At 60.6% G+C, this 57,288-nt stretch carries 51 protein-coding genes and 2 tRNA genes (1 of these 53 only partly in view); 38 read left to right on the forward strand and 15 right to left on the reverse strand.

What is annotated here, in order from left to right; all coding sequences use genetic code 11:
* Positions 1–134: 134 nt before the first annotated feature.
* The 3 genes from AB8E48_RS04495 (at position 135) to AB8E48_RS04505 (ending at position 1,719) form a co-directional block, all read left to right on the forward strand.
* Positions 135–578 (forward strand): hypothetical protein, encoded by a 444-nt coding sequence (locus AB8E48_RS04495; protein WP_368885899.1) that lies wholly within the window; start codon positions 135–137, stop codon positions 576–578.
* Positions 579–660: 82 nt separating this feature from the next.
* The gene (locus AB8E48_RS04500; RefSeq protein ID WP_368885900.1) at positions 661–1,092 is read left to right on the forward strand and encodes a hypothetical protein; all 432 of its coding nucleotides are present in this window, start codon (positions 661–663) and stop codon (positions 1,090–1,092) included.
* A gap of 180 nt (positions 1,093–1,272) precedes the next feature.
* Positions 1,273–1,719, forward strand: a complete 447-nt coding sequence (locus AB8E48_RS04505; protein WP_368885901.1) for a hypothetical protein — start codon at positions 1,273–1,275, stop codon at positions 1,717–1,719.
* Positions 1,720–1,862: 143 nt separating this feature from the next.
* Here the strand turns inward: AB8E48_RS04505 and AB8E48_RS04510 are convergent.
* Positions 1,863–1,950: transfer RNA gene (locus AB8E48_RS04510), tRNA-Ser, on the reverse strand.
* Positions 1,951–2,075: 125 nt separating this feature from the next.
* Between AB8E48_RS04510 and AB8E48_RS04515 the strand changes: the two genes are divergently transcribed.
* The 3 genes from AB8E48_RS04515 to AB8E48_RS04525 all read left to right on the forward strand — a co-directional run bounded on the left by AB8E48_RS04515 (position 2,076) and on the right by AB8E48_RS04525 (position 5,033).
* Positions 2,076–3,086, forward strand: a complete 1,011-nt coding sequence (locus AB8E48_RS04515; RefSeq protein WP_368885902.1) for an NAD(P)H-quinone oxidoreductase — start codon at positions 2,076–2,078, stop codon at positions 3,084–3,086.
* 208 nt (positions 3,087–3,294) lie between these two features.
* Complete coding sequence (locus tag AB8E48_RS04520) at positions 3,295–3,834, forward strand: dehydrogenase (RefSeq protein WP_368885903.1); 540 nt, start codon at positions 3,295–3,297, stop codon at positions 3,832–3,834.
* 323 nt (positions 3,835–4,157) lie between these two features.
* Positions 4,158–5,033, forward strand: coding sequence for an HpcH/HpaI aldolase/citrate lyase family protein (locus AB8E48_RS04525; RefSeq protein WP_314658022.1), 876 nt, complete (start codon positions 4,158–4,160; stop codon positions 5,031–5,033).
* 111 nt (positions 5,034–5,144) lie between these two features.
* Here the strand turns inward: AB8E48_RS04525 and AB8E48_RS04530 are convergent, their stop codons facing one another.
* Both AB8E48_RS04530 and AB8E48_RS04535 read right to left on the reverse strand, forming a co-directional pair.
* Positions 5,145–5,411, reverse strand: coding sequence for a hypothetical protein (locus tag AB8E48_RS04530; protein ID WP_368885904.1), 267 nt, complete (start codon positions 5,409–5,411; stop codon positions 5,145–5,147).
* Between the two features lie 107 nt (positions 5,412–5,518).
* Positions 5,519–5,593 (reverse strand) — tRNA-Thr (locus AB8E48_RS04535).
* A gap of 308 nt (positions 5,594–5,901) precedes the next feature.
* On the opposite strand from AB8E48_RS04535, the gene AB8E48_RS04540 reads away from it, so the two are divergent.
* A complete protein-coding gene (locus tag AB8E48_RS04540) occupies positions 5,902–6,678 on the forward strand; it encodes a DsbA family protein (protein WP_368885905.1) in 777 nt (258 codons plus the stop codon).
* A complete protein-coding gene (locus AB8E48_RS04545; RefSeq protein ID WP_303969850.1) occupies positions 6,678–7,466 on the forward strand; it encodes a spermidine synthase in 789 nt (262 codons plus the stop codon). Before AB8E48_RS04540 ends, AB8E48_RS04545 begins: the two co-directional genes overlap by 1 nt.
* Before the next feature lie 102 nt (positions 7,467–7,568).
* On the opposite strand, the gene AB8E48_RS04550 is transcribed toward AB8E48_RS04545, so the two are convergent.
* Together AB8E48_RS04550 and AB8E48_RS04555 are read right to left on the reverse strand one after the other, a co-directional pair.
* On the reverse strand, positions 7,569–8,543 hold the full coding sequence (locus AB8E48_RS04550) for an EamA family transporter (RefSeq protein WP_303969848.1): 975 nt from the start codon (positions 8,541–8,543) through the stop codon (positions 7,569–7,571).
* Positions 8,544–8,741: 198 nt separating this feature from the next.
* A complete protein-coding gene (locus AB8E48_RS04555; protein WP_303969846.1) occupies positions 8,742–9,803 on the reverse strand; it encodes an EamA family transporter in 1,062 nt (353 codons plus the stop codon).
* Positions 9,804–10,074: 271 nt separating this feature from the next.
* On the opposite strand from AB8E48_RS04555, the gene AB8E48_RS04560 reads away from it, so the two are divergent.
* Entirely contained in the window at positions 10,075–10,956 is an 882-nt protein-coding gene (locus AB8E48_RS04560) for a di- and tripeptidase (protein ID WP_368885906.1), read from the forward strand.
* Positions 10,957–11,070: 114 nt separating this feature from the next.
* Here the strand turns inward: AB8E48_RS04560 and purB are convergent, their stop codons facing one another.
* A complete protein-coding gene (purB, locus tag AB8E48_RS04565; RefSeq protein WP_296545095.1) occupies positions 11,071–12,504 on the reverse strand; it encodes an adenylosuccinate lyase in 1,434 nt (477 codons plus the stop codon).
* 235 nt (positions 12,505–12,739) lie between these two features.
* Between purB and AB8E48_RS04570 the strand changes: the two genes are divergently transcribed.
* The 6 genes from AB8E48_RS04570 (at position 12,740) to AB8E48_RS04595 (ending at position 21,335) form a co-directional block, all read left to right on the forward strand.
* The gene (locus AB8E48_RS04570; protein ID WP_368885907.1) at positions 12,740–13,348 is read left to right on the forward strand and encodes an ABC transporter substrate-binding protein; all 609 of its coding nucleotides are present in this window, start codon (positions 12,740–12,742) and stop codon (positions 13,346–13,348) included.
* Between the two features lie 109 nt (positions 13,349–13,457).
* Positions 13,458–15,818 carry an extensin gene (locus tag AB8E48_RS04575; protein ID WP_368885908.1) on the forward strand — a complete coding sequence of 787 codons (2,361 nt, stop codon included), beginning with the start codon at positions 13,458–13,460 and terminating at the stop codon, positions 15,816–15,818.
* Positions 15,819–16,071: 253 nt separating this feature from the next.
* Positions 16,072–17,199 carry a histidinol-phosphate transaminase gene (locus tag AB8E48_RS04580; protein WP_368885909.1) on the forward strand — a complete coding sequence of 376 codons (1,128 nt, stop codon included), beginning with the start codon at positions 16,072–16,074 and terminating at the stop codon, positions 17,197–17,199.
* Positions 17,200–17,601: 402 nt separating this feature from the next.
* Positions 17,602–18,768 (forward strand): thiamine pyrophosphate-dependent enzyme, encoded by a 1,167-nt coding sequence (locus AB8E48_RS04585; protein WP_368885910.1) that lies wholly within the window; start codon positions 17,602–17,604, stop codon positions 18,766–18,768.
* A gap of 2 nt (positions 18,769–18,770) precedes the next feature.
* Positions 18,771–19,757, forward strand: coding sequence for an alpha-ketoacid dehydrogenase subunit beta (locus tag AB8E48_RS04590; protein ID WP_005504472.1), 987 nt, complete (start codon positions 18,771–18,773; stop codon positions 19,755–19,757).
* Between the two features lie 99 nt (positions 19,758–19,856).
* Positions 19,857–21,335 carry a dihydrolipoamide acetyltransferase family protein gene (locus tag AB8E48_RS04595; RefSeq protein ID WP_368885911.1) on the forward strand — a complete coding sequence of 493 codons (1,479 nt, stop codon included), beginning with the start codon at positions 19,857–19,859 and terminating at the stop codon, positions 21,333–21,335.
* A gap of 157 nt (positions 21,336–21,492) precedes the next feature.
* Here the strand turns inward: AB8E48_RS04595 and AB8E48_RS04600 are convergent, their stop codons facing one another.
* Genes AB8E48_RS04600 through AB8E48_RS04610 form a run of 3 tightly spaced genes read right to left on the reverse strand, consistent with a single transcriptional unit; the run spans position 21,493 to position 23,462 of the window.
* A complete protein-coding gene (locus AB8E48_RS04600) occupies positions 21,493–22,617 on the reverse strand; it encodes a hypothetical protein (RefSeq protein WP_368885912.1) in 1,125 nt (374 codons plus the stop codon).
* 33 nt (positions 22,618–22,650) lie between these two features.
* Entirely contained in the window at positions 22,651–23,313 is a 663-nt protein-coding gene (locus AB8E48_RS04605; RefSeq protein ID WP_303987918.1) for a sugar O-acetyltransferase, read from the reverse strand.
* On the reverse strand, positions 23,313–23,462 hold the full coding sequence (locus AB8E48_RS04610) for a hypothetical protein (RefSeq protein WP_005504480.1): 150 nt from the start codon (positions 23,460–23,462) through the stop codon (positions 23,313–23,315). Before AB8E48_RS04610 ends, AB8E48_RS04605 begins: the two co-directional genes overlap by 1 nt.
* Positions 23,463–23,609: 147 nt before the next feature.
* Between AB8E48_RS04610 and AB8E48_RS04615 the strand changes: the two genes are divergently transcribed.
* From AB8E48_RS04615 to AB8E48_RS04630, 4 genes are all read left to right on the forward strand, one after another.
* Positions 23,610–25,388 carry a long-chain-fatty-acid--CoA ligase gene (locus tag AB8E48_RS04615; protein WP_368885913.1) on the forward strand — a complete coding sequence of 593 codons (1,779 nt, stop codon included), beginning with the start codon at positions 23,610–23,612 and terminating at the stop codon, positions 25,386–25,388.
* A gap of 306 nt (positions 25,389–25,694) precedes the next feature.
* Positions 25,695–26,576: a MetQ/NlpA family ABC transporter substrate-binding protein gene (locus AB8E48_RS04620; protein ID WP_294642202.1), complete on the forward strand. Its 882-nt coding sequence runs from the start codon at positions 25,695–25,697 to the stop codon at positions 26,574–26,576.
* A 145-nt stretch (positions 26,577–26,721) separates the two neighbouring features.
* Positions 26,722–27,777 carry a methionine ABC transporter ATP-binding protein gene (locus tag AB8E48_RS04625; RefSeq protein ID WP_070846715.1) on the forward strand — a complete coding sequence of 352 codons (1,056 nt, stop codon included), beginning with the start codon at positions 26,722–26,724 and terminating at the stop codon, positions 27,775–27,777.
* Positions 27,778–28,473 (forward strand): methionine ABC transporter permease, encoded by a 696-nt coding sequence (locus AB8E48_RS04630; protein ID WP_070819287.1) that lies wholly within the window; start codon positions 27,778–27,780, stop codon positions 28,471–28,473. It abuts the gene before it with no gap.
* Between the two features lie 122 nt (positions 28,474–28,595).
* Here AB8E48_RS04630 and AB8E48_RS04635 read toward each other — a convergent pair whose 3' ends face one another.
* The 3 genes from AB8E48_RS04635 to AB8E48_RS04645 form a co-directional block, all read right to left on the reverse strand.
* Positions 28,596–29,360 (reverse strand): HAD family hydrolase, encoded by a 765-nt coding sequence (locus tag AB8E48_RS04635; RefSeq protein ID WP_368885914.1) that lies wholly within the window; start codon positions 29,358–29,360, stop codon positions 28,596–28,598.
* 174 nt (positions 29,361–29,534) lie between these two features.
* Positions 29,535–30,956: an ABC transporter permease gene (locus AB8E48_RS04640; RefSeq protein ID WP_368885915.1), complete on the reverse strand. Its 1,422-nt coding sequence runs from the start codon at positions 30,954–30,956 to the stop codon at positions 29,535–29,537.
* On the reverse strand, positions 30,956–31,930 hold the full coding sequence (locus AB8E48_RS04645) for an ABC transporter ATP-binding protein (protein ID WP_368885916.1): 975 nt from the start codon (positions 31,928–31,930) through the stop codon (positions 30,956–30,958). Before AB8E48_RS04645 ends, AB8E48_RS04640 begins: the two co-directional genes overlap by 1 nt.
* Positions 31,931–32,158: 228 nt before the next feature.
* Between AB8E48_RS04645 and AB8E48_RS04650 the strand changes: the two genes are divergently transcribed.
* From AB8E48_RS04650 to AB8E48_RS04685, 8 genes are all read left to right on the forward strand, one after another.
* Positions 32,159–33,448: a histidine phosphatase family protein gene (locus AB8E48_RS04650; RefSeq protein ID WP_368885917.1), complete on the forward strand. Its 1,290-nt coding sequence runs from the start codon at positions 32,159–32,161 to the stop codon at positions 33,446–33,448.
* Positions 33,438–33,917 carry a VanZ family protein gene (locus AB8E48_RS04655; RefSeq protein ID WP_368885918.1) on the forward strand — a complete coding sequence of 160 codons (480 nt, stop codon included), beginning with the start codon at positions 33,438–33,440 and terminating at the stop codon, positions 33,915–33,917. The genes AB8E48_RS04650 and AB8E48_RS04655 overlap by 11 nt, the downstream gene beginning before the upstream one ends.
* 386 nt (positions 33,918–34,303) lie before the next feature.
* Positions 34,304–35,095 (forward strand): DeoR/GlpR family DNA-binding transcription regulator, encoded by a 792-nt coding sequence (locus AB8E48_RS04660; RefSeq protein WP_070604177.1) that lies wholly within the window; start codon positions 34,304–34,306, stop codon positions 35,093–35,095.
* A complete protein-coding gene (locus tag AB8E48_RS04665; RefSeq protein ID WP_368885919.1) occupies positions 35,095–36,039 on the forward strand; it encodes a 1-phosphofructokinase family hexose kinase in 945 nt (314 codons plus the stop codon). Before AB8E48_RS04660 ends, AB8E48_RS04665 begins: the two co-directional genes overlap by 1 nt.
* Before the next feature lie 193 nt (positions 36,040–36,232).
* Positions 36,233–38,239, forward strand: a complete 2,007-nt coding sequence (locus tag AB8E48_RS04670) for a fructose-specific PTS transporter subunit EIIC (RefSeq protein ID WP_368885920.1) — start codon at positions 36,233–36,235, stop codon at positions 38,237–38,239.
* A gap of 100 nt (positions 38,240–38,339) precedes the next feature.
* Entirely contained in the window at positions 38,340–40,034 is a 1,695-nt protein-coding gene (gene ptsP, locus AB8E48_RS04675) for a phosphoenolpyruvate--protein phosphotransferase (RefSeq protein WP_368885921.1), read from the forward strand.
* A gap of 234 nt (positions 40,035–40,268) precedes the next feature.
* Positions 40,269–40,547 carry an HPr family phosphocarrier protein gene (locus AB8E48_RS04680; RefSeq protein ID WP_005504506.1) on the forward strand — a complete coding sequence of 93 codons (279 nt, stop codon included), beginning with the start codon at positions 40,269–40,271 and terminating at the stop codon, positions 40,545–40,547.
* Positions 40,548–40,964: 417 nt separating this feature from the next.
* Positions 40,965–43,118: a threonine/serine exporter ThrE family protein gene (locus AB8E48_RS04685; protein ID WP_368885922.1), complete on the forward strand. Its 2,154-nt coding sequence runs from the start codon at positions 40,965–40,967 to the stop codon at positions 43,116–43,118.
* 155 nt (positions 43,119–43,273) lie between these two features.
* Here the strand turns inward: AB8E48_RS04685 and AB8E48_RS04690 are convergent, their stop codons facing one another.
* The gene (locus AB8E48_RS04690; protein ID WP_303979504.1) at positions 43,274–43,945 is read right to left on the reverse strand and encodes a uracil-DNA glycosylase; all 672 of its coding nucleotides are present in this window, start codon (positions 43,943–43,945) and stop codon (positions 43,274–43,276) included.
* A gap of 187 nt (positions 43,946–44,132) precedes the next feature.
* Here AB8E48_RS04690 and AB8E48_RS04695 point away from each other — a divergent pair, with 187 nt between their 5' ends.
* The 4 genes from AB8E48_RS04695 (at position 44,133) to rlmC (ending at position 48,576) form a co-directional block, all read left to right on the forward strand.
* Positions 44,133–44,414: a DUF3263 domain-containing protein gene (locus AB8E48_RS04695; RefSeq protein ID WP_368885923.1), complete on the forward strand. Its 282-nt coding sequence runs from the start codon at positions 44,133–44,135 to the stop codon at positions 44,412–44,414.
* Between the two features lie 260 nt (positions 44,415–44,674).
* Positions 44,675–45,247 carry a LytR C-terminal domain-containing protein gene (locus AB8E48_RS04700; protein ID WP_368885924.1) on the forward strand — a complete coding sequence of 191 codons (573 nt, stop codon included), beginning with the start codon at positions 44,675–44,677 and terminating at the stop codon, positions 45,245–45,247.
* A gap of 350 nt (positions 45,248–45,597) precedes the next feature.
* Positions 45,598–47,220 (forward strand): chaperonin GroEL, encoded by a 1,623-nt coding sequence (groL, locus tag AB8E48_RS04705; protein ID WP_049346117.1) that lies wholly within the window; start codon positions 45,598–45,600, stop codon positions 47,218–47,220.
* Positions 47,221–47,442: 222 nt separating this feature from the next.
* Positions 47,443–48,576: a 23S rRNA (uracil(747)-C(5))-methyltransferase RlmC gene (rlmC, locus tag AB8E48_RS04710; protein ID WP_368885925.1), complete on the forward strand. Its 1,134-nt coding sequence runs from the start codon at positions 47,443–47,445 to the stop codon at positions 48,574–48,576.
* A gap of 204 nt (positions 48,577–48,780) precedes the next feature.
* Here the strand turns inward: rlmC and AB8E48_RS04715 are convergent, their stop codons facing one another.
* Positions 48,781–50,142 (reverse strand): MFS transporter, encoded by a 1,362-nt coding sequence (locus AB8E48_RS04715; RefSeq protein ID WP_246824527.1) that lies wholly within the window; start codon positions 50,140–50,142, stop codon positions 48,781–48,783.
* Between the two features lie 212 nt (positions 50,143–50,354).
* Complete coding sequence (locus tag AB8E48_RS04720; protein ID WP_200963716.1) at positions 50,355–50,882, reverse strand: mycothiol transferase; 528 nt, start codon at positions 50,880–50,882, stop codon at positions 50,355–50,357.
* A 236-nt stretch (positions 50,883–51,118) separates the two neighbouring features.
* Here AB8E48_RS04720 and AB8E48_RS04725 point away from each other — a divergent pair, with 236 nt between their 5' ends.
* From AB8E48_RS04725 to AB8E48_RS04755, 7 genes are all read left to right on the forward strand, one after another.
* Positions 51,119–51,553, forward strand: coding sequence for an Rrf2 family transcriptional regulator (locus tag AB8E48_RS04725; protein WP_368885926.1), 435 nt, complete (start codon positions 51,119–51,121; stop codon positions 51,551–51,553).
* Positions 51,554–51,611: 58 nt separating this feature from the next.
* On the forward strand, positions 51,612–52,616 hold the full coding sequence (locus AB8E48_RS04730; protein WP_368885927.1) for an NADP-dependent oxidoreductase: 1,005 nt from the start codon (positions 51,612–51,614) through the stop codon (positions 52,614–52,616).
* A gap of 27 nt (positions 52,617–52,643) precedes the next feature.
* Positions 52,644–53,477: an alpha/beta fold hydrolase gene (locus AB8E48_RS04735; RefSeq protein ID WP_368885928.1), complete on the forward strand. Its 834-nt coding sequence runs from the start codon at positions 52,644–52,646 to the stop codon at positions 53,475–53,477.
* 176 nt (positions 53,478–53,653) lie between these two features.
* A complete protein-coding gene (locus AB8E48_RS04740) occupies positions 53,654–55,063 on the forward strand; it encodes an FAD-dependent oxidoreductase (RefSeq protein WP_368885929.1) in 1,410 nt (469 codons plus the stop codon).
* Between the two features lie 305 nt (positions 55,064–55,368).
* Positions 55,369–56,070, forward strand: coding sequence for an isochorismatase family protein (locus tag AB8E48_RS04745; RefSeq protein WP_368885930.1), 702 nt, complete (start codon positions 55,369–55,371; stop codon positions 56,068–56,070).
* Complete coding sequence (locus tag AB8E48_RS04750; RefSeq protein ID WP_368885931.1) at positions 56,067–56,834, forward strand: SDR family oxidoreductase; 768 nt, start codon at positions 56,067–56,069, stop codon at positions 56,832–56,834. The genes AB8E48_RS04745 and AB8E48_RS04750 overlap by 4 nt, the downstream gene beginning before the upstream one ends.
* A 63-nt stretch (positions 56,835–56,897) precedes the next feature.
* Positions 56,898–57,288, forward strand: the beginning of a protein-coding gene (locus tag AB8E48_RS04755; RefSeq protein ID WP_368885932.1) for an isochorismate synthase MenF. It continues 713 nt past the right edge of the window; 391 of the gene's 1,104 nt are visible here — the first part of the coding sequence; it begins with the start codon at positions 56,898–56,900; its stop codon lies off the right edge, out of view.

Below are 57,288 nucleotides of genomic sequence, written 5' to 3' on the forward strand. Positions count from 1 at the left end.
GAGGTGCGGGGCTTTTGCTGTATGTATGCCGTGTGTTTCCTGAAATGGGTCTGACATGCTTGTTCCCCAGGTGGGGAGAGTCTAGGGTGAAGTTAACACCCCTCGCGTGTGGAATGTGAAAGGTCGTGGATGCGATGTCGCAGCTGCCCCAAAACAATGAAGCCTTCGATTACAACCCCGAATACACCAAGCTCTACCAGGAAGATAACAACGAGCAGTCTAACCCGGATACTTCTGACGAACAGCTACTACCCGCCAATGAGTCTCCGGGTGAGTTTTCAGATCAAGCGGCGGGTAAAAGGGCAGCGAACTTCTCCCTACTTTTTGGCTTCCTCAGCCCGCTGTCTTTCGTTCTAGGGTGCTGGTCTCTTGTCCGAGGTCTTGAAGAAAGTGCTCCGCAGATAGCTCTCCTTGCCCCAATCCTGAACATCCTGGGTATCTGGCAGGGGTTCGTGGCACGCCGGTACGGTACGCGTGCTATGGGTGGTCTGCTTCTTAACGGGCTGGGGCTATGTATTTTCATTGGTATTGCCGCCCTCATCATGCTGATTGTGCAAGCTTTGTCAGGTATCAACTAACGACGCCGGCTCGATAGTGAGCCCAGATGCTCTCCCGAGTCGATAGACACGTAACACCCGGTATTGAAAGGTTGTGGATGCGATGTCGCAGCTACCCCAAAACAATGAAGCTTTTGATAACACCCCTGAATACGCCAAGCTCTACCAGGAAGATAACAGCGTGCAGTCTGGTACGGACGACCGGCCGCTACCTGCGAGCGAGCTACCTCCCGACGCGCAGAGGACACAAGCCGGTGAAAAGGCCGCTAACTCATCCCTGATGTTCGGCTTCCTCGGACTGATGGCTCTCTTCCTAGGAATTGGCTGCCTTGCCAATGGCCTTGCAGCTGGTATAGTCATAGCCTTTGTTGCGTCATTCCTGAGCATCTTAGGTATCTGGAAAGCGTTCGGGGCAAGAGAGTACGGTGTCCCCGCCACCGGAGGTCTAATCCTCGGCATAGTAGGGATTATCATTGACCTTGCTATCATCGCCCTCATCTTATTGATTCTGCAAGCTTTGTCAGGCATCAACTAACGACGCCTCCGGCAACCCGAATTGGTGTACGCAAGAGCCCCGTTCCTCGCGTTGAGGGGCGGGGTTTTGCTATATATGCCGTATATCTCGTGGATTGGTCCTGGCAGGCTTGTTCCCGCGGTGGGGAAGGTTTAGGGTGGGTTTAGCATCTGTATCGGTACGTGAAAGGTTGTGGATGTGATGTCGCAGTTACCCCAAAATAATGAAGCCTTTGATAACAACCCCGAATACGCCAAGCTCCACCGGGGAAATAACAACGGGCAGCCCAACCATGGCGCCCCGGGTAACCAGCCACTACCTGTGCGTCAGTTTTACCCGAGCTACCCGAGGAATATCGTCGGACCCGCAGGCATCCTGGAAGAGGGACGCAAGTTGGCTCAACGGTCACTAACCTTTGGCATCATCAGCATGGTGCTTATCCTCGTAACGTTCTGGGTGCCCTACAGCCTTCTCGGATCTTTTATTCTGGGCATCCTGGGAATCATGTCTGCGCGAGATGCGGAACGTCGCGGTGCACCGGCAAAAGCGGGGCGTATCCTCTGCTGGATTGGTGTGATTCTGCCCATCGCCTTCTCAGTCCTGGCGGCTATTACCCTGCTGGTGCTTGTTTTCACCTTGAAGGGATAGCGTCGTAACCGGCTTAGGAAGTTTGGAGTGCCGAGAGCCGAATTTGTGGTCTTTCGTATTTGATATGCAAAGAGCCCCGTTCCTCATGTTGAGGAACGGGGCTCTTTGCACTCCACACATGAGGCGGAGCAGAAGCTATAACGCGGATGGTAAGGGATTTGAACCCTTGAGACGGGGTTACCGCCTACTGGTTTTCAAGACCAGCTCCTTCGGCCGCTCGGACAACCATCCATGCACTCCAGAGACCGGCATTTTATGGCAATACCGTGCCGCAGGGCACTAAGAGATTATCGCACGTTGTATGCTTTCTGTAAATCGCGCACCGACGATGGTGCTTCCGGCAATGAGGAGGACTCATGAGAGCAATTATCGAGAAAAACCACGGTGGACCTGAAGCTCTGACCATCACCAAAGTACCCGCCCCCGTGCCCCGCTCCCACGAAGTTCTCATCCGTGTTCATGCCGCCGGAATCAACCGCGCCGACGCTCTGCAGCGCCGCGGATTCTACCCGCCGCCCGCCGGTGCGAGCGCCATCTACGGCCTCGAAGTAGCCGGCGTTATTGAGGCGGTCGGTGAGGGTGTCTCCGTGGAGAACCGTGGCACCTCCGTCATGGCGCTGCTCGCCGGAGGCGGCTACGCCGACTATGTGACCGTCCCGGTCGACCACGTGCTACCCGTGCCGGAACAGTTGAGCTTCGTCGAGGCCGCTGCCATTCCCGAGGTCGCGGCAACCGTCTACTCGAACCTGATGCTCACCTGCGGTATGAGCATGAACCCCGCCGAAAACCTCAAGGAAGACGGCGAGCCCGCGGTGGTCCTCGTACACGGTGGTACCGGCGGTATTGGTGTGCACGCCATCCAGTTGGCGCTCGCCGCCGGTACTCGCGTGTTTGCGACCGTCAGCACCGAGGAAAAAGCCGAATATGTGCGCTCACTAGGTGCGGAACCCATTATCTATACCGAACATTCGTTCCGTGAAGTCCTGCTGGCTGAAACTGGCGGACGCGGCGCCGACTACATCCTCGACGTCGTGGGTGGAAAGTACCTGGACGACAACCTGCACACTCTCGCCGACGGTGGCCACCTGTGCATTATTGGTCTGATGGGAGGCGCCAAGGCAGAAGTGAACCTGGGGTACATGCTCTCCCGTCGCCTGTCGGTGCACGCTACGAGCCTACGCACCCGCTCCGACCGACAGAAGGCTGAGATCCTAAGCGGTGTGCGCGAGCACGTGCTGCCGCTGATTGAATCCGGCAGGATTGGTGTGGGCCTGGACCGCGTCTTCGACATGGAGGAGGCGGCCGCCGCCCACGAGTACTTCGACTCGGGTCAGCATCACGGCAAGATTGTGCTGCGCATGCTGTAGGGGTGGTGCCCCCGCGTTACTGCGCTGGAACGGTGCGCGGGGTGGCCGCTGTGTGCAATATATGCTGAACTATCTGCTGACATCTCGTCACTAAAAGAGATTTAGGGTAACCTAAGCATAGGGAGGTTTGCGGGTCGCCGCAGAGCCCAACACGGGCAGCCTCCACCGACCAACAAACACGGCACACACACCACGCAGAGGAGGGCATATGGGGCTTAAAAGCTACCTGCAATCGCGCCGCGACGACGCCGAACTAGGTAAAGGTATCTGGCGCCGATCCCACGACCGGTTCATCCGCGGCATTGACCGCTTCCACCAGGTCCTCGAACGCCTGGCGGCAACCGATTCGTCCGCCCCTATGATTGAGCTCATCGTGCCGGACGCAAACACGCTCGCAGACCTGATTCCGCGCGTGCGCGCAGTCGCCATGGAGGCGCACCGCCTCGCCCCCAGCGACGGCGATATTCCCGCCTCCCCGTTCGGCACCTACTCCGACCTGAACCGTGCCCTCTCCAAGGCGGGTAACGCGGTGGCTCTCTGCGCCGAGGCGCTCGCCATGGCGCGCTGCTTTGGCGAATGCGCTACTGGATGCGACCGCCAGGTGAGCGTACACCGCCGCGTTGAAACCGTCCTTCAGCACATTGAGGAAGCTGAACGCCTCATCCAGCGCGCCCAGAAGGAAGCCGCCGGCGAGCTGACCTTTGATGACGGAATCCCCGTGGGTCGTACCCAGCTGGTAGAAGCCTAATAGTGAACTTTTGAACTGCCCGCAGTATCCGCACAGGATGCTGCGGGTAGTTCCGTTTATGCGCTAACCCAATCTGCCCGCTGACCTGCGTCCGCCACGTGAACAGGGCGAAGTCGAACGGCGACTAACAGGCGGGTTAGTTTGATGTGCACCTCAACAGGCGATACGCTTAAAGAAGGGGTGTAGGACACTTCTTATGCGGTTCCGTCACAATGGAGGTGACGACACAATGCGATGGTACGCGCGGAAGAACCGCAGGCTTTTTCCTGCCCCTCTACGGCACAACCCAATGCACCAATAATTCACGGAAGAAGTCACACACCATGTTTGAATTCCACCGCAACGAGCGCGCACGCCAGCTGCGCCCCAGCCTCTCTCGTTCCTGGCTCCTCGTGCGCGCCAACTCCACTGAAGAAGTTTTTGAAGAGGCCTTCGAATCTGAGGCTGACTCCATCATCATCGACCTTGAAGACGGCTGCCCGCCCGAAGAGAAGGACGCCGCCCGCGAACAGGTCGTCCGCATGCTCAACTCCGGCGTGGTCGCATGGGTGCGAATCAACGCCATCACCACCGAACACTGGTGGAAGGACGTCAAGGCTCTCAAGAACGTGAAGGGCCTGCGAGGCGTCATGCTCGCCACCGCAGAGCACGCTACCGACATCGACCGCACCGCAGCCGAGCTGCCCGCCGGTACCCCCATCATCGCGCTGATCGAGTCCGCACTCGGCGTGCACCACTCCGTCGAAATTGCCCGCGCAATCGGCACCTTCCGCCTCGCATTCGGCGCAGGCGACTACCGCCGCGACACCGGCTCCTCCGCAACCCCCATGGCGCTCGCCTACGTGCGTTCGCAGCTGGTCATCGCCTCCACCCTGGGTGGTCTGCCCGGCCCCATCGACGGCCCGACCCTCGGCGCGTACGGCGGCGACCTCTCCAAAGCGTGCGGCTTCGCAAACGACCACGGCATGACCGGTAAGATTACCCTGGACATCCGCCAGACCGAGACCATCAACGCGGCATTCTCTCCGAGCGAGGTTGAAATCGAAGAAGCACACCAGATGCTCGACGTACCCCTCGACGGGCCCCGCGACGGCTCCTACCTGCCGCGTTACCTGCGTGCAAAGAAGGTCAAGGAACTCGCCAAGGTCTACGGCCTGTGGGGCAAGACCGACAGCGACTTCCAGCGCGCATCCAAGTAAGGTGCTCGCCTAAGGTACACGTGTAAAAAGCCGCGCATCCGAACCCCGAACGGGAACCGGATGCGCGGCTTTCGTATGCCCTCAAAATGACGGCGCGCCGTAGCTTAGCTGCTAGTTACGGGGCGACTTGCCGCCCGTCAACGCATGAGCGCACACATACGAAGTCACCAAAGAAATCACAATCGGCACCAGGAACGAGGTGTCATCCTCATACACGGAACGGTAGAAGAACCACACCGCCAGGGAAACCACCAGCGCCAGCACGTACACCAGCGCAAAACGCATCGTGGGGCTCATTGAACGCGAAGAGCCCGCAACGGTACGACCACCCTGCGAGCGGTTCTGCAAACGCTGAGTATTTGAGGAGTGAGAAGACATGAGAATCTCCTAAAAATCGACGGTGACATCCTGCGAGATACGTGACATCTCTCAGATGCTAAAAACCGCCGCAACACACCGGAAACCGGCACGCGTTACGGCGGATGTGGAGCCCCCAGTGGGATTCGAACCCACGACCTTTTCTTTACGAGGGAAATGCTCTACCCCTGAGCTATAGAGGCACATATACGTTTGTTCCCAGCCGCCCGAAAGCAACCGGCGAACAGTGCATACCCCGCAATAGTACCAAAAAGGCGGGGGAGAGGCTAATTACTTTCAACACCGCGACCACAGGTTCAAGCAGGTGGCTGGGTGCCTATGGCGTGCACTGCATTCACCCCGCAAACCCGCCCGCAGATAGGGAATGTTCAGGGCAGAGGCATACAATAAACCCTATACCCACGGCGGCTGACAGCGCCTCACTGCGCCCAATCAACCACAGATGCATCAACCACAGGTCAGCCCGCCACCCATAGAGAGAGGAACCACCATGACTTCACCCCTCAACCGCCGCACCCTGCTACTGGGCGTAGTACCCGCCGCCGCCCTGGGGCTGAGCGCATGCGGTTCCAGCTCCTCCCAGTCTTCTGCGACCGCATCGGCATCTGCGAGCGCCTCGGCAAGTGGTTCGGCAAGCACCGCCGCTACCTCGGCGAGCGCATCCGCGAGCGCTTCGGCATCCGCTGCCCCCTCGGGCTCGGCTACTGCTTCTGCAACCGCCGATGACGGCTACGTCGGCTACCGCCTCAACCGCGAAGTACCCGGCGCAGGCACCGCAACCCTGTACACCGACTACCAGTGCCCCTACTGCGCCAAGGCAGAACCCAAGTTCGAAGAAGCCGCCAAGAAGCTCGACGGCATCATGAACGTGACCGTACGCCACATGCCGCTGAACATGCACGTCAACGCCGTACCCGCCGCACTCGCCGTGGAGGCCGCCGAGGCCCAGGGCAAGCACCTCGAAATGGCGAACAAGCTCTTCGCCACCCAGAACGACTGGAAGGGCATCAGCGAACGCGACAAGCTGCGCACCCTCTTCAACGACTACGCCAAGGAACTGGGCCTGAACACCGAAGAATTCGACAAGGTCCTGCTCGCTTCCGATACCGTCAAGCCCATCCAGCGCGACTACGATCACGCCGTGAAGATTGGCGTGAAGGGCACCCCCACCTTCGTCGTGAACGACAAGGTCGTTGAGGGCCTGGATTCCTCCTCTTCGGTGGATGATTTGGTCAGCACCTTCAAGCGTGAAGCTGGCGTGAAGTAGTGGCGCACATTCAGCTCTCCGGCGGCCAGCGCGCCGAAATCCACCCGGACGGGTTCAGCGACCACGGCTACGTTCTCGAAATCGGTGGCGCTGAGCAGTCCCACGTGGATATTGCGGACCCCTCCTACGTGTTCTACGAGTACCTGCGCCGCATCGCAAACGCGGTGGATGCGCTCGCCCCCGCCGGTGAACCCATTACTGCCGCACACCTGGGTGCTGGTGCACTCACGCTCGTGCGCTATGTTCAGGCGACCCGCCCCGGATCCCGCCAGGTTGCCGTCGATATCGAACCCGAGCTTATGGGCTTCGTAACCGACCGCCTGCCGCTGCCCGCCGGCACCGACTGCCAGCTGGTGGTGGGGGATGCCCGCGAACAGCTGGTGAACCTGCCCGAACTGCTGGGCGTGCCCGGCTTCGATGCGATCATCCTCGACATCTTCACCGGCATGGACGCGCCCGCCCACCTGGCGAACCGCGACTTCTACCGCGAACTCAAGGACGCCCTGAGCGAGCGCGGCATGGTTGCCATCAACGTGGGCGACGATGCGGGTCTGCCCTTCTTCCAGCTGCAGGCAACCACCATGCTGGAAGTCTTCGACCACGTGTGGTGCCTGTGCGAGAGCTCCATGCTCAGCGGGCAGAACGAAGGCAACCTCGTGCTGGTCGGCACCGCCCGCGAGCTGGACGAAGACACCCAGGACCGGCTGTACGCGATGGGCCCGCATCCGGCGGAGGTGCTCACCACCGAAGAGCTCCGCGACCTGCTGGACGATCTGGCTGAGAGCTAAAACTGAAACATAAAACCGTTGAGGCGGGTACCTGGTTGGTACCCGCCTCAACGTTTTTGTCTATGGGTTTTCTATATGCCGCGCACCGGCAGAACCCTGGTTTTACTCGGGCAGCGGCACGGGAACCGGCTCCTCGCCGTCATCCTTCTGATTAGGAGAACTACCCTTCGTGGTGGTGAGCGTAATACCCACACTCGCGGTCATCAGCAGACAGATCGCCAGCCAACGAACCGGACCGGTCTCTTGGTTCAGCAGCGCCCAACCGGCAATCGCCGCAATAGCGGGCTCCATACTCATCAGCACGCTAAACACCTGCTGCGGCAGGTTGCGCAGCGCCATCAACTCCGCGCTATAGGGAATCACCGAAGCGAACATAGCGGTACCAAAAATCATGAGGAGCAACATCGGATCCTGCGCCGCATTCCACAGCGGCTGAGGCGCCGGAACAATCGCCGCCACCGGGGCAATAAACGCAGCACCAACAAGCATCGCCACCGCCAGGCCACTCGCACCCGGCACCAGGGCACCCACCTTCGCGCTCGAGCGGATATACAGCGCCCAGAACACACCAGCAATCAGCGCGAACGTCAGACCCAGGTAGTCGGTATCCCTACCGACCGCCGCCTCATAGCCGAGTACCAGCATGCCCGCCAGGGCGCAGAGCACCCACACCGCGTCGCGGAGCCTGCGAGTCAGCATGGACGCCAAAGCCAGCGGGCCCAAGAACTCCACCGCAACCGCCAAACCAATCGGGATGCGGTCAATCGCGCAATAGAAGAAGCCGTTCATCAGGCCGAAAGTCATACCGAAAATGATGACGGCACGCCACTGCTCCTTCGACCACGACAACGCACCCGGCGGCATCGTGCCACCGCGGCGGGCACGCCAACGAGCCGCCAACCACACGGCGCTACCCACCACAATGGACGCAATCGCCAGACGGCTCACACTAATAGCCAGAGCACCAAATAGTGGGAAGAGCGTCACCGCGAACGCGGCACCGAACTGCAACGACGAGCAGGACATCAGCACAAACATGATGCCCAGCGCGGGGCGTTGGGGTGCGGTATGCGGCATGATTCTCCTTCCTGCGCCTCACAAGGCGGTACTTCTCCACGTGTGTACATGCTGTGCCGCTACGGGGCAGAACGAACGCTCTAATAGCGCCGTTTTAAAGAGTGCGCCCCCGGGCAACACGAGATACTATCCTACTCGTTACCCGGGGGTGCTAGAAGCCGTCGACACGGCTCAAACTCAGCGCTCAAACTCAGCCGGTTAGAGGCCCTTCGCCTCGCGGTCAGCCTTAATCTGAGCGGCTGACGGGAGCGTAATGGAACTGGTCGCCATCTTCGCAATATCCACCGCGTGCGCATCCACCGCACCGGGGAGGTAGCGGTCAGGATCCTCCATAGTGCCCTCCTCCTGCGCCTTCTTTTGCGCACGAGCGTGAGAAATCGAAATACCGATACTCGCAGCCACCAGCAGAGCAATAGCAACCCAACGAACCAGGCCGGTAGCCTCACCAAGCATCACAATACCCACAGCCGCCGCAATTGCAGGCTCCAGGGACAGCACCACGCTATAAATATGCGCGGGCAGCAGACGCAGCGAAGAAACCTCACCCAGCGCTGGCAGAGCAGAAGCCAACAGACCCATCAGGCAGCCAATAGCCAGCAGGTTCACATCCTGGGTCACCTTCAGCAGGTTATTGCCGCTCAGAATAAACGGGAACGGCAGAACCAGCAGAGTCGAAACAGCGTTACCCATGACCATGCCGCCCATACCCGGGATCAGCGCGCCCACCTTCTCAGTCGCCAAAATGTAGGCGGCACGAGAAATAGCGGTCAGCACCGCAAAGAACACACCCACCAGGGCGAAATCCTCCGGCTTAGCCTGCGACTCAGCCGTCAGAATTGCCATACCCGTAAAGGACAGGGCAATCCACACCAGGTCCAGCTTGCGGCGCGACATAACCGTCGCCAGCACCAGCGGACCCATAAACTCAATAGCCACAGCAATCGCCAGCGGAACCTGCTCAATCGCAACATAGAAGAACGCATTCGCGCCCGTCAGCGCAACACCCATGACGACCACAGTCAGCCACTGCGCACGAGTCCACGAACGAATCTGCGGGCGGAAAAACGCCCACATCAAAATGGTGGAGGTCAACAGACGCAGAGTCACCACGCCCCACGGGCCCAAATCGCCCATCAGCTGCTTAGCAAGAGCCGCACCGAACTGCGCCGAAATAATCGCGCCGGTCGCGTAAGCAACACCCAACCCCTGAGTCATCACAGGAGAACGCGCAGCATTGGGCGTATGGGTGGAAGAAGTCATAGCAATCCTTATAGTCCAGAAGAGGTGTCAGCCGCTATCTGTTATCAGGCGCGACCCCGAATCGTCGTGAAACAGGTCACGCACTATGCAAACAATGAATAGTGTGTAATCTAGGACAATTTTACGCGCTTTAAAAATGGGCGCAAATAATGACCAAAACACCCTAACCAACCGCACACCAGCCGCACGCCCTCAGTGAAAAAACACCCCCAAACCCCACCACAGCCCCCATATTCAGGAAATATTCACCCAGCCGTGATTTACTGAGAGCATGCTTGACCCGAAGAAGTCTCTATTCGATGAAGACGGCAACCCCCGTCCCGCGCTAACCACCACCCTCGACAACGTACTGCGCATGCAACGACCGCTCGCGCTGTCCATCGTCAAAAAACTCCGTGAAGCACACCCCGACGAAACCCCCGAACAAATCCACAAGCGCCTCGACCGCACCTACCTGCGCGACATCACCGCCATCGGCGGCGTCACCGGCGCATCCGCATTCGTACCCGGCGTCGGCACCGTCACCTCCATGAGCCTGTCCGCGCTCGCAGTCGGCGGCTACCTCGAACGCACCGCCCTCTACGCCCAGGCAGTCGCAGAACTTCACGGCGTGCACGTACACGACGCCGAAACCGCCCGCTCCATGGTCATGGCAATCATGCTCGGTGACGAAGGCTCCCAGCTCATGAACACCGTGCTGCTGCAGACCGGTAAGGCAAGCGGCGTCTCCAACAAGTGGGGCATGCTGCTCGGCAACTCCTCCGGCGGCAAGATGTTCAGCGTCGAACGCACCATCCGCAATATGTTCATCCGCCGATTCCTGACCCGCCAGACCGGCGCACTGCTCGGCCGTACCCTGCCCTTCGGTGTGGGTGCAGTCGTTGGCGGCGGCGCAAACCTGACCCTCGGTAAGGACGTCGTGCGCAACACCCGCCGTGCCTTCGGCGACGCACCCGCCTACTTCCCCGCAGAGCTCATGATTACCCCGCGCGCACCCCGCGTACAGGGCGGCGAAGGTTCGGAAAGCTCCTCCGGCGTGGCTGGTGCCCTCCTCAAGGGCGTCAAGGACGCAGGAAAGGCGGCAGGCAAGGTCTTCACCCGCGGCAAGGGCCACGACACCGAGACCGGCCACCGCCGCATGCTCGGCCGCTAAACCCGCTGGTCATAAAACCAGAACATAAAAAGACCCAACACGCTAAAGACCCCGGATCCCTGAACACAGGGACCCGGGGTCTTTAGCGTGTAAACCGTTAGCGGGCGCTACGGACTAAGCGTTCTTCGCGTGATCCAGCAGCTGAGCCGCAATACCGTTGTAGGTGTGCGGAGTCAGAGCCGACAGGCGCGCCTCAGCCTCGGGGGAGAGGCCCAGAGTAGCCACAAACTCCTTCAGACGAGCAGCATCCACGCGGTGACCGCGAGTCAGCTCCTTCAGGCGCTCATACGGGTTCTCCATACCGGGAACACCCGCGATAGCCTCCGCACGCATCACCATCTGGATAGCCTCAGCCAGGACCTCCCAGTTGGAATCCAGGTCAGCGGAAATCACGTCGGTTGCAATGTCCAGACGCTGCAGACCCTTCACCACGTTAGAGATAGCCAGCACCGAGTGGCCGAACGCCACGCCAATGTTGCGCTGAGCCGAGGAGTCAGTCAGGTCGCGCTGCCAACGAGAAGTCACCAGGGTCGAACCCAGCGAATCCAGCAGAGCGTTGGAGAGCTCCAGGTTAGCCTCCGCATTCTCAAAACGAATCGGGTTCACCTTGTGCGGCATGGTGGACGAACCGGTCGCACCGGCCACCGGAATCTGGCGGAAGAAACCAATCGAAATGTAGCTCCACACATCGGTGCAGAGGTTGTGCAGCACGCGGTTGAAGTGCGCGATATCCGAGTACAGCTCGGCCTGCCAGTCGTGCGACTCAATCTGAGTGGTCAGCGGGTTCCAGGTCAGACCCAGGTGCTCCACAAAACCACGAGAAATCTTCTGCCAATCAGCGCTAGGCACCGACGCATAGTGAGCAGCGTAAGTGCCGGTCGCACCGTTAATCTTGCCGAGGAACTCGGTCGCCTTCACGTGCTTGACCTGGCGCTTCAGGCGGTAGGCGAGCACGCCCATCTCCTTGCCCAGGGTGGAGGGGGTTGCCGGCTGGCCGTGAGTGCGCGAAAGCATGGGAACCTCGCGGCCCTCCTCGGCCAGGTTCAGCAGAACCTCAATCAGCTCCTCCGCGGCGGGAATCCACACGTTCTGCACGGCATCCTTGATGCCCAGGGCGTAGGAGAGGTTGTTAATGTCTTCGGAGGTGCAGCCGAAGTGAACCAGCGGCACCAGGTGGCCTAGACCCAGGCCCTCCAGGCGGCGACCAATGTAGTACTCGACCGCCTTCACGTCGTGAACGGTCACGGCCTCAATCTCAGCCAGCTCCGCCACGGAATCAGCGTTGAAATCGGTCACGATGGCGCGCAGGCCCTTCTTCTGCTCCTCGCTCAGCGGGGACAGACCCGGCAGCACCTCGTGCTCGCACAGGTAAATGAACCACTCGACCTCAACGTGGATGCGGTCGCGGTTCAGCGCCGCCTCAGAGAGGTAGTTGGTCAGGGGTGCGGTCACGGAAGCGTAGCGTCCGTCCAGGGGGCCCAGCGCAAGTTCGCCGGTGCCCAGATCAATACGGCCAGAAGGCAAGAAGGTGTTATTGGTGTGAGACATAACTCTATTTTTGCATGAATTCGCCGAAAAAAAGAGGCGGGCAGAGCATATAGACGTGATGGGCGTCTGGGTTAATTGCAGAAATATGACAAAACGAGGGGTACGGAGGGGGCATTTTTCGGGTGATAAGGGGCAAAAACGTGCGAATTTTTCGAAACAAGCCGAAGTTATCCACAGGTTGGCGCACTCCGCCTGCACGGTCACCGCGGCAGATTTAGCCTAAAACAAACCCGCCGTGAAAGGACACACTATGAGCACCCTCGTCGACACCACACCACCACCCGTACCCCAGCTGCCCCGCATCGAACCGACCGATATTCTCCGCGCTGCAGGACACATGGGCATCGGCACCGCCGCCGGCCACGCCCTCGCCACCCAGCTCATGGCAGCCGCCACCCTTGCCCGCGCCAAAGGCGCAGAACTCTCCCACAGGATGCGCACCGAAGCCCAAGAAATCCGCACCGCGCACCAACGCGCCAACGAACTCAACGGCGACCACTGGACCTCCGAAGCCGGACGCGCCTACCGGCGACAACTCGAAGAACACCGCGAGAAAATCCGCAACCAAGCCGAACAAGCCGAAAGCGCCGCCGCCATGATCGCCGCCGCGGGCGAAGAACTCGCCAACGACCTCACCACCAAAGCGCAGACCATCGAAGCCGCCGCCTCCGCCGTAGATAACCTCCTCGGCAAGCTCGCCGACGGCGCCGCGGACGTTCTCGAAAAGCTCAACCCCGGCGAAATCATCGCCCGCTCAGGCGTACAAAAAGCCCAGTCAGCACTCGATTCACTCATGCACGTGAACCTGCCTGACGGGCTGAGCTCGCTCATCCGAACCCACTAACCTCACCCTAGGAGAAACCATGCTTACCGGACCCACCGTTGCACCCATCGGTGACCTTAGCGACTCTGCAGGGCCCACCGCAGGCACCATCAGCGTCGCCCTTGAAGAAATGCCCGCCATTGCCGACGGGCTCGACACCGTCAGCCGCACCTGCGCCGACCGAACCATGCCGATTCTCGGCATCGCCGCCGAAACCAGGCTCTTCCTCGGCATCAACGGGCGCGCCCAGCAGGCATCTGGCCTCTGCGCCGGCCTCGCTACAGACCTCGGTGGAAGCGCACTAAAGTTCGGTGCCACCGCAGCAGCCGTCCGCGCCGCCCACAGCTCCTACCTGCAGACCGAAAATATTGTCGCAGGCTGGTTCGAATCCATGGGCATCGCAAAGGACGGCAAGCTACCCGACGGACGCAGCACCCGAGACCACTTCCGCGGCCTCATCGCTGGAGAACCCGGCGAAGCTGCCTACCTCTTGAAGCTCACCATTCCTGAGCTTGGGTACTTTTCGGCATCTCGGACGCTGCCTTATTCGCCTCTCGTGGCGGGTATTCTCTTCGGCTTCACTGCCTACATGGATGCCACGTGGAACCCCGAAATTGCGCGCTCGCGAGCATTTGACCGCCTTGCAAGCATGTTTGGCATTCCGCGAGGGCTCGTTCGAAAGGCGCTGGGTGGTGGCCTATTCAGCATCATCAAATCTGGAATCGATACTTATCTTGGCACTAAGGCTCATAATATTCGGACCGCTTCTGCCAATGAATACGGTATTGCTACGCATCGTGGCGAGAAAAGCCAGCTTTCTGTAGGTGCCAGCTCGGATCGTCTTCTTGCGGCTGCTAAGGCGCAGGATCAGGAATTTGAGCGTTCCCGACAGGACCCTTTGACCGCTGAACGCAGTGCCGTGCTCGTCACCGTCATGTACGAAGCAGGACACGAAGGTGACCCAGCCCATGCTCTATACGTCGTGAGTATTCCGGGTACTAACTTTGATTCCTGGGGCGGATCTATCATAGATATCGTTGGTATCGGACGCGAAACATTAGGCAAAGATACTCTGGAGAACCCCGCCTATCAGATGGTTTTGCAAGCCCTGCGTGATGCCGGAGCACCTCAGGGTGCTCGCGTGTACCTGGAGGGTTTCAGCCAGGGAGGCATGATTGCCCACAATATGGCGAATAGTACTGAAGTTGCCAAAGAAATCAACATTGTGGGTGTCTACGCTCAAGCCGCCCCGCTACGAGGTCTGCCGGCTAAACGTCGTGACTTTGGAGTGGACTACGTGGAAGGAGACGGAGACCCAGTTCCTGACTCAGCAGTGAACCCTTTTGCCCAAATTTTCGGGGGAACGTGGCAGCCTGATGAACGCGATACGGTAATCACCGTCAATAACCCTGAACATCATGGTGAAAATTACGACGAAGCCCTACAGCGTGAAGGGCACAGTAGCAAGGTGCCTGGCGGCATGCGCACCGCAATGGACGGTAAAGAATATGTGCTGGGGGAACAGAAGGTAACCTCAGCCTCAAGCCTGCCGGACGGTCTGCCTCCTGCTGTACGAAGCAGCATAACAGCCGGACGTATCGGAATCTACGGTCGCGCTGCCTGGGATTCAGGAACCAGGCCTGGTGTCTTGGGTATAGCTGAGCTGGCTGATGAGAAGGCAGAGGTACGGTTGCATCAAGCAAAGCGTGCTGTGCAAGCCGGTATCGAAAATACGCGGCAGAATGTCGAAGATACCGTCTCAGACATCCAGCAGGGCATGGAGATTGCCAAGCAGAAGGCAGAGGGTCTTCAGCGAGAAGCTGGAGAAGCCGCCTGGACGGTTGCTAAGCAAATCCCCGCCGTCATCGAGGGCGTCCAAAAGACCATCCCTCACCCCGAGCCGACTCCACAGGAATCTCAGAACCCGCAGCCTGCCTGGCCGGAAACCTCTGCACCACAGATGCCCAAGGTGCCCCTCCTGCAGGGATACAACCCGCAGCATCTGCCGCCCGCCATCAATATGCCGAGCGACCTGAGCCGTCCGGAGCCTGCGCCCATCAAGATGCCCGGGGACCTGAGTCGTCCGGAGCCTGCGCCCATCAAGATGCCCACTCGAATCGAGGCTGAGGGGCAGCTACCTCCTGCAGGTCTGATTCCGCCGGATATTCTGCCCAAACCTGCAGATCTGCATATGCACATCGAAAAGGCTGTTACTCAGCCAATCATCGATCAGTTGCAGCTCCCTAGTGCAGGTTCTGTGCTCAAGAATCCTCCAATCTTCGGATCTGGACAGGGCGGAGACTACGACGGTGGCGAGCCGCTCATCCCCACTCTGCCGGGGCTGAAGCCCGCGCCCATGCTCCCGCCCAAGAGCATTGACCCGGGATTCCTCGCACCAACTCCGCCCGAGAACATCGACCCCGGGTTCCGTGCACCAGGTCCTCCCGAGGACCTGACTCCCCTCGAGGAGCGTGAACCCCTGATGGTCTAAAAGCCCAGCCTCAAGAACCAATCTTGAGGGCTCGGTGGAGGGTGGAGGGGACGAGTAGAGTAGAGAAGAGAAGAAGGGCGCCGCTGGGAACAACCCCGGCGGCGCCCCTCCATCTTTGCGTACAGCGCTCGCCGCAGGAATCTACTGGCTGCTCGAATCACCGGCTGCTCGGATTGCTGCCTGCTCAACCGCCGTCTGCTCTCCAGGTGAGAAGCGTTAGCCTCCGAGCCGCCCACAGGCACATACTGGAAGCATGAGCCAGTCAGCAGAACACGCCAACATCCCGGTCCGCCCCGTCTTCAACACCCTGCCCAGCTACGCGGCAGGCAAGCCGCCCGCACCCGTCGAAGGCCTCACCCAGTACAAGCTCTCCTCGAACGAGAACCCGCTGGGTCCCGTACCCGAGGTTGCGCGCGTCCTCGCAGAATTTGCGACCGCGCACCGCTACCCCGACCCGCTCTCCACCGCCCTGCGCCAGAAGCTCTCCGCACGACTGGGCGTGGATGCTGACGACATCGTTACCGGCGCCGGAAGCCTCGGGGCGCTCAACCAGATCCTCAAAACCTTCGCCGGCGTAAACGCTGACGGCGTGCAGGATGAAGTCATCTACGCCTGGCGTTCCTTCGAGGCGTACCCGATCCTTGTCGGCATTATGGGCGCTCGCAGCGTGCAGGTGCCGAACCTGCCCGACGGCTCGCACGACCTGGACGCCATGGCGGCAGCTATCACCGACCGCACCCGCCTGATTCTGGTCTGCACCCCCAACAACCCGACCGGCCCCGCCGTCACCGAGACCCAGATTCGTGCGTTCCTTGCAAAAGTGCCCTCCCATATTCCTGTGGTGATTGATGAGGCGTACTTCGAGTTCTGCGCCGCCTCCACCGTGCCGGAAGGTGAAGAAGCCCCGTTAAACGGCCTGGACATCTACCGCGACTATGAGAACGTCATCATTCTGCGTACCTTCTCCAAGGCGCAGGGCCTGGCGGGTCTTCGCGTGGGCTACTCGATTTCGCACCCGCAGATTACGCAGCACTTGCGCGTGGCGGCGACTCCGTTCGCGGTGACGGCGTTGGCTGAGGCGGCGGCTATCGCCTCCATCGACCATGAGGAAGCGGTGATGGAGCGCGTGCGCCACCTGGTGTCTGAGCGTGAGCGCGTGACCGCCCGCCTGCGCGAGCTGGGCTATGAGTTCCCGAGCACCTACGCGAACTTTGTGTGGCTGCCGCTGGGGGAGCGCACGGGTGAGTTTGTGCAGCTGATGGCTGAGCATGCGCTGTCGGTGCGTGCGTTCGGTACCGAGGGCGTGCGCGTGAGCATCGGTGAAGTGGAGGCGAATGACCGTTTCCTCTCGCTGTGCGAGGTCTTCGGGAAGGGGCTCTAGAGCCTCTGGTGAAGGGGAGCGGGTGACCACCCGACTCTAATTGAACAATGTACTATTTTCCCTAGTCGAGGTTCGTTTGGGCTTTTCAATCGGTTCTCGCGCGGGAAAAATGGTGGCTCGAAAAAGTGCTTAATAGCTAAACTAAACCTCCTATATATTCTAGAAAAAGAATATATAGGAGGTTTAGTTTAATGATGTTCAAATAGTGAATGACAGGGCACAATACACTGCGTTATCAGCGTAACTGCCGCGAGATAAAGCCGGAAAGAGTAGACTGGTAACTATATATGCCCAGACCCTCACAGGCCTGCCGGAGCACCTCAAACCCTGCACCATCAGGTGAACGTTGAGGCTAAAACCCAGGCCGCTGAGGGCCAAGCCCTCGTCACGTGTGGAGGTTAGATGCACGAGAACGACAAGTACCCGGGAGTGCCCGAACGCATCCAGCTCATGGATGAAAACGGCACCGTACACGAACACCCCACCTACAGCCGGTACATCGAAGACGTCAACGCAGACACTCTGCGTGAGGCATACCGCCTCATGTACACCACCCGCCGATTCGACGATGAGGCAACCGCCCTGCAGCGCCAGGGTCAGCTCGCTCTCTGGGTGCCCAGCCGAGGCCAGGAGGCCGCACAGATTGGCTCCGCACTCGCCTACGCGCCCAACGACTACATCTTCCCCTCCTACCGTGAGCACGCCGTCGCCCTGGCGCGCGGCGTGGACTTCCGCGACCTGATTACTATCTTCCGCGGCTCCACCACCCACGGCTGGGACATGAAGGCACACAACTTCCACACCTACACCAAGGTGCTTGCCGCCCAGACCCTGCACGCCGTCGGCTACGCTATGGGCCTGAACTTCGACGCCGACATCGAGGCTGAAACCGGCACCCGCCCCACCGGCCAGGGCCAGGCAACCGACCCCGCCGAGGACAAGCAGAAGCCCGCCGTGGCGGTCTACTTTGGTGACGGCTCCTCCACCGAGGGTGACGCGCACGAGTCCATGGTCTTCGCTGCCTCTTACAACGCGCCGGTGCTCTTCTTCGTGCAGAACAACCGCTGGGCTATCTCCGTGCCCTTCGAGGTGCAGTCCCGCGTGCCGGTGTCCACCCGCGCCGCAGGCTACGGCTTCGAAGGTATCCGCGTGGACGGCAACGACGTTCTCGCCGTGCTCGCCGCAACCCGCTACGCCATGGAGAAGATCCGTGCCGGCGAAGGCCCCGTGCTGATTGAGGCTGAAACCTACCGCCTCGGCCCGCACACCACCGCGGATGACCCCACCAAGTACCGCACCGACGCCGACCTGGAAGGTCCCCTGCGCCGCGACCCCATGCTTCGCCTTGAGAAGCACCTGCGCGATAACGGCTACGCCGACGATGCCTTCTTCGAGGAGGTTGCAGAATCTGCACAGCAGGTCGCAAACGGCGTGCGTGAGGCGGTGCTGAACTCCGAGGTCGCCGACTTTGAGCGTTTCTTCGACCGCGTCTACGCACAGGAACACCAGCAGGTGGAAGACGACCGCGAGTTCTACCGCACCTACATTGCAGGCTTTGAAGAGGAGTAAGCATGAGCGAGAAAATTGAACGTTTGACCCTCGCCAAGGCCATCACCCGAGGCCTGGAAGACGCCATGGAAGCCGACCGCACCGTCGTCATGCTCGGTGAGGATATCGGCAAGCTCGGCGGCGTGTACCGCGTCACCGAGGGCCTGCAGGCGCGCTTCGGCAACCGTCGCGTCATGGATGCGCCCCTGGGCGAGTCCGGCATTATCGGTACCTCGATCGGTATGGCGCTGCGCGGCTACCGCCCCGTGCCGGAGATTCAGTTTGACGGTTTCGTGTTCCCCGCCTACAACCAGATCACGAGCCAGCTGGCGAAGATCCACAACCGTACCGATAAGCAGTACACGGTGCCGGTGACCATTCGTATTCCGTACGGTGGCGTGATTGGTTCGGTGGAGCACCACTCCGAGTCCCCGGAGGCGCTGTTCGCCCACACTGCGGGCCTGCGCATTGTGACCCCCTCGACCCCGCATGAGGCGTACTGGATGACCCGCAAGGCGATTGAGTGCCCCGATCCGGTCATTATTTTTGAGCCGAAGCGCCGCTACTGGCTCAAGGGCGAAGTGGACTTTAGCGACACTTCCTTTGACCCGTTCAGCGCCCAGGTGGTGCGTGAGGGTACCGATGCGACCATCGTTGCGTACGGTCCGCTGGTGCCGGTCGCCCTGGCTGCCGCGGAGGCTGCGGTTGAGGATGGTCGTTCGATCGAGGTTATTGACCTGCGCTCGATTTCGCCGCTGGACGTGCCGACCGTTGCCGCTTCGGTGGCGAAGACCGGCCGCCTGATTATTGCGCACGAGGCGCCGACCTTTGGTGGTATGGGTGGCGAGCTGGCTGCGGCTATTACGGAGCGTTGCTTCTACAGCTTGCAGGCGCCGGTGATTCGCGTGGGCGGCTACTACATGCCGTACCCGGTTTCTCGCGTTGAAGAAGAGTACGTGCCCGATATTGACCGCATTCTTGAGGCGGTTGACCGCGCTTTTGACTACTAGGCATGCCCTGATCTGACGTATCAGCGTGTTGCGCTATGGCGGGTTGAAAGCTCGCACAGAATATTCCGTATAGGGTATATGCCCTAGTGAGAGGTAAAAATGTCCCAGATTTTCCCGCTCCCTGACGTGGGTGAAGGCCTGACCGAAGCAGAAATCCTCAGCTGGAAGGTAGCCGTCGGCACCGAGGTCGCCATCAACGACGTCCTCGTCGAAATTGAAACCGCTAAGAGTGTCGTTGAGTTGCCCTCGCCCTTCGCCGGCACCGTCGAGGCGTTGCTTGTTGCCGAAGGAGAAACCGTTGAGGTGGGCACCCCCATCATCAGCATCTCCGGCGGCGACAATGCACCCGTAGCCCCGGCAGCACCCGCCGCGGCAGAGGCTGAATCCGGCACCGCACTGGTCGGCTCCGGCCCCAAGGCGGATGCTGTCAAGCGTCGCGCACGCAAGCGCCCCGCCTCCGCAATCCAGCCCGCACAGGCTCCCGCAGCACCGGGAGCACCGGCTGTTCAGGCACCCGTGGCGCACACCCCCGCCGATCCGGTGAACCGTAACCAGGGCCTGCTGAGCGAGCTGGCTGAGCGTGCCTCCCGCTTTGTGGAGAACACCCCGCTGAACTCGATGGTGCAGCGCCTGTCCCACGAACCCGCAGCGGCCGCTCCTGCGCCGACCCTGCCGCCCGAGCAGGTTCCGCACCGCCCGACCCTGGCACCGCCTCCGGTGCGTCTGGCGGCGAAGGAGCTCGGTGTCGATCTGGCGAACGTGACCGCTACCGGTGCGCGCGGCCAGGTGACCAAGCAGGACCTCATGAACTATGTGGCGCACATGAGCGATGTGCAGCATAGCGGCGCCCGCCAGCCGTTTTGGCAGCCCGCAACTACTCCGGGTGATCGCATCGAGCGTATCCCGGTGCGTGGCGTGCGTAAGGCAACCGCGAAGGCGATGGTTTCGTCGGCGTTTAGCGCCCCGCACGTGTCCATCTTTGTGGATGTTGATGCCTCCCGCACCATGGAGTTCGTGAAGCGCCTGAAGCGCTCCCGCCACTTTGAGGGCGTGAAGGTCACCCCGCTGCTGGTGCTCGCCGCCGCCGTGATTTGGGCTGCCGAGCGTAACCCGCAGGTCAACGCAACCTGGACCGATAGCGAAATCCAGATTAAGCACTTCATGAACCTGGGTATTGCTGCGGCGACCCCGCGCGGCCTGATGGTTCCGAACATTAAGGATGCTCAGGAGCTGTCCCTGCGTGAGTTGGCTGTTGCGCTGAACAACCTGACCACCCGTGCGCGTGAGGGTAAGACTCAGCCCGCTGAGATGGCGAACGGCACCCTGACCATTACGAACATCGGTTCGCTGGGCATTGATACCGGTACCCCGATTATCAACCCGGGTGAGGTGGCGATTGTTGCTTTCGGTACGATCAAGCAGAAGCCGTGGGTGGTTGATGGTGAGGTTATTCCTCGCTGGGTGACGACCCTGGGTGGTTCGTTCGATCACCGCGTGGTGGATGGTGACCTGTCGGCTCGTTTCATGGCTGATGTGGCTGCAATCCTTGAGGAGCCTGCTCTGCTGCTGGACCACTAGGTGGCGTGTTTCGGCTAGTCGGCGTTTTATCGCTGGGTAGCTGAAACTGTTTAGGATACAGATTTAGATGCAGAAAACCTCCGGTACCTTACACAAGGTACCGGAGGTTTTCTGTATGTTCTGTGCCTAACGCAACGAGGCGCGAGTGCTGAGAAGCCTAGGCGTCGTCGCGTGCCACCTGGTCGCTCGGGTACTTGTCCACGCGGCGGTGGTACAGGCGTCCGCAGAGGCCGCCGAGGATAGCGCCCAGGAAGCTCAACGCCAGAACCAGCAGAACCGCCAGCAGACCGTTCGCGAAATCACCCGCAATCAGCTTCTGCAGGGACAGGGATGCAACACCGTTCTGGAACAGCTGAGGCGCCAGGAAGGTCGCCAGGGAGCCGAGGATGAGCGCCATAATCTGCCAGAGCCACACGGCGATGCCCTGCTTAGCGCCAGCGAATCGTGCCATACGACCTGCCGCGTAGCCGCCCACCAGGTAAGCGAAGAAAATCAGCACGCTCAGCGCCACCGCGACCGGCACGGCGTTCGAGGCGCCGCTGAAGAGGCGGGAGACCACCGAGGCGTACTCGATGGACTCGCTCTGACCGGTCAGGGTCAGCCACGACTGGATAGCCCACAGGCCACCGTCCATGAGGGAGATAGTAATCAACCAGCCGAGCAGGCCGGGCAGCAGGTGCATGCGGGAGTAGCGGCTCTTCTGCATGGACAGCGCGGTTGCGGCGGTGAGGACGGGCTCTGCGCCCGCCGCGCCTGCGGTACCGGCGGGGGTGGGGATGACGAAGTGGTCATCCTCCGCCGGATTAGCCTGCGGGGCGCTGGGCGCCGCCTGAGCATGACCGGGTGCGGGCACCTCGTAGCTTGCCGCCGCAGTCGGTGCGCTAGCGGTGGCAGGTGCGGTAGCGGGGGCTGCGCTGCCGCGTACGTTGTCCGCGCTGGGGGCCGCGGGCTTGTCGAGCCAGCTGAGGTTATCGGTAGCGGGTTCGCCCAAGTCAGCACCGGATTCCGCGCCCTGAGAAGTGCCACTGGGGGAGAGGACCGGCTGGGTTGCGGTAGCCGCCTCAGCAACAGAGAGAGACAGGGGCGCATCCTGCGAGGACTGCGCCGAAGAGCTCGACTCGCGCGCCTTTTCGTGGGCGCGGCGTGCGGCGTTCAGGTCTTCATCGGTCAGAACCACGGTGGGGTCGTCGGAGGAGAAAGCCGCCTCCCACAGGTCGCTTTCGGTGGGGGTGGATGCCGCGGCAGCCGGACGCTGCTGCGGGGTGTTGTTCTGTGCGTTCATTAAATCCTTTGGATTCTAATCCTGGGCGCTGATTTAGCGGTTGCGGTCAGCGTAGAAGGCGCGTGCTTCTTCCAGGGCTTCTGCGGAGTAGGTGTGCGGGTACGCCGGGCGTTCGTTCTCGTCCAGGGTGCGGATGACGCGGCCGGGGTTGCCCATCACGAGGGAGTTTTCGGGTACGTCCTTAGTGACGACAGTGCCCGCACCGATCACGGAGTTCTTGCCGATGGTCACGCCGCCCAGAATAATAGCGCCGCCGCCAATCCAGACGTTGTCTTCAACGGTAATGGGCTTGCCACCTTCCCAGTATGCCGCGCGGTCAACGGGGTTGAGCGGGTGGGTGGGGGTGAGGAACTGTACGTTGTTGCCGACGAGCACGGTGGAGCCGATACGAATCGGGCAGACGTCCAGGAAGACGCAGCCAAAGTTGAAGAAGGAGCCGTCGCCAATGTAGGTGTTCACGCCGTAGTCGAAGCGTGCGCCGGGGCGGATGTGGGAGTGCTCGCCCAGGTGGCCGAGGTGTTCACGGTAGACGTGCATGGCCTGTGCCTGCTCGCCGCGTGCGTAGTGTTCTTCGGCGAGGACGGTTGCAGCGTGGATGCGCTTAGTCTGCGCGGCGCATTCGGCATCGGGCATGTAGGCGGCGCCGGAGACCATGCGGTTGAAGATGTCGCCGTTGGGGCGCTGCGGGGTGTGCATTAGTGGGCTCCTCCCAGAAGGTAAGCAAGTGCGATGATGGCCATTCCGAACAGGATGACGACTCCTCCGGCGATAGCAAATCGTTTGGAAATTTCGCGGAGGAGCTTCTTGAACTGTTCGTCAGTGATGTCTTGCTGTCGTTTACTCATGCTTTAAGTATCCCAGAGTTGCAGGGTTCTGCCTTAGTGTTTCGGTGTTTATTGCGGTATCTGGGGCGGGTGTACCGTGTGATTTTCAGCGTGGGAAGAAGCGCTGCAGAGTTGAAGCCTGCGGGGGCTGGAAGGCACAATCATTGCATGACTGAGGCTCAGAAGAACACGAACCTGCAGGATGCGGCGGCTCCTGCATCCCCCGCTGGCGCATCCGCTGGTGTAGCTGCTGGTGCGCATCCGTTGGCGCATCGCCCCTGGTTGAAGAACTATACTCCGTGGACTGCCCGCGATATTGAGCTGCCCGAAACCTCGCTGAGCCACCTCATTGACGAGGCGGTTCGCACCGTACCCCATAAGGTTGCGCTGGAGTTCTTTGGCGCGACCACCACTTACGCTGAGCTGGGCAATCAGATTGAGCGTGCGGCAGAGGGGCTGCGCGTGGCGGGTGTGCAGCCGGGCGACCGTGTGGCGCTGATTCTGCCGAACTGCCCTCAGCATATTGCGGCGTTTTACGCGATTCTGCGTCTGGGCGCGATTGTGGTGGAGCATAACCCGCTGTACACGGGTGCTGAGTTGCGCCACATGTTTGAGGATCATGGCGCGAAGGTCGCGATTGTGTGGGATAAGATCGCTTCGCATATTACGGGTCTCCCGGCTGATATTCGCCCGAGCCATATTTATTCGGTGAACATGATTTCTGCGATGCCTGCGCTGATGCGTACCGCGTTGAAGTTGCCGCTGAAGAGCGCGCGTGCTTCGCGTGAGAAGCTGACGGGTCCAGCTCCGGGTACGGTGCCGTGGTCGCAGCTGGTGAAGAGCGAGCGTATTGATCCTGCGCATCGCCGCCCGACTGCGCACGATATTGCGCTGCTGCAGTACACCTCCGGTACGACCGGTCTGCCGAAGGGTGTGATGCTCACACACCGCAACCTGGAGTCTAACGGCCGTATGGGTGAGGCGTGGATTAACCCGGGTGATGACGAGGTTATTTACTCGGTTCTGCCGCTGTTCCACGCGTACGGCATGACCCTGGGTGTGACGATTGCGTCGCTGTGCCGTGCCCGCCTGGTGCTGTTCCCGACCGTGGACATGGATCTGATTTTGAAGGCGATGAAGAAGACCCGCCCGACCATTCTGCCTGCGGTTCCGCCGGTGTATCGTCGCCTGCTGGATGAGGCGAAGAAGCGCGGTGTGTCCCTGGAGGGTATCCGTTACGCGGTGTCGGGCGCGATGAACCTGCCGCCCGAGCTGGTTGCCGAGTGGGAGGAAGCCTCCGGTGGTTTCATGGTGGAAGGCTACGGCCTGACCGAGTGCGCGCCGCTGGTGTCCTGTAACCCGCTCAATGACACCCGCCGTGCCGGTTTCATTGGTGTTCCGTTCCCCTCCACCGATATTCGCGTGGTGGACCCGGAGACCGGTGAGGACGTGCCCGAGGGTGAAGAGGGTGAGCTGTGGGTGAAGGGTCCGCAGCGTTTTGCCGGCTACTGGAAGCGTGAGGACGAGACGGCGAAGACCATCACCCCTGACGGTTGGTTGCGTACCGGCGATATTGTGCGCCTGGACGAGGACTACTTCATTCAGATCGTGGACCGCATCAAGGAGGTCATCATCACCGGTGGCTTCAATGTCTCCCCGACGGAGGTTGAGGTCGCCCTCAAGCAGCACGACATGGTCGCGGATGCGGCGGTGGTCGGTATTCCGCTGCCCGCCGGTGGCGAGATGGTCGTTGCCGCCGTGGTTGCCGCCCCGGGCCGCGTGGTGCAGGAACACACCCTGCGTGAGCACTGCTATTCGAAGGTGACTCGTTATAAGGTTCCGCGCCGCATTGTGGTGGTGGATGACCTGCCCCGTTCGATGCTGGGTAAGGTTCTGCGCCGTAAGGTGCGTGAGCAGCTGATTGCTTCGGGCGAGTTTGACCAGTAGGGGTTAGCGGCTCGCTGATTGCCCGTTTTATGAACGCCGGCTTGGGTTTTTGTGCCCTTGCCGGCGTTTTGTGTGCGCCTGAATACACCGGTAATGGCGCTTTGTGACCTGGAAATAATCACCGCATGACGAAATATGACAAAATATAACGACCTTGACGTTCTGTGTCTCATGAATAGCTCTTAACTTCCACACCCGCCCTTGTGCGTGCTGTAATTGTCCCATCATCATTCCCATCGGACGTGCTAGTACCTTTCGTCGGCACCCGGTGGAACGCATCATCATTCAACAGAAAGATTCATAGCCGTGAAGAAGTTTGCTGCTGCTCTCGCAGTTGTCCCCATGGTCTTTGGCCTGGCAGCCTGCGGTTCCACCAACTCCTCCTCCTCTTCCTCCAGCTCCAAGAAGGTCACCATCGGTGTGGTTGGCTCTGAGAAGTTCAACAAGACCCTGAAGGAAGAAGCCAAGAAGCAGGGTATCGACATTGAATACAAGGAGTTCAGCGCTTACACCGAGCCGAACCCCGCACTGGACGCCGGTGACATCGACATGAACCGCTTCCAGCACATCGCGTACCTGTCCAACTACAACGTGAGCGCTAACAAGGACCTGCAGATTGTCGGCCCGACCGTCATCTACCCGATGGCTCTGTTCTCCAAGAAGCACTCCAAGCTGGCTGACATCCCCCAGGGCGGCGAGATCGTTATCCCGAACGACACCGTGAACGAAGCACGCGCACTGAAGCTGCTGAAGACCAACGGTCTGGTTACCTTCAAGAACGCTGACGTTGACGCACCCACCATCGACGATGTTGACACCGCTAACTCCAAGGTGAAGGTCACCCCCGTCGACGCAACCCAGACCGTGGTTGGCATGGAGTCCGCTGACGGCGCAGTCGTCAACAACGACTTCCTCAAGGATGCAGGCCTGAAGCCCGCAGACGCACTGGCTCAGGACGACCCCAAGACCGACCCCTCGGCAATCAAGTACGTGAACCTCTTCGTTGCTCAGAAGGACAAGGCTGACGACGAGACCTACAAGAAGATTGTTGAGCTCTTCCACTCCAAGGCCGTCATGGACGTCGTTCAGGAAGAGACCCGCGGCACCGCTGTTGAGGTCAACGTGAGCACCGACGAGCTGCGTCAGTCCCTGGCTAACGAAGAAGCCAAGCTGCGCGCTAAGAAGTAATCTTCTAAATACACGCCTCCTCTAGGCATACGCAAAGGCGGTAAGTCTAAGAACCCGATGCGGGTCACGACAGGCTTACCGTCCTTTGCGTAACGGCGTTAATGCCCTTTAGCGCCCCAACCACGACATTTACGGATACATATTTATGAGTGAACTGGCACAGAGCTTCGGCGACAGCACCTCGCCCATGGTGGTTCTGGACGGAGTTTCCAAGGTCTTTGGCAACGGCCCCAAGGCGGTAGTTGCTGTGGACAACGTCTCCCTCACCATTAACCGCGGTGAAATCTTTGCAATTATCGGCTACTCCGGCGCCGGTAAGTCCACCCTGGTCCGCCTCATTAACGGCCTGGAAACCACCACCAGCGGTACCCTGACCGTCGGCGGCTTCGAAATTTCCGGCAAGCGCGACTCCGAACTGCGCGAAGCACGCACCAACATCGGCATGATCTTCCAGCAGTTCAACCTGATGAACTCCCGCACCGTGCTCGGTAACGTCGAGTTCCCCCTGAAGATTGCCGGCTGGTCCAAGAAGGACCGCCGCGCCCGCGCCCTGGAAATGCTCGAGTTCGTGGGTCTTGCCGACCGTGCAGGCCACTACCCGAACCAGCTTTCGGGCGGTCAGAAGCAGCGTGTGGGTATTGCCCGTGCGCTCGCGACCAACCCCGCCCTGCTGCTGGCGGATGAGTCCACCAGTGCACTGGACCCGGAAACTACTCATGAAGTGCTCGCCCTCCTTAAGCGTGTGAACCGTGAACTGGGTGTGACCGTCGTGGTCATTACCCACGAGATGGACGTGGTTTCCAGCATCGCTGACCGTGTGGCTGTCATGGAGTCCGGCCGCGTGGTGGAGCAGGGCAACGTGTACGATGTCTTCTCCAACCCGCAGACCGACGTGGCAAAGCTGTTCGTGGCAACCACCGTCAAGCTTGCCCCCACCGGCAAGGAGGCGGCTGAGCTGCGCGCAAACCACAAGGGTTACCTCATCAACGTTGAAATCGTGGAGGGTAACCAGGAGCTCGGTAAGGTGCTGTCCTACCTGGGTGCCCGTAACGTCCGCTTCAACATTGTGGGCGGCGGTATCGAGACCCTGCAGGGTAAGGCATACGGTACCCTCACCCTGGAACTCCTCGGCGAAATCACCAGCATTGATGCCGCTGTTGCTGAACTGAAGACCGTTGCCCGCGTGCAGGAGGTGCGCTAAATGTTTGCTACTACTCTTCCGCTGGCTGCGTCTAAGACCGACTGGTCTGAGTTCCTGCCCGAGAAGCTGCTCCCGGCTATTGGCGATACGTTCTACATGGTGTCTATCACCATGCTGTGCGCCGGTCTGGTCGGTCTGATTGTGGGTGCTCTGCTGTACACCACCCGTGAGGGCAACATCTTCCAGAACCGCTTCGTGTACACGATTCTGAACATTCTGGTGAACGTGATTCGCCCGATTCCGTTCATTATTTTGATCGCGGCACTGGGCCCGCTGACGAGCGCCGTGGTGGGTACCCGCCTGGGCGTGAACGCTGCAGTCTTCGCGATGAGCTTTGGTGCTGCGTTCGCTATTGCCCGTATTGTGGAGCAGAACATGGTCTCCATTGACCCGGGTGTGATTGAGGCGGCGCGCGCGATGGGTGCTTCGAAGCTGACCATCCTGTTCACCGTGATGATTCCGGAGGCGCTTGGCCCGCTGATCCTGGGTTACACCTTCCTCGTTATCGGCGTGGTGGATATGTCCGCTATGGCCGGTTACGTGGGTGCCGGTGGTCTGGGTAAGATCGCGATTGTGGACGGCTACCAGCGCTTCAACGATGAGATCACCTGGGCTGTTGTGGCGATTATTATCGTCCTGGTTCAGCTGGTTCAGTTCATCGGTAACGCACTGGCCAAGAAGGTTATGCGCCGATAAGCTCGTACTGCTTAGGTACGGCTGATAAGGCATAGAAGACCCCCGGTCTGCTCTTCAGGAGCGGGCCGGGGGTCTTTCTTTGTGTCGGGTTTCTTCGCGCCAGGGGAGGGGGCGCTAGCCGCTTAGCCCTGCGCTGCTTCAGACTGCTGTGCCGCCTCAAGCTTGGCGATCCAGGTGCGTGCCGCCTCCCACAGCTGCGGGTCCTTGAACGAATCGAAGCGGCCAAAACCGGCAGGTGCCTTTGCCGGGTCGGTACCGGCGGGAGCGTAAATCAGTACCTTCGTGCCGGCGTCGCGTGCCGCCTGCGCACCGGCGGGGGAGTCCTCGAACGCCAGCGCCTCGTTGCCTTCAAAGCCGAGGCGGCGCGCCGCCTCCAGGTACATGTCCGGGGCGGGCTTACCGTTGGGAACATCGTTGCTGCTGACCCAGGTGCGCACCAGCGGGGCGTAACCGTAGCTTTCCATCTTCAGGGTCAGAATCTTCGCGGTGGAGTTCGACGCCACCGCAACGGGCATGTGCTCGCTCAGGAAGCCCAGGAACTCCTGCGCACCCTCAATCAGGTCCACGCCGGAGCTGATGACCTCGTGCTCGGTGGTGAGCAGGTCCTTCATCACGCGCTCATGATGCTCGGCGTACTCTGCGGAGGCGGTGTCCGGCTTCTGGCCGTTCTGCGCCTCGTAGGAGAGCAGGGCAAGCTCCTCAGCGACGTCGGCTGCCGCCAGGCCGGTGAGGCGGTGCTCCACCTCCTCGGTGAAGGGAACAGACCAGCGGGCAAAAAGCTCACGCTGCACATCGTTCCAGACGGTTTCGGAGTCGAGGAGGATGCCGTCGCAGTCGAAGATTGCGCAGCGGGGGAACCAATCGGAGGGTACGGTGTGTTCAAACATAATGTCAGTCTCTCACAGGGCTTGAGGCTATGGAAGTGGTGGCACGGTGCGTGAGAAAACATGCGGGGCACACGCCGGGTGAGGGCACAAAAGCACGCGGCACATAAGTAGGCATAAAGAAACCCTCCCGCCGCATCCTGAGAGAACGCAACGGGAGGGCAGAAACCAAACAGCCTAGAGAGCGGACACCGGCTTATGGGTCACCTGACGCATAAACGGAATGGTCGCCAGCAGGCCCGCGTAGACCAGCACCAGACCCAGCGCAATAGCGCCGAAGGTCAGACCGAACATCTTCGCCAGAACCTCACCGGGAAGGCCCTGAGCCGCAATCAAAGCCGTCAGAGGCAGACCCAGCAGTGCAGAAATCACGCTGATGAGCACCAGCGGGCCGAAGACCACGGTCAGGCGCGAAGCCTGCAGCGTCTTTGTGGGGGTACCCATCATATTCAGCGAAGAGTACAGCGAACCGCGCTCGTAAATGGCGGCGCTCTGGTTCAGCACTGCGGAGAGGGTCACCAGCAGGTACGAGAAGAACAGCATGAGCAGCATGCCCTGGAACATGTCCTGCATGATGGTCATGAAGGGGCCGGCGGCGGGACCGGCTTCCTTCGCGTCCTTGCTCATCTCACCCGCCAGAATCAGGATGGGGCCGAAGAAAGTCACCAAGAAGGTCGACAGAGCCACACCCGAAACCTGACGCCACGCACCGCGCGGAGACTCCAGCACCGCACGGTAACCCAGCAGAACCGACGCCTTCTGGGTCATGCGCACACGAATCTTTGCGTACGCCCACACCAGGAAGGTACCAATCAGGTCGATAGCAACCATCATCAGCAAACCCGGCAGAGCAATGAAAATCGCCAGGTTCTTAATAGCGCTATCGGCACCGCCGTCCTGGAAGGGCGAGAACATCTTGAAGCCCGTAGAGGTCGACGCCAGAATCATCACGGCAATCACCAGAACAACACCGATACCCAGGGCAATGTAACCGGCAGAACCAGCCTTCGCGCGGGTACGCACACCCAGCGGGCTGATGCTGACCTTCGCCAGACCGAAGAGCGAGCTCAGAGCCGCCAGGGCCATACAACCCAGGAAGCAGTAGAAAATCATGCTCACCGGCAGGAGCATATTCTGAGCACCCAGCGGAACATTCATGAAGTGCATGGCACCGAACGGGAAAATCAGCACCAGGTAAAGCAACAGACCGATGATGAAGCCCACGAGGGAGTACACCAGCGCATCCGCCACCGACAGACCCACAATCAGTGTCGTGGAGGCACCAATCAGACGCAGGGACGCAAGACGCTCGTCACGGCGGCGGGCACTCAAACGAGCTGCCGAAGCGCCCAGGGTAAAGAGCGGAACAACCAGCACCAGAGCGGCAACCCACGCCAAACCCATGTAGAGCTTCTGAATGCCCATCAGGTTCACCAGTTCGTGGTCAACGTTGGCGGCGTGGTCAAGCCAAGTGCTCAGCGCCTGAACACCACCGGCAACCGTCAAAAACAGTGCCGAGGAGGCGGCAAAAGCCAGCACGGGAAGAATCGCCTGCGAACTCCATAGGGTTCGCTTGGCGAGTAGAGCATAGATTTGCATTATGCACCTGCCTGAGACTGAGCACCCGGATTCTGAACGCCGAGGTTCTGCGCACCGGGGTTCTGAGCGGGAACACCGCCCTGGTTATTGCGCTGATCGCTCACAATCTGACCGTCCTGCAGGTACACCACGCGGGAGCACGCCGCCGCCACGTTCGGATCGTGGGTGACCACCAACAGGGTCTTACCCTGCTGCGGAATCATGGTCAGCAGCAGCGCCATCACCTCACGGGCGGTCTTCGAATCCAGCGCGCCGGTCGGCTCATCCGCAAAGGTTACGGGGGCGCCGTTCACCTGGGAACGGGCAATCGCCACGCGCTGAGCCTGACCACCGGACATCTCACCCATACGGCGATCCAACATCTGACCCAGACCCAGGCGGTTCAGCAGATCAGCCGAAATGGAACGCGCCTGCTGGCGGGGAACACCGGCAATCATCGCGGCGAGGGAGACGTTCTCCTCCGCGGTCAGCTCGGGCACCAGCAGACCCTGCTGGAACACGAAACCAAACGAGTTAGCGCGCAGGGAGGTGCGCTCACGCTCGCTGAGGGACTCCACCGCAACCTGACCGGCGGGGCCATTGAACAGCACGGAACCGGCATCGAGCTTGATAATGCCCGACAGCGCGTGCAGCAGGGTGGTCTTACCGGAACCGGAAGGACCCATAATCGCCACGGACTCGCCGGGGAAAATATCGAGGCTCACGTTACGTAGCACCGGGTTATTGCCGTACGACTTGTGCAGGTTACGGGCAGAAATAATCGCACCGCGTGCGAAGGGCGCCTGCTGCATCTGCTGAGGTGCCTGCGCGGGGTAGCCCTGCTGGTTCTGGTAATAACCTGCCTGGCTCGGCTGACCCTGCTGACCGGGCTGAGCGGAATACTGACCGGCAGGCTGCGCCGCCTGCGGAGGGGTCATTGAGTACGGGTTCTGAGCCTGGAACTGCGGGTTCTGAGATTGAGGATTCTGCGTCATGACAACCTTCATTGGGTATGAACTAACGGAAGTACCCTTCTATCATCTCAGCTTCTCGACGGCTCACCCCTCCGTCTGAGGGCTGAAAAATATGGGAATACCCTGAAAAAATTCGTCCGACCGGGTGCTCAATCGTCCCGCAGCTCATACCGCGGTATGAGCGAGCCTCACGCGAGAATACGCCGCCCACCCCCTTGAACTGCGCCGGGGCAATGCCATACTAGAAGGATGACCGACGCACAGAACACCCCCATCATCACTCCGGTACCCGACCCCGAGGCAGGAACCCGCATCATCTTCCTGCGCCACGGCCAGACCGACTGGAACATCGACCACCGATTCCAGGGCGGCACCGACATCCCGCTGAACGACACCGGCCGCGAGCAGGTACGCACCGCCATCGGCGCCCTGAAGCAGGCAGAAGCCGACGGCACCACCGTGGACGCTATCGTCTCCTCGCCCCTGTCCCGCGCAGTAGAAAGCGCCAAAATCATTGCCGAAGGCATGGGCGTACCCTACCGCGGCGCCTTTGACGGCTTCCAGGAACGCTCCTTCGGCGACCTGGAGGGTCAGGTTGCGACCCGCGAGCTGATTCTCGCCTCCCGCCAGTCCAATAACGCGTACAACGTGGAGCCCAAGAAGGACTTCCTCGCCCGCTCCCTGGCGGCGCTGAACCGTGTCCGCCGCGAATACGAGGGCCAGACCGTTGTGGTTGCCGCGCACGGCATGCTCATCGCCCTGACCATGACCGCGCTGCTGGCGGACCGCCACCCCGAACTGCTCAACGAGGACGGCATCTACCCGATCCCCGTGAACGCCTCCCTCACCGAGGTACCTCTGCAGTACCTGGACGACGCCATCGACCGCCTGCTCGTACAGCACCTCGAGCCCGAGCTGGGCCCCGAAGAGGTCCCGGTGAGCGCCGAGAACACGACCCTCACCCTGATTCGCCACGGCCAGACCGACTGGAACAAGGCGAACCTGATGCAGGGCATCACCGACATTCCGCTCAACGACACCGGCCGCGAGCAGGCACGCACCACCGGCAAGAAGCTTGCTGACATGGGCCTGGAGTTCACCGTGCTGGTGTCTTCACCCCTCTCCCGCGCCTACGAGACGGCGCAGCTGGTCGGTGAACACTTCGACCTGCAGGTACACAAGACCTACCCCGAGCTGGTCGAGCGCGCCTACGGTGCCGGCGAGGGCCTGGACATTCCCGCCCCCGAACGCCGCGCCCCGGAACGCTACTACCCGAACGTGGAATCCGAGCGTGATGTGTACATTCGTGCGGTGCGTACCCTGCGCAATATCGTGCGTGAACTCTCTGAAGCCTCGGGCGACCAGAAGATTATTGCCGTCAGCCACGGCAGCTTTATCCGTCGCGCCCTCTCCGCCGCAGCCGGTGAAGAGTGGACCGTAACCGTGCCGAACGCCGAGCCGCTCACGATTGACGTGCCGGGCCTGTTCGCATGGGATTCGACCAAGCAGTTCGACGAGGTGGGCCGCCTTGTTTGGTAAAGGACAACCCGGTAGCGGTCAGTCTGGCGCTCGCGTGTGGCGGTTGATTCTCTGGCCCGTCACGGCGCTGTACTGTGCCGTGGTGGCGAGTATCGTGTTCGCCCCCGTGCACGTGGACGACAACGAGATGGGCGGCCGCCTCGCGCAGCTACTGGACACCGGCCACGCTGAGGGTTGGCTGCCCGCCTTCATCACCTATTCGAGTATTGAGCAGCTTTCGAACGTCATTATGTTCATTCCGGGCGGTTTTCTCTTCGCCCTGCTGCTGAGGCCGAAGGCTCGCCCGCACGTGCTGTACGCGGGCTTCCTGGTCAGTGCCTGCATTGAGACGATTCAGAGCTTCATGCCGGATCGTACGGGCGACCCGGTAGATGTGCTGATGAACGGTTCGGGCGCCCTGCTGGGTGCGGCGGGTGCTCTGGGTGTGCATCGTTGGCGTCGTGCGCGTCGTGAACGCAAGAGTAAATGAGGTTCTGTGCCTGTTGGAGGCGCCGGTTCCGAGGGTTCTCGGAGTCGGCGCCTTAGGTTTTTGCCCTGTTAGGGCGCGGTAGCGGGGGTTCTTGCTGTCTTGAGCGTTGGGGAGAGGTAAAACCCAACAGTTCATTAGGTCAAACAGACATAAACAGGCAACAGCTCGCAATAAGGTGTGGTTTCTGTAGGGAACATCCGGGTAATATTCCGGCAAATACAGCGTTTTATATTGACTTACCCACAAAAACCCACATAAAATCAAGTATTACCCTAAAGCGTTCTGCCAACTCACTGAAACCATGCCTTTCACGGCTCTATAGCCACGCAGAACGCAGACGAGAACACACAGATTTCCTCCCCACTAGCCCAAAGGAACACCGATTTATGTTCGCAGAAGAACGCCGTGCCGAAATTGCAAAGCTTGTTGCCTCCGCACGTCGTGTCAACGGCGCTGACCTTGCGCGTCGTTACGATGTGACCATGGAGACCGTGCGCCGCGACCTCGCCGCACTGGAAGAAGCAGGTAAGCTCCGCCGCGTCCACGGTGGCGCTGTCACCATTGAGCAGTCCACCTCCCTGGAGTCCTCCATCTCCTCCCGACAGGGCATGAACACCCCCGAGAAGCGCCGCATCGCCACCAAGGCATACCAGATGCTGCGTGACTCCGAGGCGGGCTCTATCGTCCTGGATGCAGGTTCCACCATCGAAATTCTCGCCGACCACATTGGCGCCGAGAACTTCAGCCTCAAGACCGGTAACGACCGCATCATCATCACCCACGCACTGCACATTGCAGTCAAGCTCGCGGAAGCTGAGGGTGTCACCCTCGAGCTGGTCGGTGGCCAGCTGCGCAAGATGACCTGGGCTGCTGTTGGCGCACGCGCCGCAGAGCACTTTGGCACCATGCGCCCCGATATTGCCTTCATCGGTGCCAACGGCATTGAAGCGCACTTCGGCATCTCCACCCCCGGCATGAACGAAGCCATTGTCAAGACCGCGATCTGCAAGTCTGCTCGTCGCGTGGTCCTGCTCTGTGACTCTGCGAAGTTCGGTCAGGAATCCCTGGTCCGCTTCGCTGGATTTGAGGATATTGACACCCTCATTACTGATCGCGAGCCCGAAGGTGCCCTTCGTCAGGCACTCGAGGCCGCAAACGTTGAGATTGTGATTGCCTAATGATTATTACTCTGACCGCAAACCCCAGCCTGGACCGCACCATTGAACTCGGTGCGCCCCTGGCACACGGCGCCGTGCAGCGTGCTGTTGGTGCCGTGCAGGATCCCGGCGGCAAGGGCGTGAATATTTCGCGCGCCCTGCAGGTTTCCGGTGTTCCAACTGTGGCGATTGTGCCCGGTGAGGCCACCGACCCGGTGCTGACCGCGCTGCAGGCTGTGGACGTCGAGTTCGCTAACCTGCCCACCGGCGAGCCGATCCGCTCGAACATCACCGTGGTTGACCCGGACGGCACCACCACCAAGCTGAACGCCCCCGGCACCGTTTTTGATGCCGAGCTGCGTCAGAAGCTGGATAAGCTGGTGGTTGAGCGTTCCAAGGGTGCTGACTGGGTGGTTCTGGCGGGTTCTCTGCCTCCGGGTCTGGAGCCGACCTACTACTCCGAGCTGGTGGCGGCTCTGCGTGCCTCCGGCTACGAGGGCAAGATTGCTATTGATACTTCTGAGGCGCCGCTGATTGCGACCGTCGCCGGTGAGCACAAGCCCACCCTGATTAAGCCTAATTCGGAGGAGCTGGCTCAGCTGACCGGTAGCGATAACTGGGAGGAGCTGGAGGCTAGCCCCGAGCTGACCGCCCGCACCGCTCAGAAGCTGCTTGGTGACGGTATTGAGTACGTGCTCGCCACCCTCGGTGGTGGTGGCGCCGTGCTGGTCACTGAGCAGGGTATCTGGCACGCTGTGCATGAGCCGATTCAGGTTCGTAGCACTGTGGGTGCCGGTGACTCGTCGCTGTCCGGTTTCTTGATTGCTCATACTCGCGGTGAGGATGCCCCCGGTTGCCTGGTTCAGGCGGTAGCTCACGGTTCGGCTGCTGCTGCTCTGCCCGGTACCCGTATGCCTTCGCTGGAGCAGACCACTCCTGAGAAGGTCACCGTTCGTCAGTTGTAGCTTTAGGCTGGGTTTTGTGGCACTGACCAGCATATATTCCCAAAAAGGAATGTATGCAGGGGTGCTACCTCAACACCCACACGCATATACGAACACAACACACACAGGTTGCACACACCTTGAACTCATATAGGGGAGAAAACTGGCACTCGCCGAGCATCTTCCCGCCCCAACACATACCCGAGGAGGGAATATGTCTGATCTGATCACCGCAGATCTCGTCCTGCTGGACGAGAATCTCGGCGAGACCCGATTCGACGTAATTGCCAAGCTCGCCCAGGCAGTCGTAAATGCCGGACGCGCTACCGACTTCGAGCAGCTCTACGCGGCTGCCGAGGCACGTGAATCCAAGACCGACACCGGTATCCCCGGCGGTATTGCGATTCCTCACTGCCGTAGCGCTGCCGTGACCGAGCCGACCCTGGCAATGGCACGCCCTAACCCGGCAGTTTCCTTCGGTGCTAAGGACGGCCCCGCCGACCTGATTTTCTTCATTGCTGCACCCGATGGCGCTGACCAGGCACACCTGAAGCTACTCTCCACCCTGGCGCGCTCCCTGATGAAGAAGAGCTTCACCGCGTCCCTGCGCGAGGCTTCCTCGGCTGAAGAGATCGTTGAGCTGGTTAACGGTGCGCTCGGTGTGGGCGAGAAGAAGGCAGAGGCTAAGCCCGCCGAAGCTGCACCCACCGCCGCACCTGCTGCTGCGAAGGAAGCACCCGCCGCTTCTGCACCCGTGAAGAAGATTGTTGCTGTGACCGCATGCCCCACCGGTATTGCTCACACCTACATGGCTGCGGACGCCCTCAAGTACGCTGCTGAAGAGCTCGGTTACGACCTGAAGGTTGAGACTCAGGGCTCCTCGGGTAACGAGAAGCTGACCCAGGCTGATATTGATGCCGCAGACGCCGTGATTTTCGCGGTGTCGGTGAACGTGCGTGAGCGTAACCGCTTCGCCGGTAAGCCCTTCGTTGAGTCTCCCGTCAAGCGCGGTATTGACGAGCCAAAGGAAATGATTGCGGAGGCTCTGGCTGAGGCTGAGAACCCGAACGGTGCGCGCGTTGCCGCTGCTGTATCCAGCGCTGAGGACAGCGCGGGCGCTACCGAAGGCGCATGGGGCTCCCGCATCTACAAGGCCGTGATGACCGGTATCTCCTACATGATTCCGTTCGTTGCTGCCGGCGGTATTCTGGTCGCCCTGGGCTTCGTGTTCGAGGCAATCACCATGCCGAACCTCGGCGATGTGAACACCAAGGCGATTCTCGAATCGGCAACCCTGTTCAACCTCGGTGATGTGCACTGGACCCTGTACCTGGGTGCTGTTCTGCAGACCATTGGTGGTTTCGGTCTGAGCCTGATGGTTCCGGCTCTTGCCGCGTACATTGCGTACGGTTTGGCTCAGCGTCCCGGTATTGCTCCGGGCTTCATCGCTGGTTCGGTGGCTCTTGCGGTGAACGCGGGCTTCCTCGGCGGTATCGTTGGCGGTATTCTCGCCGGTCTGATTGCGTACGCTCTGGGTACCTTGAAGCTGCCCCGCTGGCTCGGTTCTATGATGCCCGTGGTCGTTACTCCGCTGGTGACCTCGCTGGTTGCCGGTCTGCTCATGTACCTGCTGCTCGGCGCACCCCTCGCTTGGGTTATGACCACCCTGCAGGATTGGCTGACCTCCATGTCTGGCGGTTCTGCTCTGGTGCTGGGTCTGATCCTGGGCGCCATGATGGCTTCTGACCTGGGTGGTCCCATCAACAAGGCTGCTTACCTCTTCGCAACCGCTGGCCTGTCTTCGGGCGCGACCGTGAATCAGGAAATCATGGCTGCCGTCATCATCTCCGGTATGGTTCCGCCGCTGGCTATGGCTCTGGCAACCACCCTGCGCCCCAAGCTGTTCAACGAGAACGAGCGTGAGAACGGTAAGGCTGCGTGGCTGCTGGGTGCATCCTTCATCTCTGAGGGTGCTATTCCCTTCGCTTCGGCTGATCCGGCTCGCGTGATTCCTTCGACCATTGTTGGTGGTGCTCTTGCTGGCGCTATTTCGATGAGCGCTCATGTTGCTTCCCCGGCTCCGCACGGTGGTATTTGGATTATCGGTCTGGCACAGAACCCCCTAATGTTCCTGGTGGCTGTTGTTGCCGGTACCGTTGTTTCGGCACTGGTGTATGTGGTGCTGAAGTCTGTGGGTGCTCGTTCTAAGGCATCCGCTTAAAGGCCGTATAACCTCACCTTCTTTTTGATTGTCTGTTTGCAGGCACGCGCGTGAAGAAACGCGTTACACTGTAGACAAACCACAGATAGGACATGAATTTATGACTACCTACAAGGGCGTCGGCGTCTACGCCGGTCGCGTTATTGGCCCCGTTCTTCAGATGCCTAAGCCCATCGAGGAACCCAAGGACGGTCTGCGTCTGAGCGGCGAGACCGCTGAGGCTGCAGCACAGCGCATCAAGGACGCTTCGGTCCGCGTTAAGGAAGACCTGCTTGCTCGTGCAGAGAATGCAAGCCGTGACGGCAAGGCTGTTCTGAAGTCCACCTCTCAGATGGCTACCGACCGTGCACTCATCAAGAGCGCTATCAAGCTGGTTGAGACTCAGGAGATGGCTCCCGAGCGCGCAATCTGGGAGGCTGCAACCTCCTTCGCAGACCAGATGGCTGCCCTGGGCGGCTACATGGCTGAGCGCGTGACCGACATCCACGACGTGCGTGCCCGCATCGTTGCTGAGCTGACCGGTCAGCAGGCTCCCGGCATCCCCGTCTCTGACGAGCCGTTCATCCTGGCTGCTATTGACCTGGCACCGGCTGATACCGCAACCCTGGACCCCGAGAAGGTTATCGCCCTGATTACCTCTGACGGTGGCCCCCAGGCACACACCGCTATTCTGGCTCGCGGCCTGGGCCTGCCCGCTATCGTGGCGGCTAAGGGCGTGACCGACATTGCTGACGGCACCATCGTCTACGTGGACTCCAACGAGGGCATCGTTGACACCGAACCCACCGATGCTGACCGCGAGGCAGCTATCAAGTACGCAAACCGCAAGCCTGTCGCTGACTTCGACGGTAAGGGCGTGCTGGCTGATGGCACCCGCGTTGAGCTGTACGCAAACGTTGGTGACGGCAAGTCCGCTGAGAAGGCTGCAAGCCTGAAGGCTGAGGGTGTTGGCCTGCTCCGCACCGAGTTCGGCTTCCTGGGCCACGACGCTGAGCCTTCCATCGAGACTCAGGCTAAGACCTACAAGTCCGTGTTTGACGCATTCCCCGGCAAGCACATCGTGGTTCGTACCCTGGACGCTGGCGCTGACAAGCCCCTGCCGTTCCTGAACGTGAACCCCGAAGAGAACCCCGCACTGGGTGTTCGCGGTTTCCGTACTGACTGGACCGTTCCGGGCGTTCTGACCCGCCAGCTGCAGGCTATCAAGGCCGCTTCGGAGGATTCCGACGCCGACATTTGGGTTATGGCTCCGATGATTTCGACCACCTCTGAGGCTCGCAACTTCGCGAACATGCTCAAGGAGATTGGCCTGCCCGTTCACGGTGTGATGGTTGAGACCCCCGCAGCTGTGATGAACGCTGAGGCTATCCTGGGCGAGGTCGACTTCGTGTCCATCGGCACCAACGACCTGACCCAGTACACCATGGCGGCTGACCGTCTGCTGGGCGACCTGGCGCACCTGAACAACCCCTGGCAGCCTGCAGTGCTGAAGATGATCAAGATGACCGTTGAGGGTGCTCAGCGTGCATCGGTCACCGCGGGTAAGAAGAAGTACGTGAGCGTCTGTGGTGAGGCTGCTGCTGATCCGGCTCTGGCTGTTGTTCTGATTGGTCTGGGCGTTGACACCCTGTCCATGAACGCTGGCGCTATCCCCGCTGTGGCTGCGGTTCTGAAGTCTGTGACCAAGGAGAAGGCACAGCAGATTGCGGCTATCGCCCTGCAGCAGATTTCTTCTGCTGAGGCGAAGGAGAGCGCACGCAAGGCTCTGCCGATTCTGGACGAGCTGGGCCTCTAAGCCTTAAAACGATTCCGGGCTCTGCCTGCCGCCCCTCAACGGGGTGCGGCGGCGGTACCCGGGTCCATAAAAATGCCGGGTGCAGAGTTTTATTTCTGCATCCGGCATTTTTTGTACTTGTTAGCGTATGGCTGAACGGTACAATTTATAGAGTAAGGGCGGGTCCTGAAGCGCCCCGTTCATTTAGAATAGGTACTGATATATTTTCGGTTCCTTGATCAAAGGAGAAACATAATGGCAGAGCGCGAAGCCACTATTGCAAGCCGTGTTGGCCTGCACGCACGTCCGGCAGCTATCTTCGCTGAGGCAGCTGGCGACCTCCCCGTCGAGGTCACCATCGCAGCTAAGGGCGAGCCCGCAGATGAGGCTATGGACGCTGCATCGATTCTGTCCCTGATGTCCCTGGGTGCAAAGCACGGCGACGTTGTTGTCCTGCGCGCTGAGGGTGAAGGTGCTGAAGAGGCTCTGGACTCGCTGGTTAAGATTCTCGAGACCGACCACGACGCTGAGTAATTGACTTTCGCCTCTGAGGTGACCGCGAGCGGTGCGCTTCAGATGCTGTGAAGGCTACAGCCTTAAAGCGTGAATATCCCGTCACTTCGGTGGCGGGATATTTCTTTTATTATGAATAATTCATTTTTTATTGAGTTGTTTGTGGGGTGTGCGGTGGTATTTCTCCGATAAATCTTAATGTATATATAACCTTTATTTTTCCTCGGAAATAGCTTTAGAAATATCTCCCCAAATATCTTCTGTACAGTAGCGCCCCGGAATTCTCTACGTATCGATGAAGATATTTGCTGTTGGTTCCGCAGGGCGCTTTTTGCGTGCAAAACCACCGGTCAGAAAAGTGATATTTCTACTCTCCAGTGCTACCGCAGAATCGTGCCCTTGTTAGACTAAATAGGCACTGTCTATCTGGGAGGGACATTGGCAGAATCGAGGAACACCCCCGCGGAATCCAAGCTGCGGGAAGCTTCGCATGCAGGCGAGGCAAACACTGCCGCAACGGAAGGAAGCGAGCAGAATACCACCGCAGGCTACATTGCCGGTAAGCGCGGTTTTCCCCTGGTTTCGCTAGACCAGGTCACCGACGAGCACCTACGCCGCGTGCTGGCGCAGCAGACCGCCTCCACGAAGAGCTCGGAGGGTACTGTCGCCGCTGAAGCTGTCAGCGATGTACTTCAGGAAGCCGCAGCGGACATGGGTATCACCCCTCAGGAGACCGCAGAGCCCGACTGCGATCCGGAACTCTACCCCCACGAGCACGACCACGGAGCACGCACCGTCATCGACCCTTCCCTCGTGCCTGACGACGACCTGGACGCCTACCGCGAGGACCCCAACCCTGTCACCTCCAGCAACCTGGTGACCGAGGCGGCGCTGACCCGCCCCTCCCAGCCGGTGCCCATGACCGGCATGATCCCGCAGGTGCCCAACTCCCACGCAGCCCGACGCTACGGTGCGGAGCCTACCGCCGTGCCGAAGACCGGGCCCGTCTCGATGCCCACGACTACCGTTCCGCTGGTCAGTGGCGGCTCTCGCGGCTTATTTGGACGCGGTAGTGGCGGCCGCTGGGGTTCGCGTCGCCTCCGCTCTTTTGTGCGCACTGAGGAGGCGGCACCCGCCGCCCCGCGCGGCGCACAGCGTATTGCTCAGCGCCAGTTTGTGCCGATGATTCGTACTGAGGAGCATGAGCGTCGTGAGGCGTTCCGCCGCGAGAAGGAGTACGCTCGCGATACGCTGAACTTCACCCTGCGTCTGGCGGAGGCGATGTTCCACTACGGCGCGGACGCTATGGACGTGGACTCGGCGATTATCGCGGTCTCTTCGGCGTACGGGCTGGACTCGGTGGAAGTCGATATTACGAACCAGTCGGTGACCATCAACTACACCTCGGATCCCGATATTTACATGGAGTCCCGTATTGCTAAGCGCAATACGAACGCTGATGAACGCTTCACGCACACCCTGGTGCGTGTGGTGCGTTCCTCCACTGAAAACTATGAGGCGCTCTCTGAGGTCTACGGCCTGATTTATAAGATCACGCGTGGCGGCATGACCCTGGAAATGGCTGATGTGAAGCTGAACCAGATTACGCACCGCCCCAAGCCGTTTCCGCCTCTGGTGGTGTGGCTGGCAAACCTGGCGTGTGCTGGAACCCTGACGGCGGCGCTGGGCGCGAGCTTTGCGACGGCGTTGAGTGCGGCGATTATCTTTATTCCCGTGTACCTGCTGATTCAGTGGTTGAGTTCGATTGGTATTCCGGCGTTCTTCCGCATGGCGGCTAGTGCGGGTCTGATGACCTTCTTGGCGATTTGGCTGGGTGGTGAAGGGTCGATTCTTTCGGTGCTTCAGCGCCAGGGTGAGCCGATTTCTGCGCCTCTGGTGGTGGCGGCGGGCATGATTATGTTCTTGCCGACTCCGCGTCTGGTGGGTGCCGTGCAGGATGCGATTAACGGCTTCCCGGTGACGGCTGCGGGTCGTTTCGTGTCCACGGGCATGAGCTTCTTGGGCCTGGTGGTTGGTATTGCGACCGCGGTGAGCGCGATCAATATTTTCAACGGCCCGACCCTGGACATTGAGCAGCTGCGTTTTGAGCCGACGACCCCGCTGGCGGCGTCGTTCTTCTTCCTGGTGGCGATTGCGACCTTTGCGATTACCCTGCAGACGAAGCTGGTGAAGGTCGGCTGGCTGATGCTGATTACGGGCTGTGGTTTGGCGGCGTATTACAGCTATGAGCTGCTGGCTGGCCCGAGTACCGGTCGCGGTCCGACAGCGTGTGCGGCGGTTGTGATTGGTGCGTTGAGCACGTATTTTGCGTACCGTCTGCATGTGCCTCAGGCGATTTTCTCGATTCCTGCGATTACGTTCTTGCTACCGGGTCTGTCGTTCTTCCGCGGCATGTACCTGCTGACGGTTGAGACGGACGTGATTCTGGGTATGCAGAATATGATTACGGCGGTTTCGATTGTGGTTGCGATGGCTTCGGGCGTTGCGTTGGGTAATTACACGATGCAGTATGCGCTACAGCATTTTACGACCCCGAGGAACGTGGAACCGGCAGAGACTGCAGAATCTTAACCCTATTTTCAAGGGAATATAGCCAATATTGCATATATTGGGTGTGTGGAAGGGGTGGTAGCTTGCGAGTTCAACTCACAAGCTACCACCCCTTCACTGCGCCCTTGTACTGGGTCTTGCGCAGGCTCTTGTGCCCTGCCTAGTAGAGCGTCAGCCTAGCGGACTGTCCAGTCCACCGGTTCAGCACCCTGCTGTACGAGCAGAGAATTCACAGTCGAGAACGGGCGCGAACCAAAGAAACCACGATGCGCAGACAGCGGCGAAGGATGCGCCGACTCCACGCTCGGGTACGGTTGCAGCATGGGTGCGCACTTGCGTGCATCCGCACCCCACAGCAGACCAACCAGCGGCTGGTTACGCGCCACCAGGGCACGGATAGCGCACTCGGTAATCTCTTCCCAGCCCTTGCCGCGGTGCGAACCCGCATCCGACTCGCGCACAGTCAAAACCCTGTTGAGCAGCATGACACCCTCATCAGCCCAGCAGGACAGGTCGCCGTGATCAGCCGGGGCAATACCCAGATCGTCCTGCAGTTCCTTGTAAATATTGTTCAGTGAACGAGGCAGAGGCATGCCGCGGTGCACCGAAAACGACAGACCCATCGCATTGCCGGGGGTCGGGTAGGGGTCCTGACCAATAATGAGGACCTTCACCCCGCTCATCGGGCGGCGAAACGCATTGAAAATATCGGCGGCAGGCGGGAACGTGCGGTAACCCGCCGCGTGCTCCTCACGCAGGAAAGCGCCCATGGCGTGAATCTGCTCTTCGACCGGGGCGAGGGCTGCCGCCCAATCCTCGCTCATAATGCTGCTGAGGGGCTGGTTCATGAATCTCCTCGGGAATATCCTCGGGCTGATGCGGCTCGGATAGTTACGATGCCGAGCGCGCTACGGTTACTTCTCTTCTAGACTGAAGTTCTCTTCTAGACTGAGGTTCTCTTCTAGACTAGGGGATGACGAATACGCACGCTAGGAGACGCCAGCCGCGGCAGGTAAACCATAGACAGGAGGCAACGTGCTAGAACAGGAACACGCTGAAACCGCTGAGACTCAGGCAGAGACTCAGCCGGAAGCAGAGCAGCAGCCCGGCGGTCTGACCCCGGTGGAGCGGCGCATCCTTGAGGTGGAACGCCGCCGCTTCAAACACCAGGGCTCCAAGGAGAAGGCAATTATTGCCGCAGGGTTCACCCCGATTGCCTACTATCAGCGCCTGAACGTGATGCTGGATGATGAGCGGGTACGCGCCGTAGCGCCGCAGATTATTGACGTTCTGCGCGCCCGACGAGACGCTGACTAGGGACCCAATCGGGGGAGCTGTACGAGCTCTCCAACGCCTGCTTTCAACACCGCACATCTCAGGCTCAGGTAGAGATTGAACACTGTGCGGTGTCCGTCTCTTTCACAGCCGGTTGCGGGGCGTTCGCGTTGGTTCCCGCTAATTGAGACGGTACTCTAGGTACTAGAACACCAAGACCGCACCTTCATCTGCCGTGCCCGCGCACCAGACAGGACGGCGCGGTACCAGCCGGTAAACAGAGACCCGTGAAATGAGGATAAATGAGCTACCCCCGCGACGAATTTGACGAGGTAGACGAGAACACCGCCCGCCGTGGAACCTACCGCGCGGTCAACGTCGACCCGGTAAAGAGCCCCAAGGGTGCTATCCCCCTGGTCGCCGCCGGCGTGGTTGGCTTGCTGATTGGCGGCGCAATGTACGTGTACGCGCCGCGAACCGCCTCCCCGCAGTACTCGGCGTCCACCGCGAAGAGCAGCTCTGCTCCCGCAAGCGCGTCGGCGTCTTCTGCGCCGGCTACCGCCTCCGCTTCGGCGAGCCCCACGAAGACCGGCCTGGCTGAGTCTATCTCGGTGGCGGTCTATAACGCGTCTGCTCCGGCGGGTAGCGCCTCCAGCGCGGCGGCTCTGCTGACCGGATACACCATCAGCGAGACCGCGAACTACACCGGCGCGGCACCTGCAACCAGCGTGGTCTACTACGCTGAGGGCTACCAGTCCCAGGCGCAGAGCATCGCCTCGAAGCTGGATATTTCGCAGGTACGCCAGGCGACCGCTAGCGTTGAGATGGGCAACCACGAGGTGATTGTGGTTCTGGCGTCGGATTACACCGGCTAAAACCTAGCCCGCGTCGCTTCTGTAATTACAAGTTTTCTTTCAACCCCACCCGTACAATTCCAATCGTGCACCGGGTGGGGTTGATGCTTTTAACGCCCCTTTTGGTGGGCTTGATGAGCGCAGATTAAGCACTGGGCGATTAACGCTTCAACCTTGGGCTTAAACGTTTGCTCCACGCCGGTGCGGGTGCCACAATTGATGTAGCATTCGGGCGTTCTGCGCCCTACTCTGCCCGCACCCCTGTCACGGCTGTCGTCACGGGTGCGCGGGGGAGGGGTAGCGACCCGATTTTAGACGTACTGCATCCCAGCGGGATGCAGGAGAACATCCTATCGTTCAGGAGGACACTTATGGCAAAGCTCATTGCTTTTGACGAAGAGGCACGCCGCGGCCTGGAGCGCGGTCTGAACACCCTCGCCGATGCAGTGAAGGTGACCCTCGGCCCCCGCGGCCGCAACGTTGTGCTGGAGAAGGCGTGGGGCGCCCCCACCATCACCAACGACGGTGTCTCGATCGCGAAGGAAATCGAGCTGGAGGATCCGTACGAGAAGATTGGTGCGGAGCTCGTCAAGGAAGTTGCCAAGAAGACTGACGACATTGCTGGTGACGGTACCACCACCGCTACCGTTCTGGCTCAGGCACTGGTCCGCGAGGGCCTGCGCAACGTGGCTGCTGGCGCTGACCCGCTGAGCCTCAAGCGCGGCATCGAGAAGGCTGTTGAGGCTGTGACCGAGGCTCTGCTCTCCTCCGCTAAGGAAGTTGAGACCGAGGAAGAGATTGCTGCAACCGCATCGATTTCCGCTGGCGACGCTGAGATCGGCAAGCTCATTGCTGAGGCAATGGAGAAGGTCGGTAAGGAAGGCGTCATCACCGTTGAGGACTCCAACACTTTCGGTCTGCACCTGGAGCTGACTGAGGGTATGCGCTTCGACAAGGGCTTCCTGTCCGGTTACTTTGTGACCGACCCGGAGCGTCAGGAAGCCGTCCTGGAGGACCCCTACATCCTGGTTGTGAACCAGAAGATTTCGAACGTTAAGGACCTTGTTCCCGTCCTGGAGAAGGTCATGCAGTCCGGCAAGCCGCTGCTGATTGTTGCTGAGGACGTTGAGGGTGAGGCTCTGGCTCTGCTGGTGCTGAACAAGATGCGCGGCTCCATCAAGTCTGTGGCTGTGAAGGCTCCGGGCTTCGGCGACCGCCGTAAGGCTCAGATGGCTGATATCGCTATCCTGACCGGTGGCCAGGTCATTACCGAAGAGGTTGGCCTGTCCCTGGACGCAGCAACCCTGGACATGCTCGGTTCCGCTCGCAAGGTCGTTGTGACCAAGGACGAGACCACCATTATCGAGGGCGCAGGCGACGCAGCAGCTATCGAGGGTCGCGTGGCTCAGATTCGCGCAGAAATCGCTAACTCTGACTCCGACTACGACCGTGAGAAGCTGCAGGAGCGCCTGGCTAAGCTCGCCGGTGGCGTGGCTGTGCTGAAGGCTGGTGCGGCAACCGAGGTTGAGCTGAAGGAACGCAAGCACCGCATTGAGGATGCTGTGCGTAACGCTAAGGCTGCTGTTGAGGAGGGTATCGTCCCCGGTGGTGGCGTTGCTCTGATTCAGGCTGGCGTGAAGGTCTTCGACAAGCTGGAGCTGACCGGTGACGAGGCTACCGGCGCGAACATTGTGCGCGTGGCTATTGACGCACCGCTGAAGCAGATTGCTGCTAACGCTGGCCTGGAGCCGGGTGTTGTGGTTGACCGCGTTCGCTCCCTGCCTGCTGGTACCGGTCTGAACGCTGCGACCGGCGAGTACGAGGACCTGATGGCTGCTGGTATTGCTGACCCGGTGAAGGTGACCCGTTCGGCTCTGCAGAACGCTGCGTCGATTGCTGGTCTGTTCCTGACCACTGAGGCTGTTGTTGCGAACAAGCCGGAGCCCGCTGGCGCGGCTGCTCCCGGTGCGGACGCCATGGGAGGAATGATGTAGTAGAAATTTATCCCTGATGGGGTAAATTTCTACGGAATCCGTGGCACGCGAAGCGTGACACGGTGGTGACCTAACGCTGGTACTCAAACCGGCGCAGGTCCACGCATCCGTATGAGGCGGGGGCGGCTACCCACGATGGGTGGCCGCCCCCGCTTTTTCTGTGCCCGTTTCTGGTGCCCGCGCATCCTGCACCGGTGATAGAGGCGGTAAAATGGTGCCCCTATGGAATGTGCCTATTTTCGTGAAGACCTCTGCTCCTCCTGCCCCAGCATTGAGACCGCCTACACCGCGCAGGTGCAGGCGAAGCAGGAGCACGCCCGTACCCTGCTTGCCGCGTACCCGCAGCTGCAGTGGCTGGACCCGGTGACCAGCGCGGAGGCGGGCTTCCGCAATAAGGCGAAGCTCGTGGTGGGTGGTTCGGCGAAGAACCCGACCCTGGGCATCGTGGACTACCGTACGGGCGCATCCACGGATTTAAGCGAATGTCCGCTCTATATGGAGCCGATTCAGGCGGCCATTCCGGCGTTGCGTGAGCTGATTCAGCGCGCAGATTTGACGCCCTATGACATTCCGAATCGTCGCGGCGAGCTGAAGAATATTCTGGTGACGGCTTCGGCTACCGGTGAGCTGATGGTGCGTTTCGTGTTGCGTTCGAAGAAGCTTCTGGTGCCGATTCGCCGCCAGATGGACTGGCTGCAGGAGCAGTTGCCGAACCTGGCGGTGCTGTCGGTGAACCTGCTACGTGAGCCGGTGGCGCGCGTTGAGGGCGACGAGGAGATTATTCTCTCGGAGCGTCAGACCCTGCCGATGCAGGTGAATGACCTGACCCTGCACCTGCGCCCGCAGAGCTTCTTCCAGACGAATACGAAGGTTGCCGAGACGATGTATGCGCAGGGCCGCGAGTGGGTGCGTGAGGTGGCTCCGCGCTCGCTGTGGGACCTGTACTGTGGCGTGGGTGGTTTTGCCTTGCACGCTGCTTCGGTGATGGATGGCGGCTCGGTGACGGGCATTGAGATTAGCGCGGAGGCGGTCGCTTCGGCGCAGCGCACGGTGGCTGAGTACGGTTTGAAGGGCGTGAACTTTTCGGCTCAGGATGCGCCGGAGTTCGCGGTGTCTTCGGGCGCGGTGCCGCAGATGCTGGTGGTGAATCCGCCGCGCCGCGGTATTGGTGAGAGCTTGTGTGCGTGGATTGAGGGTTCGGGTATTGACCGTGTGGTGTATTCGAGCTGTAACGCGGTGACTTTGGCGAAGGATCTGGAGCGTATGCCCTCGTATGCGCCGGTGCAGGGCCGTGTGCTGGACATGTTCCCGCATACGGACCACTATGAGGTTATGACGTTGCTGAAGCGCGGGTAGGTTTCTCGGGTCAAGCGCTCATTCCTATCCCAAGTCCGCGAGCAGATACATAACACTAGGGCGCGAGCAGGTGATTTTTGGCCGAGCAGGTAGTATTTTTCCTGCATGCTCGGCCAAAAATCACCTGCTCGCGGTGTTATCAGGGTTGCCCGCAACGTGGCGGAGGTGAGGCGATGATGCCCCGAGGCGATATACAGAGCACAGTCATGCACCCGCACGGCTCTTTGCCTCATTCCGCGATTCCTGCGCCCGTATCGCTCGCGCAGTCGGGCCGAGAATGAACGTGAATACGGTGGCGATGATGAAGAGTGCCCCTCCGGTAACAATGGTGTTGATCGCGCCGAACGCTGGTACCGCCCATCCGGTGATGAGGTACCCGACCATACCCGCTAGGGAGAAAACCACACCCATGAAGCTGTAGACGCGCCCGCGCATGTGTTCGTCGATAGCGTCTGCGAAGAGGACTTGCCCGAGCACTTCTTCGGGTCCGTAGAACATGCCCCAGATGAACCAGAGCACGAGTACCGCCCACAGCGCCGGGTGTAGTCCCATACTCAGACAAACGGCGCCGTAGCCGAGTCCGGAGATGCACATCCACCCGCGTTTGGTCATACGCACCCGCCCGGCGCCTGTACCGACGCCGAGTTTGGCTGAAAGCCAGGAGCTGATCACGCATCCGGCGGCGTAGACGGAAGTTGCGATTCCGAAGGCGGTGTAGTCGTGCCCGAGGCCGCGGGTGAGGTATTCGAGCATGGGCAGGGTGGTGATGGGTACGGCGGCGATGGAGAGGAACCAGAAGGTGAGCATACCGCGCACGATGGGGTTGTGTGCGGTGTAGGCGGCGCCTTCGCGCAGGAGTCTGCCGGTGTGGTGTTCCTGCACGGTGGCGGTGCGTTCGGCGTGGGTGAGGTCGTAGTTGCGTATGGTGGCGACGGTGAGGGCAGCGAGCAGGTTGAGGGTGCCTGCGAATCCGACGGCGAGGGCTGGGGTGGTGAAGGATGCGACGGCGGCTGCGATGGTGGGGCCGAGGGTTTGGGCGAGGAAGATGAGGCTGCCGCGGCGTGCCATGTATTTTTGGTAGTCGTCGCCGAGCAGGGAGGGCATGGCGGCGGAGGCTGCGGGGGATGAGAAGGTGCCGAAGGTTGAGACGAGGAATGCGATGGTGAGGAAGGCGGGTAGTCCTGCGGCGGCGTAGAGGGCTGGGGATGCGATGAGTAGGGCGGCGCTGGCGAGCCTGAAGCTGACGGTGAGGGTTTTGCGGTTGAATTTGTCGGCGATAGCGCCTGCGAATGGTGCGAAGAGGATGACGGGGACTGCCTCGACGACCATGACGATAGCGGAGTGGGCGAGGTCGCCGGTGGCGCCGTAGGTCAGCAGGGGCATGGCGATAGCTTGGATACTGGACGCAAGAGCATCAGAAACCTGCGCGGTCAGGAGCGTGAGCTGCCCGCGTGCGTTCAGCGGCGTTGCTGATGTGGGTTTTGCGGTCGCGTCTGGTGTGTTTGTTGGAATGCGCGACGCAGGTGATTCAGGGTGCTCAGGCGAAGGGTCTGTGGTGCGTCTCATAATACTGTGGATTCTATCACGGGTAAGAACGCTGTAACCGAGGCGAAACAAGACACAAGATGCGCGAGCAGATAACAGTCCGTTATCTTCTCGCCGAAATATTATCTGCTCGCGGTGTTATCGGGGTTGCCCGCAACCGGGCGGTGGCGTCTCGGGCTGGTTGTGTCCGAGGCGCCACCGCTTTTTCGTTCCCCTCTAGCGGGCGTGAAATTCTATCCCTGCGCCGCGAAATCCTGTGCCGCGAGAATACCCGCCGCGTACGCCGCCTGGCCTACGTGCTGGGCTGCGTCGTCAATCAGGCTGACCAGGCGCACACCGCGAGTTACCGGCGGAGTCCACGAACGGTCAATAATCTCGCTCAAATCAGCCTCGCTCAGCGTCTGCGCGTAGTCGGCGAGCGCCTCGCCGGTCGCCACAAGGTACTCCACCAGCAGGGCAGAATCTTCAACCACGATGGAGCGTGCCTGCTCGGCGGTGTGACCGTAGCCCATGGTGTCGCCGAGCTCGCCCAGGTTGAAACGCTCCCTGAAACCCTGAGTCTCCCAGACCTGCGGCTGACCATTCAGAGCAGAAAGCTGCATGTCCATTTGTCGTCCTGCATGCCAGAGGAGCCAGGCGATAGAGTTCGGGTGCCCACCCGGATGTGCGTTCAAAGCCTCGGGGGATAGCCCCTTGACGGCTACGGCGGCTTCGATGCCGGGGCGGCTGGCGGCGTCGTGCAGAATATCGTGGGTTTTCATGGAATCCTCCTGAAAATGTTGGCTGCTCGTAGGCTGGCTTCTCGTAGGGAGCCGGGTAGTTTCAGTCTACGCCCGCACCGGCTGAGGGGTGGTTGTAGAAGAGGGGTGGGGGCTTTGCGTGTTTATGGTGTACATCTTAGATATAAAACTTGACGGTGTAAGTTTTACTGCTATAGTTGTACTTGTATCAGATACGAATACAACTAAGATATCCGGCAAACAACCCAGGAGGGGACATGGATACCAAATTCTCGGTAGCACTACACGTCCTAACGATGATTAGCGAAAGCGAAAAAACGCTCAGCTCCGAAGACCTCGCGCGCAGCGTCGGCACCAACGCCAGCTACATCCGCAAAATCATCACCCTCCTCAAAAAGGCAGACATCCTCAGCTCCCAGCGCGGCAAACCCGGCTACCAGCTCACCCGCCCGGCAGAGAACATTAGCCTCCTCGACATCTACCTCGCCGTCCAGGAAACCCGCAGCATCAACCTCTTCCACACGCACCACAACGCCAACGAAGAATGCCCGGTCGGCGCCCACATCCTCCAGGCAGTCAGCCCCATCTTCGAGGAAACCCAGACCAAGCTGGCTCAAGACCTCGCGCAGCGAAGCCTACGTCAGGTCATCATGAACCTCTACACCGCGGCAGGAAAAACCCCTCCCGCATAACCGGCTCAAATACGGCACCAGAACTTACCGAATAACACCACACCCGAAAGGACACCCCATGAAGGCAGCACAGGTCGTTTCTTACAACAAGAACAACATCGCCCTGACCGTCACTGACGTACCCGCACCCCGCCCCGCCGCACAGCAGGTACTCGTCAAGGTCAGCACCGCAGGCGTTAACCCCCTCGACAACATGATTTCTCGCGGTGAAATCAGGCTCATGACCAACTACGCGCTGCCCCAGATCGCAGGCAATGAAATCGTTGGCCGCGTAGAAGCTCTCGGTGAAGGGGTCACCTCCTTCAAGGTCGGCGAGCGCGTCTTCGCCCGCCTGCCGCTGAACAGTATCGGCGCTTTCGCGGAATACGTAGCCGTGGATGCGGCCGCCCTGGCTCGCGTACCCGAATACCTCAGCGACGAAGAAGCGGCGGGCGTTCCCCTGACCGCCCTGACCGTCATGCAGGCATTCGACCTGATGGGCGCCCAGCCCGGCAAGACCATCTTCATCTCCGGCGGTACCGGCGGTGTGGGTGCCATGGCAATTCCCCTGGCAAAGGCAAAGGGCCTGACCGTCATCACTAACGGTAGCGCCTCCGGTAAGGAGCGCGTGCTGGGTCTTGGCGCTGACCGCTTCATCGACTACAAGACCGAAAACTACGCTGAAACCCTCAGCGGTATCGACTACGTGCTCGACACCCTCGGCGGCGACGAGACTGAAAAGCAGATGAGCATCATGGCGCCCGGCGGTCAGCTCGTCTCCCTGCGCGGCATGCCCAACAAGGCATTCGCACAGCGCATGGGCATGCCCTTCTGGAAGCAGCTGCTCTTCGGTGCGGCAGGTCGCACCATGGACCGCAAGGCGCAGAAGTACGGCGTGACCTACCACTTCATCTTCGTCGAATCCAACGGCGCGCAGCTGCAGCAGGTTGCTGACATCTTCGCTGAGCGTCAGATTAAGCCCTCCATCGACACTGTCTTCCCCTTCGAAGACGTCAACGCCGCCCTGGACAAGGTCGCTAACGGCCGCTCCAACGGCAAGACCGTCATCTCCTTCACCGCATAAGCGCCTCACTCAACGAAAAGAAGAATCATGTCTTACCTCGAAACTCCCACCCGCCACATTACCGTCAACAACCAGAAGATTGCCTACCGAGAACTCGGCGAAGGCAACTCGGAAATCCCCCTGGTCATGCTCGTGCACCTCGCCGCCACCATGGACGACTGGGACCCCAAACTGCTTGACCTGCTCGCTAAGCGCCAGCACCTGATCGTGATGGACCTGCCCGGCGTGGGTTCCAGCGAAGGCTCTGTTGCGACCACCATCCCCGGTATGGCTCACCAGACAGTAGAAATTATTCAGGCCCTCGGTTACCAGAAGGTCAACCTGCTGGGCCTGTCCATGGGCGGCATGATTGCCCAGGAGGTTGTGCGCGCCTACCCCGCCCTCATCAACCGCCTGGTGCTGGTTGGTACCGGCCCGCGCGGTGGCGCTGGAATCGACGCCGTCACCGGAACCACCTTCGGCTACATGGCGCGTGCAGCCCGCGAGAAGATTAGCCCCAAGCGCTACATCTTCTACACCCACGACGCACAGGGCGGTATTGAGGCGCAGCGCGTGCTGGACCGTATGGCATCCCGCACCGAGGCGCACCGCGGTGCCCCGATGAAGGTTGTCGGCTTCCTGCGTCAGCTGGTGGCTATTCGCCGCTGGGGCAAGCAGCCGCAGGACGATATGGCGTACATTGCCCAGCCCACCCTCATCGTCAACGGTGAAACCGACATGATGGTGCCCAGCGTCAACTCCTACGATATGCACCGCAAGGTTGCCCAGAGTGAGCTGAAGATGTACCACCGTTCCGGTCACGGTGCTCTCTTCCAGTACGCAGATGAGTTCGCTGAGGACCTGCTGAACTTCCTGAGCTAGCCCCCTACGAAGCCCCTACCGTCCTGTGCAGTGTGTCCTGTGCAGTGCGGTGGGGGCTTTGCTCATGTCTTAGTGGTGGTTAGGGTAAGAAAAAATGTGGCGTGCGGGAATAATACTCATTTCTTTGCGTTGAATTCTGTGAAGACATCATCATCTAAATTTCACAGGAGAATATTATGACCTCCCCCGCTCAGCTGCACTTTGACATGGTCGTCATCGGCTTCGGCAAGGGCGGCAAGACCCTCGCCGGCGCCTACGCCAAGACCGGCAAGAACGTTGCCCTCATCGAACAGTCCACCGGCATGTACGGCGGCACCTGCATCAACATCGGTTGCGTACCCACCAAGGCGCTCGTGCACCGCGCCGACGAGTTCCGCGCCAGCGGCGAGCGCAGCCTCGAAGAGGCAAACGCCGCCTACGAATCCGCCGTGGTTTTCCGTGACAAGCTGACCGGCATGATGCGCGCTAAGAACCGCGAGATCCTGCTGTCCAACGAGACCGCTAAGCTCATTGATGGCCACGCACGTTTCATCTCCGACACCGAGGTTGAGGTTACCGCGGGCGAGGACACCCTGCGCGTTACCGCCGACTACTTCATCGTCAACACCGGTGCCGTGTCGGTTATCCCGCCGATTGAGGGTATCCGCGAATCTGCGCGTGTGCTCACCTCCACCGAGCTGCAGAAGCTCACCCCGCGCCCCAAGCGTCTGGGCATTATCGGTGGCGGCCCCATCGGTGTTGAGTTTGCCGGTATTTTCTCCTCCTACGGTACCGAGGTGACCATTCTGGACGGCGCACCCGCCCTCTTCGGCCGCTACGACGAGGACGTTGCCCAGGTTGCCCGCGAGATTATTGCCGACCAGGACATTACCGCTCATACCGGCGTGCGCGTGCAGTCCTTCAAGGACGGCGCTGACTCGGTGACCGTGACCTACCTTGACTCTGAGGGTGCTACCCAGCAGCTGGAGGTGGACTACGTAATGGTTGCGACCGGCCGCAAGCCCGCCACCGAGGGCCTGGGCCTGGAGAACACCAGCATCGAAACCAACGACCGCGGCGCAATTGTCGTGGATGAGCACCTGCGCACCACCGTGCCGAACATTTTCGCGCTCGGTGACGTGAACGGCGGCCCGCAGTTCACCTACATCTCGATGGATGACTACCGCGTGGTGCTTTCCCAGCTGGTCGGTGACGGTTCCCGCTCCACTAAGGACCGTAAGGCTGTGGCTTCGACTATTTACATGAACCCGCCGCTGTCTTCCGTGGGTCTGACCGAGCGTGAGGCAATCGAGGCTGGCCACAAGGTCAAGGTTGCTTCGAAGCCGGTTGCTGCGGTTGCCGCGATGCCGCGTGCGAAGACCCAGGAGAACCCGCGCGGCATCATGAAGTTCGTGATTGATGCGCAGAGCGACCAGATTCTGGGTGCCCAGCTGCTGGTGGTGGAGTCCATGGAGGTTATTAACCTGGTGGCGCTGGCGATGCGCCACGGCATTACTGCTTCGCAGCTGCGCGATGAGATTTACACTCACCCCTCGATTACTGAGGGTCTGAATGAGGTTCTTGCCGTCGCGGTGCCCGTGAACTAGTTGAACTAGAATCGCGCCTGAATTCGCGGTTCGTGTAGCGTTTCTGCTTGTCTGAGTGCTTCCCTGCCCGTTCCACCCGTTGTGCTGTCAACGGGGGTGCGGGTGGGGAAGCATTTTTGTTAAGGCGCAGATATACCCTTTAGCTAAGCATGCCCTAAGATGGTTATGAGATAAGCGCAAGCTCACTGACCGAGTGGTCGATGCGAGGGGCTCGGAGGAGAGCCCCACTCACCGCTACGCCCACCGCAGTGCGCCACCTGCGCCACACATACAACCGAACATCATAGGCACGAATCGGGAGAATCATGGCACTGCCCAAAATCAAGCCCTACACCTACATTGACCGTGAGCACAGCAACCGCGTGAGCTGGCCCGTAGACCCCGGCCGAGCCGTACTGCTCGTGCACGACATGCAGGTACACTTCGTCCAGGCTTTCGAAGGCGCCAATCTGGGTGAGAGCAACGGCAACCCGGACGCCCAGATTAACGTCGCCATCAAGAACCTGCGCCGCCTCATTGACGCCGCCCACGCCGCAGGAATCCCGGTCTACTACACCGCGCAGCCGCCGCGCCAGAACCCCGAGGATCGCCGCCTGCTCATCGACTTCTGGGGCGACGGCCTGCAGAACGACGAGTCCGCCCGCGTGCTCGACGACCTCGCACCCACCGACCGCGACACCGTGCTGACCAAGTGGCGCTACTCCGCGTTCGTGCGCAGCCCCTTCGAGGACCTGCTCAAGGAATCCGGCCGCGACCAGCTCATTATCGGCGGCGTGTACGCGCACATTGGTTGTCTGACCACCGCCCTGGAGGCGTTCATGCGTGACATTCAGCCGTTCATGGTTGCCGATGCGCTCGCAGACTTCTCGGAGGAGGAGCACCGCATGGCGTGCGAGTACGCTTCGGGTCGTTGCGCCCGCGTGCTGAACACTGTGGATGTCCTCGCAGACCTGCAGGCTGCTGAGACCGCTGAGAAAGCTGAGATTGCTGAGGAGGCGCGCGCATGAGCTGGGTAATCGTGACCGGTGCGAATGGCGGTATTGGTGAGGCTACCGTCCACCAGCTCATTAAGAACGGCTATTCGGTATTTGCGGCTGACCTCGCCGAGCAGCCCATTGCCTCCTTCGGCACCTACGGGGACGCTATCTTCCGCTACCGTTCCGTGGACGTGACCAGCGAAGAATCCGTCACCGCCCTCGCTAACGCCGTGGCAGCGCTCGACGAACCCATCACCGGCGCGGTGCTCGCCGCGGGTATCGCCCACAGCCAGCCGCTGTTGGAAACCAGCTTCGCCACCTGGAAGCGCCTGCACGCGGTCAACTCCGACGGCGTGTTCCTGTGCCTGCGCGAATTCGCCCGCATCATGATTGACCAGCAGGAGTCCGACCCGACTAACAACCGCTCCTTGGTGACGGTCGCCTCCAACGCGGCGCGTGTGCCCCGCGCGGAATTCGGCGCCTACGGTGCGTCCAAGGCTTCGGCGGCGCGCGTGAGTTCCAGCTTCGGCCTGCAGCTTGCCGCGCACGGTATTCGCGTGAACTCGGTCTGCCCCGGCACCACCCGCACCCCCATGGTGACCGACGCGTGGGAGGGCGAGGACCGCTCCGCCCTGCCGGTTGCCGGTAACCCGCAGACGTTCCGCCTGGGTATTCCGCTGGGTCGCATCGCCGACCCTGCCGACATCGCGGCGGTCAACGCCTTCCTCATCTCGGAGGCGGCACGCCACATCACCATGCAGGAGATTGTCGCCGACGGCGGCGCAACCCTCTAACGGCACCCCGCGTCCGGCGTTTAGATGCCCGGCGCGAACCTACACACCACTGATAGAAGTACGATGACGAACCTTCCCGACTTTATCTTTGCCACCGGCACCCGCGTCCTGCGCGCTTCCGGTGCGATGACCCCTGTCACCTTTGATAACGCCCTGGACGAGGCAAAACGCGCCGGTAGCGCCGTCGTGGGTCTGATTCCTTTTGACCCGGACATGCCCGCCTATCTCTTCGTGCCCGAACGCTTGGAGGAGCAGCAGGTGCCGGTCCCCGAGCAGACCGTGGAGCTTGCCGAGCCGGTATCGGTGACCGGCCGGCAGAACGACCGGTTCCGTGCCGCCGTGGCGACCGCAGTGGAGCGCATGAAGGCGGGTGAGCTGAGCAAGATTGTGCTCTCGCGCGTGCTCACCGCCCGCTACGCACCCGGCGCCCTCAACCTGGAGGCGCTGTATAACA

The organism is Rothia mucilaginosa (assembly GCF_964211445.1).
Lineage (GTDB): Bacteria > Actinomycetota > Actinomycetes > Actinomycetales > Micrococcaceae > Rothia > Rothia mucilaginosa_E.

Bases quoted from the DNA above. Each gene is read 5' to 3' on its own strand.
- AB8E48_RS04495 (WP_368885899.1), top strand. From the start codon at position 135: ATGTCGCAGCTGCCCCAAAACAATGAAGCCTTCGATTACAACCCCGAA.
- AB8E48_RS04500 (WP_368885900.1), top strand. From the start codon at position 661: ATGTCGCAGCTACCCCAAAACAATGAAGCTTTTGATAACACCCCTGAA.
- AB8E48_RS04505 (WP_368885901.1), top strand. From the start codon at position 1,273: ATGTCGCAGTTACCCCAAAATAATGAAGCCTTTGATAACAACCCCGAA.
- AB8E48_RS04515 (WP_368885902.1), top strand. From the start codon at position 2,076: ATGAGAGCAATTATCGAGAAAAACCACGGTGGACCTGAAGCTCTGACC.
- AB8E48_RS04520 (WP_368885903.1), top strand. From the start codon at position 3,295: ATGGGGCTTAAAAGCTACCTGCAATCGCGCCGCGACGACGCCGAACTA.
- AB8E48_RS04525 (WP_314658022.1), top strand. From the start codon at position 4,158: ATGTTTGAATTCCACCGCAACGAGCGCGCACGCCAGCTGCGCCCCAGC.
- AB8E48_RS04530 (WP_368885904.1), bottom strand. From the start codon at position 5,411: ATGTCTTCTCACTCCTCAAATACTCAGCGTTTGCAGAACCGCTCGCAG.
- AB8E48_RS04540 (WP_368885905.1), top strand. From the start codon at position 5,902: ATGACTTCACCCCTCAACCGCCGCACCCTGCTACTGGGCGTAGTACCC.
- AB8E48_RS04550 (WP_303969848.1), bottom strand. From the start codon at position 8,543: ATGCCGCATACCGCACCCCAACGCCCCGCGCTGGGCATCATGTTTGTG.
- AB8E48_RS04555 (WP_303969846.1), bottom strand. From the start codon at position 9,803: ATGACTTCTTCCACCCATACGCCCAATGCTGCGCGTTCTCCTGTGATG.
- AB8E48_RS04560 (WP_368885906.1), top strand. From the start codon at position 10,075: ATGCTTGACCCGAAGAAGTCTCTATTCGATGAAGACGGCAACCCCCGT.
- purB (WP_296545095.1), bottom strand. From the start codon at position 12,504: ATGTCTCACACCAATAACACCTTCTTGCCTTCTGGCCGTATTGATCTG.
- AB8E48_RS04575 (WP_368885908.1), top strand. From the start codon at position 13,458: ATGCCCGCCATTGCCGACGGGCTCGACACCGTCAGCCGCACCTGCGCC.
- AB8E48_RS04580 (WP_368885909.1), top strand. From the start codon at position 16,072: ATGAGCCAGTCAGCAGAACACGCCAACATCCCGGTCCGCCCCGTCTTC.
- AB8E48_RS04585 (WP_368885910.1), top strand. From the start codon at position 17,602: ATGCACGAGAACGACAAGTACCCGGGAGTGCCCGAACGCATCCAGCTC.
- AB8E48_RS04590 (WP_005504472.1), top strand. From the start codon at position 18,771: ATGAGCGAGAAAATTGAACGTTTGACCCTCGCCAAGGCCATCACCCGA.
- AB8E48_RS04595 (WP_368885911.1), top strand. From the start codon at position 19,857: ATGTCCCAGATTTTCCCGCTCCCTGACGTGGGTGAAGGCCTGACCGAA.
- AB8E48_RS04600 (WP_368885912.1), bottom strand. From the start codon at position 22,617: ATGAACGCACAGAACAACACCCCGCAGCAGCGTCCGGCTGCCGCGGCA.
- AB8E48_RS04605 (WP_303987918.1), bottom strand. From the start codon at position 23,313: ATGCACACCCCGCAGCGCCCCAACGGCGACATCTTCAACCGCATGGTC.
- AB8E48_RS04610 (WP_005504480.1), bottom strand. From the start codon at position 23,462: ATGAGTAAACGACAGCAAGACATCACTGACGAACAGTTCAAGAAGCTC.
- AB8E48_RS04615 (WP_368885913.1), top strand. From the start codon at position 23,610: ATGACTGAGGCTCAGAAGAACACGAACCTGCAGGATGCGGCGGCTCCT.
- AB8E48_RS04625 (WP_070846715.1), top strand. From the start codon at position 26,722: ATGAGTGAACTGGCACAGAGCTTCGGCGACAGCACCTCGCCCATGGTG.
- AB8E48_RS04630 (WP_070819287.1), top strand. From the start codon at position 27,778: ATGTTTGCTACTACTCTTCCGCTGGCTGCGTCTAAGACCGACTGGTCT.
- AB8E48_RS04635 (WP_368885914.1), bottom strand. From the start codon at position 29,360: ATGTTTGAACACACCGTACCCTCCGATTGGTTCCCCCGCTGCGCAATC.
- AB8E48_RS04640 (WP_368885915.1), bottom strand. From the start codon at position 30,956: ATGCAAATCTATGCTCTACTCGCCAAGCGAACCCTATGGAGTTCGCAG.
- AB8E48_RS04645 (WP_368885916.1), bottom strand. From the start codon at position 31,930: ATGACGCAGAATCCTCAATCTCAGAACCCGCAGTTCCAGGCTCAGAAC.
- AB8E48_RS04650 (WP_368885917.1), top strand. From the start codon at position 32,159: ATGACCGACGCACAGAACACCCCCATCATCACTCCGGTACCCGACCCC.
- AB8E48_RS04660 (WP_070604177.1), top strand. From the start codon at position 34,304: ATGTTCGCAGAAGAACGCCGTGCCGAAATTGCAAAGCTTGTTGCCTCC.
- AB8E48_RS04665 (WP_368885919.1), top strand. From the start codon at position 35,095: ATGATTATTACTCTGACCGCAAACCCCAGCCTGGACCGCACCATTGAA.
- AB8E48_RS04670 (WP_368885920.1), top strand. From the start codon at position 36,233: ATGTCTGATCTGATCACCGCAGATCTCGTCCTGCTGGACGAGAATCTC.
- ptsP (WP_368885921.1), top strand. From the start codon at position 38,340: ATGACTACCTACAAGGGCGTCGGCGTCTACGCCGGTCGCGTTATTGGC.
- AB8E48_RS04680 (WP_005504506.1), top strand. From the start codon at position 40,269: ATGGCAGAGCGCGAAGCCACTATTGCAAGCCGTGTTGGCCTGCACGCA.
- AB8E48_RS04690 (WP_303979504.1), bottom strand. From the start codon at position 43,945: ATGAACCAGCCCCTCAGCAGCATTATGAGCGAGGATTGGGCGGCAGCC.
- AB8E48_RS04700 (WP_368885924.1), top strand. From the start codon at position 44,675: ATGAGCTACCCCCGCGACGAATTTGACGAGGTAGACGAGAACACCGCC.
- groL (WP_049346117.1), top strand. From the start codon at position 45,598: ATGGCAAAGCTCATTGCTTTTGACGAAGAGGCACGCCGCGGCCTGGAG.
- rlmC (WP_368885925.1), top strand. From the start codon at position 47,443: ATGGAATGTGCCTATTTTCGTGAAGACCTCTGCTCCTCCTGCCCCAGC.
- AB8E48_RS04715 (WP_246824527.1), bottom strand. From the start codon at position 50,142: ATGAGACGCACCACAGACCCTTCGCCTGAGCACCCTGAATCACCTGCG.
- AB8E48_RS04720 (WP_200963716.1), bottom strand. From the start codon at position 50,882: ATGAAAACCCACGATATTCTGCACGACGCCGCCAGCCGCCCCGGCATC.
- AB8E48_RS04725 (WP_368885926.1), top strand. From the start codon at position 51,119: ATGGATACCAAATTCTCGGTAGCACTACACGTCCTAACGATGATTAGC.
- AB8E48_RS04730 (WP_368885927.1), top strand. From the start codon at position 51,612: ATGAAGGCAGCACAGGTCGTTTCTTACAACAAGAACAACATCGCCCTG.
- AB8E48_RS04735 (WP_368885928.1), top strand. From the start codon at position 52,644: ATGTCTTACCTCGAAACTCCCACCCGCCACATTACCGTCAACAACCAG.
- AB8E48_RS04740 (WP_368885929.1), top strand. From the start codon at position 53,654: ATGACCTCCCCCGCTCAGCTGCACTTTGACATGGTCGTCATCGGCTTC.
- AB8E48_RS04745 (WP_368885930.1), top strand. From the start codon at position 55,369: ATGGCACTGCCCAAAATCAAGCCCTACACCTACATTGACCGTGAGCAC.
- AB8E48_RS04750 (WP_368885931.1), top strand. From the start codon at position 56,067: ATGAGCTGGGTAATCGTGACCGGTGCGAATGGCGGTATTGGTGAGGCT.